The sequence below is a fragment of the Enterococcus songbeiensis genome (assembly GCF_005405265.1).
Taxonomy (GTDB): domain Bacteria; phylum Bacillota; class Bacilli; order Lactobacillales; family Enterococcaceae; genus Enterococcus_C; species Enterococcus_C songbeiensis.
The window spans coordinates 1-54,724 of the sequence record NZ_BJDS01000007.1 but is presented as its reverse complement, the minus strand read 5'-3'; the positions used below and the strand labels follow the sequence as shown (position 1 = coordinate 54,724).

Annotated in this window: 74 protein-coding genes, 1 tRNA gene and 1 pseudogene (1 of these 76 cut by a window edge); 12 read left to right on the top strand and 64 right to left on the bottom strand. The window is 37.9% G+C overall.

What is annotated here, in order from left to right:
• The 8 genes from FFM66_RS04595 to FFM66_RS04550 all read right to left on the bottom strand — a co-directional run.
• A protein-coding gene (locus FFM66_RS04595) for an ABC transporter ATP-binding protein (RefSeq protein WP_137605139.1) crosses the window boundary here: on the bottom strand, nt 1-314 show its beginning. Its footprint begins 583 nt before the window's first position; 314 of the gene's 897 nt are visible here — the first part of the coding sequence; it begins with the start codon at nt 312-314; the stop codon falls past the left edge of the window.
• Between the two features lie 112 nt (nt 315-426).
• Nucleotides 427-1,023 carry a hypothetical protein gene (locus FFM66_RS04590; RefSeq protein ID WP_137605138.1) on the bottom strand — a complete coding sequence of 199 codons (597 nt, stop codon included), beginning with the start codon at nt 1,021-1,023 and terminating at the stop codon, nt 427-429.
• Complete coding sequence (locus tag FFM66_RS04585; protein WP_137605137.1) at nt 1,020-1,997, bottom strand: DUF4947 domain-containing protein; 978 nt, start codon at nt 1,995-1,997, stop codon at nt 1,020-1,022. The genes FFM66_RS04590 and FFM66_RS04585 overlap by 4 nt, the downstream gene beginning before the upstream one ends.
• 273 nt (nt 1,998-2,270) lie before the next feature.
• Complete coding sequence (locus FFM66_RS04580) at nt 2,271-2,648, bottom strand: hypothetical protein (protein ID WP_137605136.1); 378 nt, start codon at nt 2,646-2,648, stop codon at nt 2,271-2,273.
• 1,342 nt (nt 2,649-3,990) lie between these two features.
• Complete coding sequence (locus FFM66_RS04565) at nt 3,991-6,120, bottom strand: hypothetical protein (RefSeq protein ID WP_137605135.1); 2,130 nt, start codon at nt 6,118-6,120, stop codon at nt 3,991-3,993.
• Complete coding sequence (locus FFM66_RS04560) at nt 6,107-6,415, bottom strand: hypothetical protein (RefSeq protein WP_137605134.1); 309 nt, start codon at nt 6,413-6,415, stop codon at nt 6,107-6,109. Before FFM66_RS04560 ends, FFM66_RS04565 begins: the two co-directional genes overlap by 14 nt.
• Nucleotides 6,416-6,423: 8 nt before the next feature.
• On the bottom strand, nt 6,424-7,074 hold the full coding sequence (locus FFM66_RS04555; protein ID WP_137605133.1) for a hypothetical protein: 651 nt from the start codon (nt 7,072-7,074) through the stop codon (nt 6,424-6,426).
• A 40-nt stretch (nt 7,075-7,114) separates the two neighbouring features.
• The gene (locus FFM66_RS04550; RefSeq protein ID WP_137605132.1) at nt 7,115-7,633 is read right to left on the bottom strand and encodes a hypothetical protein; all 519 of its coding nucleotides are present in this window, start codon (nt 7,631-7,633) and stop codon (nt 7,115-7,117) included.
• Between the two features lie 163 nt (nt 7,634-7,796).
• On the opposite strand from FFM66_RS04550, the gene FFM66_RS04545 reads away from it, so the two are divergent.
• Together FFM66_RS04545 and FFM66_RS04540 are read left to right on the top strand one after the other, a co-directional pair.
• Complete coding sequence (locus tag FFM66_RS04545) at nt 7,797-9,323, top strand: AcpB/EbpR/MafR family transcriptional regulator (RefSeq protein ID WP_137605131.1); 1,527 nt, start codon at nt 7,797-7,799, stop codon at nt 9,321-9,323.
• Between the two features lie 129 nt (nt 9,324-9,452).
• A pseudogene (locus tag FFM66_RS04540) lies at nt 9,453-10,353 on the top strand (transposase).
• A gap of 172 nt (nt 10,354-10,525) precedes the next feature.
• Here FFM66_RS04540 and FFM66_RS04535 read toward each other — a convergent pair.
• Nucleotides 10,526-10,957, bottom strand: a complete 432-nt coding sequence (locus FFM66_RS04535) for an NUDIX domain-containing protein (protein WP_137605130.1) — start codon at nt 10,955-10,957, stop codon at nt 10,526-10,528.
• 630 nt (nt 10,958-11,587) lie between these two features.
• Between FFM66_RS04535 and FFM66_RS04530 the strand changes: the two genes are divergently transcribed.
• Together FFM66_RS04530 and FFM66_RS04525 are read left to right on the top strand one after the other, a co-directional pair.
• A complete protein-coding gene (locus FFM66_RS04530; RefSeq protein WP_137605129.1) occupies nt 11,588-11,944 on the top strand; it encodes a hypothetical protein in 357 nt (118 codons plus the stop codon).
• Nucleotides 11,945-11,954: 10 nt separating this feature from the next.
• Entirely contained in the window at nt 11,955-12,221 is a 267-nt protein-coding gene (locus FFM66_RS04525; protein WP_137605128.1) for a P-loop NTPase family protein, read from the top strand.
• Nucleotides 12,222-12,244: 23 nt separating this feature from the next.
• Here the strand turns inward: FFM66_RS04525 and FFM66_RS04520 are convergent, their stop codons facing one another.
• Complete coding sequence (locus FFM66_RS04520) at nt 12,245-12,718, bottom strand: hypothetical protein (protein ID WP_137605127.1); 474 nt, start codon at nt 12,716-12,718, stop codon at nt 12,245-12,247.
• Nucleotides 12,690-13,652 carry a hypothetical protein gene (locus FFM66_RS04515; protein ID WP_137605126.1) on the bottom strand — a complete coding sequence of 321 codons (963 nt, stop codon included), beginning with the start codon at nt 13,650-13,652 and terminating at the stop codon, nt 12,690-12,692. Before FFM66_RS04515 ends, FFM66_RS04520 begins: the two co-directional genes overlap by 29 nt.
• A gap of 629 nt (nt 13,653-14,281) precedes the next feature.
• On the opposite strand from FFM66_RS04515, the gene FFM66_RS04510 reads away from it, so the two are divergent.
• On the top strand, nt 14,282-14,713 hold the full coding sequence (locus tag FFM66_RS04510) for a hypothetical protein (protein ID WP_137605125.1): 432 nt from the start codon (nt 14,282-14,284) through the stop codon (nt 14,711-14,713).
• Between the two features lie 33 nt (nt 14,714-14,746).
• Here FFM66_RS04510 and FFM66_RS04505 read toward each other — a convergent pair whose 3' ends face one another.
• The 49 genes from FFM66_RS04505 to FFM66_RS04275 form a co-directional block, all read right to left on the bottom strand.
• Entirely contained in the window at nt 14,747-15,889 is a 1,143-nt protein-coding gene (locus tag FFM66_RS04505; RefSeq protein ID WP_137605124.1) for a helix-turn-helix domain-containing protein, read from the bottom strand.
• Nucleotides 15,886-16,557 (bottom strand): hypothetical protein, encoded by a 672-nt coding sequence (locus FFM66_RS04500; protein WP_137605123.1) that lies wholly within the window; start codon nt 16,555-16,557, stop codon nt 15,886-15,888. The genes FFM66_RS04505 and FFM66_RS04500 overlap by 4 nt, the downstream gene beginning before the upstream one ends.
• A gap of 131 nt (nt 16,558-16,688) precedes the next feature.
• Nucleotides 16,689-16,762, bottom strand: a tRNA-Ile gene (locus FFM66_RS04495).
• Nucleotides 16,763-16,842: 80 nt separating this feature from the next.
• Complete coding sequence (locus FFM66_RS04490; RefSeq protein WP_137605122.1) at nt 16,843-17,853, bottom strand: glycoside hydrolase family 25 protein; 1,011 nt, start codon at nt 17,851-17,853, stop codon at nt 16,843-16,845.
• Between the two features lie 12 nt (nt 17,854-17,865).
• Nucleotides 17,866-18,165, bottom strand: coding sequence for a phage holin (locus FFM66_RS04485; protein ID WP_137605121.1), 300 nt, complete (start codon nt 18,163-18,165; stop codon nt 17,866-17,868).
• Between the two features lie 11 nt (nt 18,166-18,176).
• Entirely contained in the window at nt 18,177-18,422 is a 246-nt protein-coding gene (locus FFM66_RS04480; protein ID WP_137605120.1) for a holin, read from the bottom strand.
• 285 nt (nt 18,423-18,707) lie between these two features.
• Nucleotides 18,708-20,705: a BppU family phage baseplate upper protein gene (locus tag FFM66_RS04475; RefSeq protein WP_137605119.1), complete on the bottom strand. Its 1,998-nt coding sequence runs from the start codon at nt 20,703-20,705 to the stop codon at nt 18,708-18,710.
• Nucleotides 20,702-21,724 carry a hypothetical protein gene (locus FFM66_RS04470; protein ID WP_137605118.1) on the bottom strand — a complete coding sequence of 341 codons (1,023 nt, stop codon included), beginning with the start codon at nt 21,722-21,724 and terminating at the stop codon, nt 20,702-20,704. The genes FFM66_RS04475 and FFM66_RS04470 overlap by 4 nt, the downstream gene beginning before the upstream one ends.
• Nucleotides 21,725-22,744 carry a phage tail protein gene (locus FFM66_RS04465; protein WP_137605117.1) on the bottom strand — a complete coding sequence of 340 codons (1,020 nt, stop codon included), beginning with the start codon at nt 22,742-22,744 and terminating at the stop codon, nt 21,725-21,727. It lies immediately after the preceding gene.
• Between the two features lie 8 nt (nt 22,745-22,752).
• Nucleotides 22,753-23,583, bottom strand: coding sequence for a phage tail domain-containing protein (locus FFM66_RS04460; protein ID WP_137605116.1), 831 nt, complete (start codon nt 23,581-23,583; stop codon nt 22,753-22,755).
• The gene (locus FFM66_RS11510; RefSeq protein ID WP_137605115.1) at nt 23,584-26,250 is read right to left on the bottom strand and encodes a tape measure protein; all 2,667 of its coding nucleotides are present in this window, start codon (nt 26,248-26,250) and stop codon (nt 23,584-23,586) included.
• Nucleotides 26,251-26,814 (bottom strand): Gp15 family bacteriophage protein, encoded by a 564-nt coding sequence (locus FFM66_RS04450; protein ID WP_137605114.1) that lies wholly within the window; start codon nt 26,812-26,814, stop codon nt 26,251-26,253.
• A 9-nt stretch (nt 26,815-26,823) separates the two neighbouring features.
• Complete coding sequence (locus FFM66_RS04445) at nt 26,824-27,264, bottom strand: hypothetical protein (protein ID WP_137605113.1); 441 nt, start codon at nt 27,262-27,264, stop codon at nt 26,824-26,826.
• A 54-nt stretch (nt 27,265-27,318) separates the two neighbouring features.
• On the bottom strand, nt 27,319-27,786 hold the full coding sequence (locus tag FFM66_RS04440) for a phage tail tube protein (protein WP_137605112.1): 468 nt from the start codon (nt 27,784-27,786) through the stop codon (nt 27,319-27,321).
• Nucleotides 27,787-27,788: 2 nt separating this feature from the next.
• Nucleotides 27,789-28,190 (bottom strand): minor capsid protein, encoded by a 402-nt coding sequence (locus FFM66_RS04435; RefSeq protein WP_137605111.1) that lies wholly within the window; start codon nt 28,188-28,190, stop codon nt 27,789-27,791.
• A complete protein-coding gene (locus FFM66_RS04430; protein ID WP_137605110.1) occupies nt 28,190-28,522 on the bottom strand; it encodes a minor capsid protein in 333 nt (110 codons plus the stop codon). The genes FFM66_RS04435 and FFM66_RS04430 overlap by 1 nt, the downstream gene beginning before the upstream one ends.
• Nucleotides 28,522-28,860, bottom strand: coding sequence for a putative minor capsid protein (locus tag FFM66_RS04425; RefSeq protein ID WP_137605109.1), 339 nt, complete (start codon nt 28,858-28,860; stop codon nt 28,522-28,524). Before FFM66_RS04425 ends, FFM66_RS04430 begins: the two co-directional genes overlap by 1 nt.
• Nucleotides 28,857-29,249, bottom strand: coding sequence for a head-tail connector protein (locus tag FFM66_RS04420; protein WP_137605108.1), 393 nt, complete (start codon nt 29,247-29,249; stop codon nt 28,857-28,859). The genes FFM66_RS04425 and FFM66_RS04420 overlap by 4 nt, the downstream gene beginning before the upstream one ends.
• Nucleotides 29,250-29,277: 28 nt before the next feature.
• On the bottom strand, nt 29,278-29,523 hold the full coding sequence (locus FFM66_RS04415; RefSeq protein WP_137605107.1) for an Ig-like domain-containing protein: 246 nt from the start codon (nt 29,521-29,523) through the stop codon (nt 29,278-29,280).
• A gap of 17 nt (nt 29,524-29,540) precedes the next feature.
• Nucleotides 29,541-30,401, bottom strand: a complete 861-nt coding sequence (locus FFM66_RS04410) for a capsid protein (RefSeq protein WP_137605106.1) — start codon at nt 30,399-30,401, stop codon at nt 29,541-29,543.
• A gap of 2 nt (nt 30,402-30,403) precedes the next feature.
• Nucleotides 30,404-30,991, bottom strand: coding sequence for a phage scaffolding protein (locus FFM66_RS04405; protein WP_171000795.1), 588 nt, complete (start codon nt 30,989-30,991; stop codon nt 30,404-30,406).
• A 107-nt stretch (nt 30,992-31,098) separates the two neighbouring features.
• Nucleotides 31,099-31,281: a hypothetical protein gene (locus FFM66_RS04400; protein ID WP_118215394.1), complete on the bottom strand. Its 183-nt coding sequence runs from the start codon at nt 31,279-31,281 to the stop codon at nt 31,099-31,101.
• Between the two features lie 5 nt (nt 31,282-31,286).
• The gene (locus FFM66_RS04395; RefSeq protein ID WP_137605105.1) at nt 31,287-31,508 is read right to left on the bottom strand and encodes a hypothetical protein; all 222 of its coding nucleotides are present in this window, start codon (nt 31,506-31,508) and stop codon (nt 31,287-31,289) included.
• 10 nt (nt 31,509-31,518) lie between these two features.
• Nucleotides 31,519-32,667: a phage minor capsid protein gene (locus FFM66_RS04390; protein WP_137605104.1), complete on the bottom strand. Its 1,149-nt coding sequence runs from the start codon at nt 32,665-32,667 to the stop codon at nt 31,519-31,521.
• 4 nt (nt 32,668-32,671) lie between these two features.
• The gene (locus FFM66_RS04385) at nt 32,672-34,174 is read right to left on the bottom strand and encodes a phage portal protein (protein WP_137605103.1); all 1,503 of its coding nucleotides are present in this window, start codon (nt 34,172-34,174) and stop codon (nt 32,672-32,674) included.
• A gap of 12 nt (nt 34,175-34,186) precedes the next feature.
• Nucleotides 34,187-35,500, bottom strand: coding sequence for a PBSX family phage terminase large subunit (locus tag FFM66_RS04380; RefSeq protein WP_137605102.1), 1,314 nt, complete (start codon nt 35,498-35,500; stop codon nt 34,187-34,189).
• Nucleotides 35,493-36,245 carry a phage terminase small subunit gene (gene terS, locus FFM66_RS04375; protein WP_137605101.1) on the bottom strand — a complete coding sequence of 251 codons (753 nt, stop codon included), beginning with the start codon at nt 36,243-36,245 and terminating at the stop codon, nt 35,493-35,495. Before terS ends, FFM66_RS04380 begins: the two co-directional genes overlap by 8 nt.
• Before the next feature lie 341 nt (nt 36,246-36,586).
• The gene (locus FFM66_RS04370; protein WP_137605100.1) at nt 36,587-37,000 is read right to left on the bottom strand and encodes an ArpU family phage packaging/lysis transcriptional regulator; all 414 of its coding nucleotides are present in this window, start codon (nt 36,998-37,000) and stop codon (nt 36,587-36,589) included.
• Between the two features lie 80 nt (nt 37,001-37,080).
• On the bottom strand, nt 37,081-37,401 hold the full coding sequence (locus tag FFM66_RS04365) for a hypothetical protein (protein ID WP_246038419.1): 321 nt from the start codon (nt 37,399-37,401) through the stop codon (nt 37,081-37,083).
• Entirely contained in the window at nt 37,401-37,589 is a 189-nt protein-coding gene (locus tag FFM66_RS04360) for a hypothetical protein (protein ID WP_137605098.1), read from the bottom strand. The genes FFM66_RS04365 and FFM66_RS04360 overlap by 1 nt, the downstream gene beginning before the upstream one ends.
• A gap of 117 nt (nt 37,590-37,706) precedes the next feature.
• Nucleotides 37,707-38,102, bottom strand: coding sequence for a YopX family phage-derived protein (locus FFM66_RS04355; protein ID WP_137605097.1), 396 nt, complete (start codon nt 38,100-38,102; stop codon nt 37,707-37,709).
• Nucleotides 38,103-38,147: 45 nt separating this feature from the next.
• Nucleotides 38,148-38,288, bottom strand: coding sequence for a hypothetical protein (locus tag FFM66_RS11335; protein WP_171000794.1), 141 nt, complete (start codon nt 38,286-38,288; stop codon nt 38,148-38,150).
• Entirely contained in the window at nt 38,288-38,674 is a 387-nt protein-coding gene (locus FFM66_RS04350; protein ID WP_137605096.1) for a hypothetical protein, read from the bottom strand. Before FFM66_RS04350 ends, FFM66_RS11335 begins: the two co-directional genes overlap by 1 nt.
• A complete protein-coding gene (locus tag FFM66_RS04345; RefSeq protein WP_137605095.1) occupies nt 38,671-38,880 on the bottom strand; it encodes a hypothetical protein in 210 nt (69 codons plus the stop codon). The genes FFM66_RS04350 and FFM66_RS04345 overlap by 4 nt, the downstream gene beginning before the upstream one ends.
• Nucleotides 38,877-39,095, bottom strand: coding sequence for a hypothetical protein (locus FFM66_RS04340; protein ID WP_131500726.1), 219 nt, complete (start codon nt 39,093-39,095; stop codon nt 38,877-38,879). Before FFM66_RS04340 ends, FFM66_RS04345 begins: the two co-directional genes overlap by 4 nt.
• Nucleotides 39,092-39,580: a hypothetical protein gene (locus FFM66_RS04335; protein ID WP_137605094.1), complete on the bottom strand. Its 489-nt coding sequence runs from the start codon at nt 39,578-39,580 to the stop codon at nt 39,092-39,094. Before FFM66_RS04335 ends, FFM66_RS04340 begins: the two co-directional genes overlap by 4 nt.
• 54 nt (nt 39,581-39,634) lie before the next feature.
• Complete coding sequence (locus FFM66_RS04330; RefSeq protein ID WP_137605093.1) at nt 39,635-40,075, bottom strand: YoqU family phage-derived protein; 441 nt, start codon at nt 40,073-40,075, stop codon at nt 39,635-39,637.
• A gap of 87 nt (nt 40,076-40,162) precedes the next feature.
• Nucleotides 40,163-40,420 (bottom strand): LexA family protein, encoded by a 258-nt coding sequence (locus tag FFM66_RS04325; RefSeq protein WP_137605092.1) that lies wholly within the window; start codon nt 40,418-40,420, stop codon nt 40,163-40,165.
• A gap of 2 nt (nt 40,421-40,422) precedes the next feature.
• The gene (locus FFM66_RS04320; protein ID WP_137605091.1) at nt 40,423-40,695 is read right to left on the bottom strand and encodes a C2 domain-containing protein; all 273 of its coding nucleotides are present in this window, start codon (nt 40,693-40,695) and stop codon (nt 40,423-40,425) included.
• Nucleotides 40,679-41,059: a RusA family crossover junction endodeoxyribonuclease gene (locus tag FFM66_RS04315; RefSeq protein ID WP_137605090.1), complete on the bottom strand. Its 381-nt coding sequence runs from the start codon at nt 41,057-41,059 to the stop codon at nt 40,679-40,681. Before FFM66_RS04315 ends, FFM66_RS04320 begins: the two co-directional genes overlap by 17 nt.
• Nucleotides 41,037-41,933, bottom strand: a complete 897-nt coding sequence (locus FFM66_RS04310) for a DnaD domain protein (protein WP_137605089.1) — start codon at nt 41,931-41,933, stop codon at nt 41,037-41,039. Before FFM66_RS04310 ends, FFM66_RS04315 begins: the two co-directional genes overlap by 23 nt.
• A 21-nt stretch (nt 41,934-41,954) precedes the next feature.
• Nucleotides 41,955-42,749 carry a PD-(D/E)XK nuclease-like domain-containing protein gene (locus FFM66_RS04305; protein ID WP_137605088.1) on the bottom strand — a complete coding sequence of 265 codons (795 nt, stop codon included), beginning with the start codon at nt 42,747-42,749 and terminating at the stop codon, nt 41,955-41,957.
• Nucleotides 42,733-43,503, bottom strand: a complete 771-nt coding sequence (locus FFM66_RS11405) for a hypothetical protein (protein ID WP_212741315.1) — start codon at nt 43,501-43,503, stop codon at nt 42,733-42,735. Before FFM66_RS11405 ends, FFM66_RS04305 begins: the two co-directional genes overlap by 17 nt.
• Nucleotides 43,496-43,810, bottom strand: a complete 315-nt coding sequence (locus FFM66_RS04295) for a hypothetical protein (RefSeq protein ID WP_137605087.1) — start codon at nt 43,808-43,810, stop codon at nt 43,496-43,498. The genes FFM66_RS11405 and FFM66_RS04295 overlap by 8 nt, the downstream gene beginning before the upstream one ends.
• A gap of 66 nt (nt 43,811-43,876) precedes the next feature.
• Nucleotides 43,877-44,059, bottom strand: a complete 183-nt coding sequence (locus FFM66_RS04290; protein ID WP_137605086.1) for a hypothetical protein — start codon at nt 44,057-44,059, stop codon at nt 43,877-43,879.
• Nucleotides 44,060-44,061: 2 nt separating this feature from the next.
• On the bottom strand, nt 44,062-44,217 hold the full coding sequence (locus FFM66_RS11465) for a hypothetical protein (RefSeq protein WP_246038418.1): 156 nt from the start codon (nt 44,215-44,217) through the stop codon (nt 44,062-44,064).
• A gap of 95 nt (nt 44,218-44,312) precedes the next feature.
• Nucleotides 44,313-44,840: a helix-turn-helix domain-containing protein gene (locus FFM66_RS04280; RefSeq protein WP_137605084.1), complete on the bottom strand. Its 528-nt coding sequence runs from the start codon at nt 44,838-44,840 to the stop codon at nt 44,313-44,315.
• Nucleotides 44,841-44,904: 64 nt separating this feature from the next.
• Nucleotides 44,905-45,060, bottom strand: a complete 156-nt coding sequence (locus FFM66_RS11330; protein WP_171000792.1) for a hypothetical protein — start codon at nt 45,058-45,060, stop codon at nt 44,905-44,907.
• A complete protein-coding gene (locus FFM66_RS04275; RefSeq protein WP_137605083.1) occupies nt 45,042-45,314 on the bottom strand; it encodes a helix-turn-helix domain-containing protein in 273 nt (90 codons plus the stop codon). Before FFM66_RS04275 ends, FFM66_RS11330 begins: the two co-directional genes overlap by 19 nt.
• 139 nt (nt 45,315-45,453) lie before the next feature.
• On the opposite strand from FFM66_RS04275, the gene FFM66_RS04270 reads away from it, so the two are divergent.
• The 5 genes from FFM66_RS04270 to FFM66_RS04250 all read left to right on the top strand — a co-directional run bounded on the left by FFM66_RS04270 (nt 45,454) and on the right by FFM66_RS04250 (nt 48,725).
• On the top strand, nt 45,454-45,765 hold the full coding sequence (locus FFM66_RS04270; RefSeq protein WP_137605082.1) for a helix-turn-helix domain-containing protein: 312 nt from the start codon (nt 45,454-45,456) through the stop codon (nt 45,763-45,765).
• Between the two features lie 8 nt (nt 45,766-45,773).
• Nucleotides 45,774-46,241 (top strand): ImmA/IrrE family metallo-endopeptidase, encoded by a 468-nt coding sequence (locus tag FFM66_RS04265; RefSeq protein WP_137605081.1) that lies wholly within the window; start codon nt 45,774-45,776, stop codon nt 46,239-46,241.
• Between the two features lie 72 nt (nt 46,242-46,313).
• The gene (locus FFM66_RS04260; RefSeq protein WP_137605080.1) at nt 46,314-46,892 is read left to right on the top strand and encodes a DUF4352 domain-containing protein; all 579 of its coding nucleotides are present in this window, start codon (nt 46,314-46,316) and stop codon (nt 46,890-46,892) included.
• Nucleotides 46,893-47,240: 348 nt separating this feature from the next.
• On the top strand, nt 47,241-47,555 hold the full coding sequence (locus tag FFM66_RS04255; protein ID WP_137605079.1) for a hypothetical protein: 315 nt from the start codon (nt 47,241-47,243) through the stop codon (nt 47,553-47,555).
• Nucleotides 47,556-47,570: 15 nt separating this feature from the next.
• Nucleotides 47,571-48,725 carry a site-specific integrase gene (locus tag FFM66_RS04250; protein ID WP_137605078.1) on the top strand — a complete coding sequence of 385 codons (1,155 nt, stop codon included), beginning with the start codon at nt 47,571-47,573 and terminating at the stop codon, nt 48,723-48,725.
• 94 nt (nt 48,726-48,819) lie between these two features.
• Here FFM66_RS04250 and lepA read toward each other — a convergent pair whose 3' ends face one another.
• The 3 genes from lepA to FFM66_RS04240 all read right to left on the bottom strand — a co-directional run bounded on the left by lepA (nt 48,820) and on the right by FFM66_RS04240 (nt 52,245).
• Nucleotides 48,820-50,655, bottom strand: a complete 1,836-nt coding sequence (gene lepA / locus FFM66_RS04245) for a translation elongation factor 4 (RefSeq protein WP_137605077.1) — start codon at nt 50,653-50,655, stop codon at nt 48,820-48,822.
• A gap of 134 nt (nt 50,656-50,789) precedes the next feature.
• Nucleotides 50,790-50,936 (bottom strand): hypothetical protein, encoded by a 147-nt coding sequence (locus tag FFM66_RS11325; protein WP_156171215.1) that lies wholly within the window; start codon nt 50,934-50,936, stop codon nt 50,790-50,792.
• 112 nt (nt 50,937-51,048) lie between these two features.
• Nucleotides 51,049-52,245: an MFS transporter gene (locus FFM66_RS04240; protein ID WP_246038417.1), complete on the bottom strand. Its 1,197-nt coding sequence runs from the start codon at nt 52,243-52,245 to the stop codon at nt 51,049-51,051.
• Between the two features lie 380 nt (nt 52,246-52,625).
• Here FFM66_RS04240 and FFM66_RS04235 point away from each other — a divergent pair, with 380 nt between their 5' ends.
• Nucleotides 52,626-53,114: a nucleoside 2-deoxyribosyltransferase gene (locus FFM66_RS04235; protein WP_137605076.1), complete on the top strand. Its 489-nt coding sequence runs from the start codon at nt 52,626-52,628 to the stop codon at nt 53,112-53,114.
• On the top strand, nt 53,111-53,803 hold the full coding sequence (locus FFM66_RS04230) for a DUF2238 domain-containing protein (protein WP_048605132.1): 693 nt from the start codon (nt 53,111-53,113) through the stop codon (nt 53,801-53,803). The genes FFM66_RS04235 and FFM66_RS04230 overlap by 4 nt, the downstream gene beginning before the upstream one ends.
• Nucleotides 53,804-53,827: 24 nt before the next feature.
• Here the strand turns inward: FFM66_RS04230 and FFM66_RS04225 are convergent, their stop codons facing one another.
• A complete protein-coding gene (locus tag FFM66_RS04225; RefSeq protein WP_048605345.1) occupies nt 53,828-54,484 on the bottom strand; it encodes an aspartate/glutamate racemase family protein in 657 nt (218 codons plus the stop codon).
• Nucleotides 54,485-54,724 lie beyond the last annotated feature (240 nt).

Here is a 54,724-nt window from a genome sequence, read left to right as displayed (position 1 = left end):
CTCTCTTCTTCAGACAGATGATTTTCCCCATAGCTGCCGACAAAATGAAGAAGCTCCTTTACTTTTACATCATCGGGAAAATTCGTTTTTTGTGGTAAAAAACCGATTTCATTTTTTTCAAAACTCATTGTAATACTTCCACTCGTTTGAAAATAATTTCCCAATATAATATTTAGAAGTGTACTTTTCCCTGCCCCATTTTTTCCTAATAAGGCAACACATTCATTCTCGTTGATTGTCAGATCAATCTCACTTAATGCGACATTGTTAGAAAATTCTTTTTTTATTTTCTCAGCAACGATGACCGGCTTCATAAGATTCCCTCCTGTACCCAAACCTTTTGCAGAAAAATCCTTTTCTTAAGTATACAGGAGGTCTGAACTTTTTAATAGCTAGACGGGTTCTTGCACCTTTCTACGAACTACATTAATACACATCTTTATCAATAATCATCAACGTTTTTTTATTATAGGTAACAGTGACGGTCATCCCGGCATACTCTCCGCTTTCATTATTTTGCCATTCCGCTATTACCTTTGCAGGGTGTCCATACTCCTCCTGTTCCCAAGTAACTCTACTTGTTGGTTTGCCGACTATTTTTTCCAAATCAGCATAATTTCCGCCATTGGTATAAGAATACTTTTCTGTTTTTTCGTTATATTCTTCTGTTGCTACTTGGATGGCGTCAAAAACCGATTGGCTCCATCCAGAAACGCTACTGATATCTTTTTCCTCAGAATCAGACGTCCATAAAGTATAAGTCGCCTCATCGGGTTTTGATGGTTCAGCAGTTTCAGAAGAAATGGAACGAATAAAAATTTTACCTATGAAGATCGTTAGTGACACTAGGAAAACTGCTAAAATCAGTTTCCCCCATTTTACTTTCGATAAAGTTAGCACAGTATCTATTTCAGGTTTTGCTTTTTCTGCTACATACACTGTTTTACAATAATCGCATTTCCAACCATTGGTAGTTTCGTGGAATTCCGTACTTCCACAATTTTCACATATCTGTGGCTTCATTGACAGGTTCCTTTCTCCGTATAATTTTCTGGAAAATCTTCAGGATATGAACCTAAGCCATTGTAAGGATGACTTTCAGGAATTCTTGTAAAGTAAACATATCGTGGAATTGGTGAGATATAAATAATTTTTTCTCCCTCAAAATATACGTTGGGTTTTCCTTGCTCCTCATAGACGAATTCTTTTGTGAAACTTACGGCTGAAAAATCATTGAGTGCCAATAAAAAGGCACGAACTTCTCGCCAGGTTAACTGACCATCTCGTAACTCTTTTTGCAAAATTTGCATTTCCGAATTCTCAAGATTCTCATCATCATAATTAAGCACTATATTTTCTCTAATTTTATTAGGATCGGTTAAAATTTCATCTGGTTTTCCAAAAGCTTTTGTAACATCTTTTTCTGAATACTGGGTATATTCGGGAATATAAGCTAATAAAAACCCATTCTCCTTGTAATAACTAGTCGCCGCTAAATCTGAATCAGGATTTTCAATTAGCATATCTTTTTTAGGAGCGCGCGTGAGTCGATTTTTTTCCAATTTATCGTGCTCTTTTTGCGCTAAATCCAACCGTTGCCCATATTCTTTCGTTTTGTCCCCACCATATTTAGCTATGGATACCTTTGCTTTTGATATTTCTTCTTGATTTAGCGTCAACTCCGCAATCATTACATTTCTTTGGGGATTCTTTAACTCGTCTTCACTCCACTTTGTCGCTTTCGTCGTGACCGCCGCTCCTTGCCCCAAACCATCGATCCCTTTTTCTAATGGACCATGAAGTGCAAAACCAATTCCAACAAAAAAAATGATTCCTGCAGCGAGCCAGATGCCGAAGTGAGATTTTCGATGAGAAATATCGACAGGTACGTCGATTTCATTTGAGGGATAAACAGCATGACAATATTCACATTCATACCCATTTCTTACTTTTTTAAAACGATTCCCTCCGCAAAACTCACAAACTAAAGCTTTCATATATTCTCCTTAAACCAAAAAAACATCCGCTGGAATTTTTTTGTTCAATGCTTAAAACTCGAAAAGCTGCTGTTTTTCTGATAAATACTATAATGAAAATAGCCCACCTATCGTGTTTTGTCAATAATCTAATCGTAGGTTATTTAGTATTTTCCATTTTTCTACTTTCTTGGTTTTAAAAGGAGATGTCTTCATTTTTAGTAGAAAAAAACCAAGAACAGTTTGCTCTTGGTTGACTAAAAATTATATTCAAGAAATTATAGACCACGGTCACTATTTCTTTTTCTCTGCTTTTTCATCTAAAGTACTTAGAAAAATGGGCATCAAAATTAGTAGGATTGATAGTACGACATCACTTACAGAAATATTTCGCAGTTTTAAGATTGGCATAACAAGAATAACAAGAGCATATAAAAAGCGACGTTCATTTTTTTGTAAATTTTGTTGAAAAACAGTACTTGAAAAAGAAATACCAATTAGCTTGTTCTTAAACAAATATCTCCAGAAAACGATTATTAAAATAATGGCAATCACTAGCAATATTCTGGCTAAAAAATAATATTTAATTTGATGGAAGAGACAAGCTGTTATCAACAAAAGAGCATACAGTCCCATTAATCCCCAATTTCGTTTTCGTTCGCGATTATCCACTTTGCGCCTCCCTAATTATGCTGTTTGCGGTAAACACCTGTATTTTGATACACCTTTAACACAGTATTTAAATTAAACATATTCTGCATTTAATCCAATTACTATTGATTTTTAAAGCTTGTTCCTAATCTCTACCTTACTCGTTCACAATTGTTTTTGCAACCCCTTTCAAGAACGTATGGTTTTTAAAATATTGGATTCCTATTTTATTCTTTAGATTTAACAATCCTGCGTGTTAAGATTGAACTTGAGTGTCTGAATTGGAGTAGTATCGGTTCAATCTTCTGGTGCATCAAAGTTTCGCATTTTTTACTGTCAAAAAAATTGTCTACGGATATTCTTACCATAGACAATTTCTAAAAATCTACAAACTATTCACTTCTATTTCCAAATAAACCCTTATTTTTTAGGTTTTTCATCGTCATCCAGGAAAGGACTCTGACTGTTTTACGCTAGAATTTTTGGAAAAATAATTGTTTGCGGTATTATGAACGGTCTTTTGAATATAACTAATAATTTTAGTGTCATATTCAGTGATCAAAAAAATTGGATTCATTATTATCACTTCTTCCCTTGAAAAATCGAAAGAAAAAAGATATACGGATAAATTAGTTAGTGAGTCTATATTGCCAATATCCTCTCATAGCACGTCCAACATGAACGGTGTTATCCTCATGAATTTTTGGAAGAATATTATTTACAAAATTTCGATAATCCAGAAAAACTTCACTTATATTTATCAATTTTTTTGGTATAACTGTTTATTAGATAAATATTTTCCAGCCTATTTTAAAAATTGATGCAATAATAACTCCATAGCTAACTTCACATAATTGACCGCAGCTACATTTACACTTCCATTTTGTTTTCCAATCTAATTTCTTATTTAGTGGTTCAATGACAGTCAAGTTACCGAATATCTGCTTTTCTAGATGAAACTGCTTTTCCTTAAGACATCCACAATTCTTGATTTCTCCTCTTTGCAATCGTTCTGCCGAGGCTAGTATTTCATTACCGCATGAACATAGACATTTCCATACAACAGTTCCTTCGCTGGGGCAAGAGCAACTAGTTCACCAAATTCTTTATTTGGTAAATCCTTGCATCTATGCCGATTCTTAACATTTCCGCACCCACAGCTTTTTGTTCGACCCGAGACTAAATTGGAATGATAAACAACTGTTTCTTACCCACAATCACAAAGGCAGTGATACTTTTTATATCCATTTTGAATTAATTCATCTAAAATAATCAGATGACCATATCTTTTCGCATAACCAATCGCCTCATACTCTTAAAACCTATGTATTAGATAACTAGGGAGTCACCCTAGTTACCTCTACTAAATCGCTTCAAATTTGAAGGTCATTTGTATGTTACATTTTGTATTTTGATATTTCCCGTAATACGCTCCCTTAATTTGAAATCCCCCAACTGATTGAGAATTTAAAATTCCCAATTCTTGATCTGCTACTGACGGATGTAACTCGATTATCGGAAACTGAAATTCTTCCAATGAACTCAAATTTAATTTCGCTTTTTCATCATTTCCACCAGGTTCGGCATCACTAGCCCGAATGACATCAATCGTTGAGCTAGGATCTACTTGTGTTTTGGCTAAAGATACTTTGAGCTTTGCAGTTGAGTTATTTTTCACTTCGTAGCTAGGTGATGATACCTTACCGTTTTGAACATCCGTTGATCCAAAAATTACTTTTTGTGGAATAGTGACATCAATCAAATCTTTGGCATCTAAAATGTTAATAGTGATATCTTTCATAAGATTCCCGATTTGTACCGTAGCAGTATAAGAACCAAATTGTGGCTTTACATCATGCCTAATAACTTTTATTTGCTTAGATACTTCATTTCCATTTGAAAGTTCCCACGCTTTAGATTGGCTTTCTTGCAAAATCCATTCTTCAATTTTTGAGGCAGGAACTTGATTAGAATAGGCAGTAAAGTTTTGAGAACTCAATACATATTGATTATCAAAACTACTGTGATTATCATGAACAAAAACAGGCACAGTCACTTCTGCCTTATTCCCATTTTGATCGGATAATTCAACTTTTGCATCTGTCAAACCAATTTTAGATGTATCAGGTATTTTCACATATTTTGCGGTAATTTTTGAAATATCGTCGTTATCTTGCAAGTTTGTTACTACATCGAGTGGGTTAGTTGACATACTGCTGTTAACAGGGACCATCTGTAAAATACCATCCCCAGTAGGTGCAATAGTATCAGGATTAACCGTTAACTTCTCCTGTGCTTTCGTGGTATTTCCAGAAGGGTCACTCACAACAAGAAAGACATCCTGAATCCCAATCTTTTTTACATCAGGAGCTGGTTTTGAAGGATCAAACGAGGTTTTCATTTTCCCAGTTTTATCATTATCAGTAATTGAACGAATAAAATCATTTGCATCTACTTTTGATCCATACTCAATGATTTGTTCCTTTGTGTTAACTAGTGGTGGAATAGAATCCATTACGCTAATTGTTGATTTCAACAAAGATGCATTACCTGAACTATCTGTTAACTGCATTTCAAAGGGATGATTCCCTAAACCCAAGCTATTAGGATCAGTATCTGAATAAATAGCAACAGGTTTTGTATCATTATCCCAAGGCTCATATTCAAGAAAATTTCTAATTTCAGTTTGCGTACCCAATTCTATTGGAATCGGATTAATTAACTTTCCTGTAGGTGGTGTTGTATCAACAACGATAAAGGGAATATCAACAGGTACTCTATCCTTCTCATCGAAGAAGATAAATTTCCCGCTAGTTTTACCTAGTTTTGTATCATCAGGTTTCTCCTGCATGTAATAGGATACTTTCCCAGTATTTGCAGTATAATCAACAAAACTTAACGGATTATCTACCTTAAGATCGAACAGATTCAATTGAATTTCATTTGTTTGTTTTGGAATTACTGTAAGATGTTTTTGTGCTACCTTTATTGTAAAAGAATCAGTTAATATTCCACTAGATCCGAATTGATCATTTACAGACCACCAAATACCAGCCACATCTTCTTTAACATGAAATGCCCAATTTAATTGATATTCGATGGTTATAGTTACCTCAGAGGAAGTTCCACTTCCTCTCCTCAACTGAATATTATTTGAAGTGTAATTTACGGTCAACGTATTAGGATCACTACTAGTCATACTTTTAATAACTCGTTGAGCTGGACCGGTATAAGCGTACTCATTTTTTTGCCAATCGTTACAATCGAATTGAAAGTACATAGGTGTTTGGTATCCCCGAGTATAACCCTCGTCAACTGGCATCGCAGTTTGTTCAAAATATCTTTTCATACTATTCCATTCTGCTTCTGTTGCATCTTGAGCTACTTCTCTAGCAGTAACACCAGAATCACTTGCAAAGCTATATAGGGGAAAAGAAAAGCTTCCAATAATACAAATTAAAACCATTATTAAAGTAATACTAGTTTTCCTCATAGACTCCTCCACAAATAAACTTCAGTTCTACCACAATTATAATGAGAATAACTCCTATGAGGGAGAGCAGCCGGCTTGCTTCTCCCCCACTGCCTAATTTTGGTAATTTTTTCATTTTATTGCCTTGATCCTTTTCAACCACTTTAAAATTCTGGTCGTTTTCTTTTCCAATGATTCCCTCAATTGGAATGTGGTTGTATTGGATAGTTGATGATTCAGCGAAGGTTTCAGTTGGATAGATAAAAAATAGTATAACTAGAAATGATAGTAAAATAAAACTACAATATTTCTTCATATTGATTCCTATTGAACTTCAAACTTAAGGACTAAATCATATTGCGGATTCAAGGCAGTCTTTTCAAAATTAAATCCGGTTGAGACTCCACCACTTAACTTAAATTCAAGTTTGTCTCCTTTAGGATTCAGGATTCCAATTTCTGCTGGGAATTGAGCAGGATTTTGTGGGTCTATCGTATGCAAAGCAATGTCTTTATTTGCAGTTTTATTTGTTAAGTTCAAGGTCAACTTATCACTAATTTTTTCAGCATCTGTTTGACTACCTGATCCTCCAGGTGTTCCACTATCTTTGAAATCTCCAACTGAAATTTTGACACCTTTAGATGAAAGATTTTCGATTTCATAAAGTGGGGAAACAATGCCTGTACTTACATCTGTTTGACCAAATAGAATTTTTGTCGGAATTTTTACATCAACCCATGCAGGGTCTGTTGGGTCCGGATCGGGTTGAGTCGGATCTGTTGGATTTGTTGGATCAAATTCCTTGAAAGTGCCTTCTGCTGGAATAGTGGCAGAATCTTGCTTCTTAATCTCTTGAGGCTGAGTATTCGGATCAGGTTGACCATCTTCATAAGCAAATGCTGCTGACGGTCCTAATAAGATTGCCCCTCCAAATGCGATTACTCCGAAAAGTGCGACAAATTGTGTTTTTTTCATTCTATTTCCTCCATTGTTTCTATATTTATAACTAGAATCCCTAGTTATTCACGGATAATTGGCCTACCACTAATGTCTCTCCAACCTTTTTTTGTATCTTATCATCCTCATAATAAGTAACTAGATTTTGTGTTTTATACACGCCTTTTTTTATGGTGGTGATTAATTTGCCTTGGGATACATATTGCTTCGGCTTAATGAGACCTGAATCGTAAACAATCTTAGCTTCTCCATCAATCGAAGTCTGAACGCGAATGGTATATTGATTGCTTGCTGGATTTAATATACTGACCTCACCAACCTCTGCTGAAGATTCAAAAACCATATCAGAGTTCATTTTTAAACGTACTTTGCTTTTATCAGCCTTTTCTTGAAGAAGTTCTTCAAATTCTTTTTCACTCATATCCTTAACAAAGTCACCTGATTTCCCAGCTGTTTCTCCAGCAACTACATTAGGAGCATTTTGATGGACGAAGTAATAGTAGTAACTACTGCCACCAATAAGAACTATCAACAAAATTAAAAGGATACCGATACTTGATCTTTTTCTTCTTTTCATTCTTTTCGCCTTTCGATTGTTTTTCCTAATCTAACGTTGTTATAATAATCTTAGCTTGCCAGCTTACCCATGTTTCCAACAACGGTAATAACTATAGATCATTGCTTCTTATTCAGAAAGTTCATTTTTAATCTAACGTTCGATAACTATTGGAGGAAGCCACATGGAAGTACTACTAGAAAAAAATTTGCTTAGGCACTATCAAATCATCAAATTTTTAGTTTATAGAAATTGGGAAAATATTAGTACTATCTCAAAGTTCACTAAAATTTCTGAAAGTACTATACGAAAAAGTATCGGCGATATTAATCGATATATAACCCCCGCAAAATTAGAAAGTAGTAAACAATTAGGAGTAAGACTTGTTCTTAAACCTAATCAAAATCCGTTTTTTTTATTCTCCTCACTTTATAAACAATCTGCTAGATTCTCGATATTAGAGGAAATTTTCCTAAGTAAACATGATAATTTGACCGCATTATCAGATCATCTTTTTCTCAGTATTTCTACTTTAAAAAGAAAGATTGGAACAATAAATGAACTTTTGGCTCCCCTTGACTTTCAAATTGATTGTACCTATATGGATATAGTGGGTGACGAAAGGAAGATTTGTTGGTTCTATTATTGTTACTTAATAGAGAAGTATGGTCTCATCGAGAAAGTTACTTCAGAAAAAGATATTGAAATAATGGATAGAATCATGCAAGAATTTATTGATTTCTATCCAAGTTTGAAAACCTCTGCACGTCAAACCTATTCTTATGTCAACAGGTTCAGAACTATGTTATTTATTAATTTCATACGAATTCGTAGAGGACACCTGCTACCAAGCCAATCACACAACGACTTGAAACATGGTTTTAGCTTCTCTCAAGATTTGACTCAGAAAATTTGCCAGCATTACCATATTGATTTAACACCTAAAACCCTCTATCGACTATTTTATATATTTTTCAATGAAAAATATGCTTGGTCAATGACAGACTTAAATGATAAATGTACTTCTAACAAAGGTGTGCAGAGTCTTCGCAGTGCAATTGCAAAAACTTTAGATACAATCATTGACTCAGAAGATTTGATTCTATCTAATAAGGAAGAGCTTATTTTATATTTATATAATGCAACTACTTATATTTGGGGTCCTGCAAAAATCCTCTATAATCTAGATGAAGAATTTTTTATAGATCTCAACAATTATTATGATGGCTTCACACAGAGAATCAGACCAATGGTGATATGTCATTTTTTAAATAAGAATCTACCAATTTTTATCGATGATTCAGTTATAAGCCGTCTACTATTTATGATTGTTACTTCATGGAATTCATTATCTGATCAACTTGAAAAAAAGTGTCCTACTATTAGAACGGGACTCTTTTTCAATACAAGCTATGAACATTGTAATTTCTTAAAAGAGGATCTTATGTACCATCTGAAGACGCGCGTTGACGTAAACCTAATTGATGCAACTACTCTTTCTTCAGTGAAAGCAGAAATGTCCAACTATGATCTTTTAATAACAAATTTGTCTTCATTGTTTGTACCAGATTGCATTGTTATTTCGATACACTCAAATCCCACTCCAAGAGATTTCGAGCATATTCTCATTGCCTATAATAAAATTGTTAATAATAAGCGCGATTTTGATTTATCTGTTGTTCAAAAGAAAAACAGTATTTATAAGTACTAAAAAAGGATCTATACTTTTTGATGTTGGTGAATCTCACTAGCATCTTTTTTATTTTCAAAAGCAATAGAAAAGACACCCTGAAATCCTTTAGAATTAATTTGGCGAACCAACTCAAAAGGAGGAATCAAGATGTCCTACACTTAGCTTATCAAAAAGCATTGGATGTTCTAGACCTATCAATCACATTTAACGAATTTTGTCTAACAAAAGAAAAATACAAAGGTCAGCTCTGTAATATTTACCACGGAAAACTGACCTATGCAGTCAAAGAATGCATTCAATGTAAGAATGACGTCGTTTCAGATCTTGTACACTGGGGACGACAACCGTGCGATTATTAATGAATGATGTCTCAGAATACCGTACATACCTTGAACTCACGAAGCAAAGCTTTAAACAAGGCTTGTCAGCGGACATTTGCGCAGACACCTCTGTAGTGAAAAAACATTGCTTTATCAGTGAGAAAGTCCGTTGGTCTGTCGTGACTCGTTTAAAAAAGGATACATCTATGACAGAGATTGCCGCTCAAAAAAATCTTTCTGTCTCTTCTGTTTAACGTATAATGAAGCAGTTTTACCGACCGCTGTATCCTTTTCGTACACCTTTACCTACGGTTCTTTGTTTTGATGAATTCAAATCGGTTCGGAGCATTTCTAACGCCATGAGTTTCATCCTGATGGATGGAAAATCACCTCGTTTATTAGACATTGTCGAGAGCCGACAATTATCTTTTCTAAAAGGTTACTTTAGTCATTTTCCACAAGAAAGTCGAGATGCGGTCCAATGGACTATGATTGATATGTATGCTCCTTATGTGTTGCTTTTCTACAGTGAAGCACTTCCTGAGAGTTATCACATAACGTTGAGAACTTTCCAGAAATTTCTTCCACAAATCAAAAACGCCTTACAACAAAGTTATTCAAATGATCTACTTGATTGTCTCAATAACCATAACAAAGTGTTGAAGCGAAATGCTTATGGCTTTCGTAGCTTTTACAACTTCAAACTGCACATCATGATCCGGCACTGAAGTACATTGATTTTAAGCTAAAAAGACCAAGAGGAAAAAATCCTCTTGGTCTCCAATAATTCTAAGATTTCTAGCCACCAACATCATTTGACAAAGAGCCTGAGTTTCTCCACTCCATAAAATCTAATTTTTTGCTGTCATTACATAACTCACTCTAATTCATACTTCCCAATTAAAAAGGTGGTGGACTTAAATGAAAATATTTATTTAATATTTGGAGTGTTTTATTAAAACTTTGAATATTGTTCTCCCAATGTAGTGCTTCAATTACTTCTTTTTTTTCTTCCCATCTCCAATTGATGTGCTCATTTGAAATTATGATTTTTTCTTTATCAACTATGGTTAAAAATAAAGTTTTATCAATAACTAAATTATCATCAATCCGTATCCTTTGAACCCCAATTTTAAAGATATTATTTGAACTAATAATCAATCCAGTTTCTTCATATACTTCTCTAATAGCAGCGTATTTAGCTGATTCACCCATTTCTATTCCACCAGTAATAGGTTGCCAAAATTGGATTTTCGTATCATCAACTTCAAGTAATAAAAACTTATTTATTTTTTGATTGTATATCCAACACTCAATACTTTTTTTTAACATTTCAAGCTCCTTAGTATGAAATCAATTCTTCAATAATTTATTGGCCTTTTCCATCATACTAATGCCTTCTTTCTTGAAAGTATCATTAGGTATTTTTTGTACATATTTAAATATTCCTCCGATAATATAGTAAAATGCAGCTTTAAGGGAATTCGATGACATGAAAAAAGCACCTCCTTATGAGATGCTTTCATCGTACGCTAACAAACAAAATTTTCCAACAAAATGTTCCAGTTTTGTCATTTTTTTACTGCTGTGACAGCAGAATGACAGCAAAAACTCTAAAAGGAAGCTTTAAATGTAATTTTGGTAGACACATAAACGCTTATTTATAGGCATTTGTCGTTCAAAAAAATCATTTCGCATTATCTTGGTCGTCCATTTTCAAAACAGCCATGAAGGCTTCTTGTCTCATTGATATATTCACAAGGTTTTATCAAGTAATAAACTTCCCCATAAATATTTTCCCATCAAGCTTTCGTTAGTTTGTTCTGGTATATATGCATATGTTCGAATACCTGTCTTTCCCTATAAATATTTTTTATTTGGGCGACATAATGGCGAACTCCTCTTTACAAATCGAACAAACGTTCGTATAATTGGAGTAACAAATGACAGGAGCTGGTTGATATGAGCTTACACGTATACCACGACCGCAAGAAATTAAAATGGCAAGGATTTATGCTTTCTGAGCATAATGCCATGATGGCGAAAGACGAAAAAGAACGGAAATTTATTTGGCCGGCTAAAGAGCTTATGACCAAGGAAGAAATTGATCGTACTTTATATGAAGCGAAACTGAAAAACAAAGCAGTCGCTATCCAAAAGGAAGAAATGGATACGAACGGCTTATACTCCGCTGATATTGTTGGAAAGATACAAGGATATGATGAGTTGGGTATTTATATTTCTGGGCAGAAAGTCGATTTTGATGAGATTCGCAGCGTGGAATTTTTTGTTGAAAAGAAGTGGTCTGCATTAGATTGAGGTGATCTATATGTTAAAACTAAAAGGCACAGTCACTAAAGTTAAATTGATAAATACAAAAAGCAAAACACCGCTGATTTATTTTAGATTGGACGAAACTAACTGTTTAATTGCCGCTCACTCCTTAACATTTCTGGCTGACGTATCAGAGGATATGCAGATTGTTGTCAGCGGAATGTTTAATAGTAGAAAACAATTCGTTGTTAGGAAGTATTCGGTGATAGGAAAAACAAAGATTATGATTGAATTTGAAGCAATGAAAAAGACCTTAGCGTGAAATAAGGTCTTTTTATATTTGTTTTATTCATTGTCTTTTTCGACTTGCGACTCGTAATAATGCTCAAAACCTTTAATTAGGATTGCAATAACATAAAAAGTGCTAGTAAATCCCATTGTTGTAAAAGAAAGCCAAAGTGTAGTTACTAGATTAGCAATCAAAGACATAGAGTTACAATCGAAAAATAGCAGTACAAAAGTCAATAACGAACTGATAAAAAAAATTAATGTAGATATTAGCAATCTGTCCATTATTTTGATATCCGTACCTAACTCTTTTAACGCGTTTATGAACTTTGAATTCGAGAACGCTGGAATGAGCGAAAAACTTGATAGAAACATTGCTGTTGCCAAAGCTGAAAAAGATAAAGAAGCAGACATTATTTCAGTAAAATTGTTTATTTTTGAAGGACTAATTTTAAATATGCAACCAACTAAAATTGTTGTGATTCCAACTATAAGAACAACTTTATTTCGCTTCATTCGTCCTTTCTTCATTTTGAATTTCCTCACTTTCAATGCGGGATATTTTAAACTTAGTCTTAATATAATCATAATGCGCGTCAAATGCCTTGTTTAATAATCCATAAGCAGCCTGATCATTAATTTCCTTTTCAAATTGAATCTTTCCTGAATAATACAATTTGTTCTTGATTAAGTCGATACTATCTGTGACTCCGTCAGCTATACCATCAACTTTTAAAGCCTTAATTTCTATATTATCAACAGTCATTAAGTCTTTGACTTTTTTAGAAATACTGTCTTTTGACAACTGACTTGATTTTAAAACCACATACAGTTCTTCTCCTTTGGCTTTTTTAGCAAACTTAAAATCACCAAATTCATCCCTAGTATCATCTTTATACGATTTAAAATTATCTGGACTTGCTACTTTGTATGAAATCTGGTCGACTATATCAAGTTTATCTATTCTATCATAGCCATTTTTATTTAATATAATTTCAAATTGTATTCCTCTAACATCAACTAATTCACATATGAATCTTCTTAAATCATAGGTATTTATAGTTCCTCTTCTTGCATAAACGGCAAGAATATTTCTAAAAGGATCAAAAATTAGTTGAGTATCAACAACAACCCCCTCATTTTCTTCATGCTCGATTTCACGTCTTCTCTCATCAATTGTTTTCGTTATATCTGCTAGTACAATTTCTTGATCAAAATCTACCCGAGAAATTGTTATCAACCAATAATAAATTGATTCTCCATTAAATTTTTCTTCAAGCTGTCTTTTTTGCATAGCTTGTATATAATAAACATCGCTATTTATCCTTAAAGTCGGTATTTTACTCCATTTTCCTGTTTCAAAATTTGTGAAATTATATTTTAATACTTCTCTGAATTCGTTTATACCACCCTTTTTTCCAGGTGTTAGTCTAAAAAAATTAACTCTTGCTGCTCTGCTTTCCATATTTGTTTTCTCCTTATTTTTTTATCTGCTAATTAGATTAAACCAAAAGGAAGTCTAAAAAACAAGCGTTTTCCTAGACTTCCTATAGCAGATATAATCATATAAGGATTATGCTTTTATTATACCAAACATCAGTTCTTATTTCAATGATAAATAACCACTCCCAAAAAGGAAGTGGCGTTAAAGTGGTTTAGGAATGAAAAAGGTAATTCTTGCTTAATTAGGATATTACTCCTGTTGATAAAAAAATTCAAATAATAATATCTATTAGAAAAGAATAATGCTAAAATAAAAAAGAAGAGTGCTAGACGTGATAAGATGGCTTCCCCAAAATTTCATCTTATCCTAGCATTCTTCTTTTTTGTACATGTTGCATATCAAATATTATAGTAGTTGCTTACTTTGTGCAAGTGAAATGCCAGAAAATCTAGCAAAAAATATTTTTTTCACAAATGACATCCTGTTCTAATGATTATAGTGTGTTTCTATATAAAATAATTTTCTATTTAAAACTTAAGAGAAGTAACTTCTGTTTTATTCTTAAATAATAAAAATCGAGTGATGGTTTTCATTTACAATATTGTAATCGTTTTCAAAAAATGCTAATCTTACTAAAAGGAGGTTAATACATGGAAATTGAGAACGTAGTTTTAGCTAATTGGGAATATTTCACTTCCGGAGAAAAAATGGATAAAATAAAGACGGGAAAATGGATGATTTTCTTTGACTTTTTTGATGCGCGAGACGTAATTAGATCATATTGCGAAAAAAGTGTTGTTGAAGAAATTGTTAGCACTGCAAAATTAAGTAGTATGCCAAACAAAGATGGTAATGGAGTTGCATGCTTCTTTCTTGAAATCGACGATCTAGATCGTCACAAAAAAATAATAAATTTCTTGATAGAAAATAATTTAATACCAAAAAAGAAAAATGGCGATTATTACAATTTATCATTTAAGCTCGACGAGCAAACAAGAAATAATGAATACAACGAAAGTTTTAAATCTGTTCTTAAATTGGAAGAATTGATAGACTTAAGAACAGGTGAATGGAAAAAATAACAAAAAGACCTTAGCTTTCGCTAGGGTCTTTTTTCATTGCAATAATTTCAAATGGTTTTTAGCCTTTAAGTCATTTTCCGGTAAATTATATCTAAACTTATCCAAAATTTGTTCTTCACTTAAACCAATCTCAGATACTATCTCTTTTATACATTCCGGCTTCTCATTTTTAACATATTGTATTGCCTTGTTAAATAAAGTGGGATATTCAATTGGGATATCATCATCATATGGTTCATGCATTCTCCACTTATTTCTACTAATCTGTTGCCTCAGAAATAGCGTTTGTCTACTGCCTATCAACCCTGATTGTTCACCATTAAATATAATCGCTTGCAGTGAGACCTTCCAGTGTTTTTTCAGTTGTAATAAATGTTTCATATTAGTAGATGCTAAATCTAAAACAAATCCTTCTTCTGGAAGCAACAGACTACCCGCAAATTGATTGGCCTCTTTCTCAATTCTTTTGTTGTTTGAGCTATTAGATACTTCCTTTTTATCATAAGCTGAGTGCAACATTATATGTCCCAATTCATGGGCTAAATTAAATCGGATTCTAACACTAGATATTCTTTGGTTATTAATAATAATATATGGTTGATCATTAACGAATAACGTCAATGCATCGATTTTAGCTGAACTCAGATCTTCAAAATGTACCCTTATCCCCATCTTTTCAACCAAAAGAGTCATATTAGATAAAGGACCTACCCCAAGAGAATATTCTTCCCTTAAAGACATGGCTATTCTTGAGATATCATTAAAATCAATTTGCGAAAATTCCTTTCTTCTTAAAGAATATTCGGGATAACTAAATCTTGGTAAATTAACGTATTTTTCAACTGTACTAGCAATGATGCTGAAAAGAATACCGCTTTGTTCAACTTGTTTTTGAAATTTAACTGCAACTGCAGCACCCTTTCTGAAAAATAACAAGTCATTATCGGGTAATTTTGTGTCCGCTTTACTAAAATAGAATTGTCTAGGGAATCCTAAAAGATTTTCAATATCAAGTAATTTTTCGAAAGTAGGCTTTTTCTTGTTGTTTTCCCAATCAGATACTAATTGATGACTGACACCTAAATTTTCACCTAACTTAGATATTGTCCACAGTTTTAATTCCCTTGCAAGTTTTAATTTACTTCCTTGAAAGACAAAGGAATTATTTATATTCATTGAGCATCACTCTCTTTTATGTGTTTTTCAAAATCATCGAAATTGAAATCAGACATCTCTTTCTCAGTAGTAATGAATTTAGCCTTATTATCGGTTAAAAGTTCAAATTCTTTATCAACTGGTATAGACGTATACCAGGTCTTGCTGTCTTTTGGAATACCGAGAACAGTAAATATTGGTACGTCGGTTTGATATCCGTGGTTTAATTCAACATATACCGGCTTTTCTTCAACAAATATTTTTTTATCAAAATCAAAGTAAGTTTCAAAATTATTGTACCTATTCTCCCGATACTTAGCGTATCTACTCGGTCTGGCAGGAGAATTAGATTGATTGACTATAAGGTCTGTTTTATCCAGTTTGTCTTTAAATAGTAGAAATGTGTTATTCTTACCCGGAGTATAGTTAATCGAATAATTTAGATTAAGCAAACCATTTCTTATATACTGAACAATCATGTATTCAACGCCGAATGTTTTCAGTCTAGGTAAAATCTCTTTTCCTCTTAAGTCATTAAGCCAACTATCTTCTTTTTTCAGAGTATCTATAGCCAACTGATAACCGATTTTTACAGACGAATTCAAGTAAATTCTTGTTTCTTTATCAAAAATTTCTGTTAAAAAATGTTCTGGATTATCTTCTTGGAAAATATATGAAAAGTCTGCCATTTTAAAACACCACCTACTTATGTCGTTGCAACCATTTTACAACATTTAACTTTTTTTTGCAACCGACTTATGTAAGCGATGGAGTAAATTTATTTACTATATATCGGATAAATCGATGATTAGAAAAACAATATACCTTGTAGGACTCCAACCTACGACCAGACGGTTATGAGCCGTCTGCTCTAAACAACTGAGCCAAAGGTATAAAACAAAAAACAACCACTCCATGGGAGGAGTGTCACAATTAGATTAATATGTACAAGCCCGCCAAAGCGGGCTGTTTGTCTACCAAGGTAACTTATTGTTATTAAGCGCTCGTTGCAACTCTTTCACGCAATCGGAAACTGGACTGATAAAGCCGTCCGCAGTTGTTCCCATGCGTTTTTGTAAGGCTACGATAGTTGCTTTTCCACATAAGCCATCAGCTTCTACTTTTAGCCATTTTTGCAAGGCTACAACTACATTTGATCCAATCAGTGTCTTGTCAAATTGCGCTGCATAAACATTTTGATTGTACTTTTGCTTGTACTGATGACTGATCACACCATCTTGTGTTGTGCCAAAGTATTGTTGCAATCGTTTTGCAGTAGCAGCGCCGAATTTACCATCAACAGTTAATTTGGTGTAGCTTGGTTTACTGGTTGAACCAGTGTTAGTGCTTCCAGTATTTGAATCAGTTGTTGCTGTTCCAAAGAAATAATTAAATCCTTTTTTTACAATGCGGTTCAAATCCAATGGACCAGAATATCCACTCAATTTGCCATTTGAAGTATATTGATGGATATCGTAGTTTGATGTAGCCGTCGGATTTGATCCGTTATATTGACCATTGTTTGAGCCGTATGTCGGGATCCAAATACCATCGAATTTTGAGGTATTGAGGTTAAAACTAGAATATAGATGGTTAGCAATATATGCTCCAACTTTTTTCGCTCCTAGGGATTTTAGTTTAGCTCGATACTTCTCTACGCCTCCACGCATATCCGACATCGATTTTTCTTCCACATCAAGCCACCAAAAGCTAGGATCATACGCCTTTGCGCGATTGTAAAAGTCTTTCGCTTCTGTCTCCATGTCAGAATGCGAAGATCCTCGGACCCATGCGTAGACAGCAATCGGCACACCTCTTTTTTTAAACTCGGAAATATGTGTTTTGTAGTGTTTATCGACGTAGTTTGATCCATATTGGATACGGATGATCACGCCGTCAACCGCTTTGGCCAACTTATCATAGTTGATAGACGAAGGTGTTTGCCACTCACTGATGTCTAAAATTACTGGTGTTGGAATACTCATAGTTTTTTCCCCCTAAACGTTATTTTCTTGATCGTCTTTGTCCACCACAGGATCTTTTCGCGGCTCTGTATACGTTAAAGCCTGCTGACTGTCTGATACACCACTAGTTGTTGGATCATTAACAATCCCGATGATGACTAAAACTGCAAATACTGTATTTACCACAACAATCAGCTTATTCACCAAAATGCCAAAATCATATTCAAACCCAAATACCGACATAATTGCCTGTACTGCTAGAGCAACCGCTGGAATCACTGCCAGCCAAAACGTCTTGCTTTTAATACGTACTTCCCAATTAATATTTTTCATCGCATTTTCTCCTATTTCAAAATATAATTCATAACCACATAGCCAATCACTGTTGCCAGTAGGCCCATCAACCAGTTCTTATTAGCTTTCTGCGCTTCCTTCAGCTCCTTGATATCCTCCTTGTTAGTAACGGACATCGCATGAGCTTCATTTGCTTTTTTAGAAAGCTCGTCTAATCCTTTAGTGTTACTCTCAATCTTAGTAAGTCGTTGAAGTACCTCCCGCCACAATTCTTCCTCTCCACTTCCGTTTGCCATAACTCACCAACTTTCCAAAATAAAAGGAACAAGCTTACGCCTGCTCCTTAATTTCCAATTAACAAACCTACTAACCATTCCCAACTCATGCACTGTAATCCCCCTTAAGTGACACCCTAAAGCACCCCAGAAGTCACTAGTCGCTTGTTGGAAACTTTCTGTAGATCTTGTTTTAATTTCCTATTTACTCATTTCTCACTCTCCTTTTCTCAATATAAAAAGGCAGCCGATTTCTCGGCTACCTCGCTTTCATTTTGTTTTCAGTTAGTTCACAGTTTGGTTCCACTAGCTAATAAATTGCCCAATGTCATTGACATAAGAAACAGCAAATCGCCCACCAAACCTATACTCGTAGTTCACTTGTATAACAACATTTTCAAATTGCTTATGGTAGATTTTACCCATAGAAGAACTTCTATGTTCAATCCAACTGAAAGGATTCCCTCTGCCTTCTTCGCCTTTTCTCATCGTTTGGTTAAAATTGTCAAAAGTGATAGCTAAAGCCAAATTATCCTTACCACTTGTATTCAAAACGGCGATAGACTTTACATCATCTGTTTCTTGCCAATTCTCAATTTCATAACCCGTTTTTTTAATTGCATATGCGTTGCCCGTTGAGGTCTTGATAATATCACCAAAACTCGCCCAATACGGAAACATCATGCCATAACCGTTTTTAACTTCCGTAGCCCTTAAAAATTTTACTTTTCCCTTTATATCTAAAACACCATTCTTTATTGTGTGATAGGTGATTATCTCCATAAGTGGATTATTTAAATCTGATAAATGATAACCTTTCACGTGCTGAACCAACTGCACTGTACCCACATCAAGCATAAAAGAATCATCACGCCATGCTGTCACTTCATCACCATCAACTAAAATTTTTGGGTCTGATACCTTAAACGCACTTCCTTCAGCGTTATGTTCGGGGACAAAGTTGTATGCTTCAGCACTTCCATGTGGTCTAATTTCAAAAGCAAAATCTTTGTTGGAATAGCTGTATAGTAGTTCATCGTCTTTTTGTCCCTCAAAAACATCGTTATACACGTTAAACGTTCTGAAAGTATCTTGTGGTCGTGTACCTCCGTAGTAGAAATAACCTCTAGCGTTTCCGCTTGATGGCGGATTTTGTGGGTCGGCGCCTTTGAAAATTGCTTTAATTGTATGATTCTTTTTTTCTAATTCATCAAACAAGACAGTCTCTTTATACATGGCGACATCACTGTAGGCACTTTTCGTTACTTTTCGCTCACTACCCGTACCCTCGTCCAGAATAAACTCCCAAACGCCACTGCGGTTTTCACAATAATGGTAAAAAGTTATCTTCTTGCCGACGAAGTTTGCGGTGATATACGTTCCTACCTCATTGACTATATAATTTGGAGCATATGTTTTTTCAACAACCCCTACTATTTCAGTGGCGTTTACCATATCACTAATTTTAGTCGAGCGATTAGCAGTGCCAATGTATCCTCCAAGAGCTAAAATGTAATCGTCGTTGGCGTTTTTAGCGAACTCGTATGTTAATATTTTGCTCGAAGACAGTTCAACGTTGACATTGAAAGTTTTGTTGGCTTGGTTACCTAATTTTACATTCATATTTTTAACACTTGATAATTTATTGATTTCATCCACATAGTCGGTTTGAGTCAAGTAATTTTTAGCAGTTTGTGCCAACTGCGCGCTAACCTCAGCTACATCCGTTCGAAGTGCAAACGGTTCTAACTTTTCTTCGATTTCAGTTTTATTGTAAACATCAGCGTTATTAAAAATTTCGGTTTGCTCGTCAATTCGTCGCTCTAACTCTTGCATTTTAGTAGTAGCTTCCGATTCAAAGTCCGTCCACCGTTGCCAGTAGCTGTCGCTGAATTCAGGCAGATTCGCATCGATGTCCGAGATTCCCATGTTGATGTAGAAATACCCTGCATGCAACGTCTGATCGCTTGAAAAATCAATATACAGCGTACATCTGATCTGACCGCTGTAGCCGAGGAATTCTTTCGGGATCACGAATGTAACGATGCCATTCACTCGATCCTCGATCTCAGGTGTGTAGATCATCATCTGCTTTGATCCGCTGAGTTTCACAGCAGAAAGTCGGATTTCAGAACCTTCAGGAAGTCCAAGTGGTTGCCCATCTTTCAGGATGTGGATCCGTTGGAGTCCGCTGTTTTCATCGTACGAGTAATACTGAGCCCGCTGTGAATCAACAGTCTTCTTGACTGGACTGATCTCAATCGAAATCTCATTTGTTTTAAAAATTTTGTTATCTTCATTCATTCCGTGAACACCTGCCCACCATAAGTTTTAGATTCCATCGTGGTACCGCTGATCGAAGCACCAGTGGCACGATAAATAGTTGATCCTTCTGATCGATATACTATATTGTTTTCTGTTCCTGAAACGGTGTTTGAAATTCTCACGCCCGTTCCAAAAGTACCTTTGAGCGCATAATATTGGTTTGAAGCGTGGCAACCGTAAATATTTCCAGAAACACATCGCTCCCATCCAAATGCTGTATAGCCATCGATATTTTTCGTGTTTTGAACCGCCCGGCATTTATCCGCAACGCCGTACATTGATCCAATAAAATAAACAAAACTTTTCGGTGAATTCGCTACATCCGTTTGGGTAAAGCCTCTGACCGCACAGTACATTCCACAATCAGTGAATATAACTGACCTCACAAAAACGCCGGTATCTCCGACTGAAGCATCTACTACCGAAAGGTTCGTTGCTACGATCTCAAGCCTGCCACTTGTGATATTGGAAATCACGACATCTTCCAGATACACGCCTGGCTCCACATAGATATAGAATTGGCTCGTGGATAGCAACGGCAGACTATTGATTGCCGCTTGAATCGTTTTGAACGGTTTTTCTTCTGTTCCGTCAGCAGTTGTGTCGTTTCCTAATTCCGCTGAAACAAACAACGAGATCGAGCCGCCAGATCCTCCATAGAGTTCTTGAATCGTTGAATTTAACTGAGTGATAGCATCACTCTGATTTTTGATCAACTGATTTACTAGTGTTAGTTCCTCTTTAGTTAACAGCTCCCCAGCGGCTAATCGTTCTCGAAGCGTTTCAAAGATAACCCCCTCAGTGTTGACCCGCGCATCCACGACTTCATTCGGGCTATCACCACCGGCATTCAACACGAGATTATCGATCCGTTTATTTGTTGCCTGATTTCTTTGGTCAACTCGTGTTTCCAATCCATTTAAATAATCGACATTGTCATTAAACGTCTTCTTCCACTCTGAGCTGATCGCGTTTTTTACTAATTTCATTAAGCCCAATTACAACACTCCTTTCTTCCGCAAATTTGCAAGAATATTTGTCATTGTTTTTTTATTGTTTGACAGTGTTACCTCTGGCGGTTTGTTAGGAACCAATGGATATTTTTTCAATCCGACCACTTGGATCATCTGACAAACATTGAGTGGCTCGTAGACAAACGTCACTTTGTCCCCACGATTTAGATCAATCGCCCATTTGATATTCACCGTTCCCGAAATGTCCGGATAATCGTGGATATCCCGCCTTAGTCTCGCACTCATACTGCTTGCGACAGTGAATCGATCATCGTTCACGGGATCTTGAATACGGATGCCCCATTTAGCCGATTCAGGCGAGGTATATGTGATTGGGCTAAAATAGTAGCTATCGTCTTCTTTTTTCTTGCCGAATCCGCGAATCTGTGTTTTTAAGCTATACGTATCGATCTCAAAGTGGACTTCATCGGTATTAAACTTGTACCGTATCTGTTCTTGTGTTTCATTTCCGTAATAACTCCGCGGATAAAACCGCAAGTGTTTATTATCAGGGATCACCACTGCATCGTAGTCCGACAACACTTCATCGATTAGCTTCAGATAGTTTCCATCGCCAAAATTTTCCTGCTCGATTCGACTGAAGACGCCGTTCGTATTGATTACTTCATAGCTAAATCCCCGGTTTCCTGCTGAAAAGATATGCGATAGACATTGATTGATAGAGAAAGTCCCTGTCATCTGCTCGTATTGATAGCCATCTTGGATCGTGTAATAGACGTGTGTGGCGATCACTTCTTTAAACCGCTGTGCGCCGACCGCGTAGTCTTTCATCTGCTTGATAATAAATTCCTGACCGTTCCAAAAAACAGAGCTTTCGTAGTCTACGAGATCAAATGAATGGGCATTTGCTTTGGTTTTCATCACCAAAAAGCCGACTTCCCACGTTTCGTTTTCTTGCCAATTTTCAAAAAAAGAGTCCCTGTCAACACCGACAAGGATCTCTTCTTTGGTTTTCTCGAAATTTGCTATTACGATATCGCTCATTCCATCACCTACTTATACAGAAAACGGAAATCCCACGCCGTTTTGATACGTGAAGCGTTGGAGATTTCAATTTTATTTTCGCCAGGCACTAAACTGATCAAGCCGTGATTTGTGTCAATCCCACAGTGAATACCATTTTTTAGAGGGTAGACACCATCAAGCGTTAATGTCTCGCCGCTAACGGGATTGAGTGAACCACGGTAGATAAATCGCTCACCAGTGGTTGCATTGAACAACGTGAGATCGCCATCGCTCATCCCTTCAATTTTGATTTTCAGGTAATTTTCTCTTGGATCAATCGTGAAATCGCCGGCATTGAAAATCGTAAAGCGACTGGTCTGATGAGTGTATTCGTAATCCTCAGAAACTAAACCTTGTGAGAATTGCCAGCTTTCATCTAGGCTGAAATTGGAAAGTGTGGAAGCGATAGATTCCGAGTGTCCGGAATCAACACTAAGTTCGGCAGACACCTTTAAAATGAAGGAGGCGGATCGCTCAATATCAAACGCAGATACCGAAACTTTAAATCGTTTTCCCGGCTCTTTAGAATAGAAAAAGTAAAATTCTGACTCTTTGAAAAACAAGCGCCGTAATTCTATTTCTGCCAATACCGAATCGTCTAAACCAGATGTATACACACGAAAATTAAACATGATCCCAAAGGCATCCATGTTGCTATTAACAAGACGGCGACCGTTTGAGCCGGAAAATTGTGTGTAGGTGTTGTTCGGGACCGGCCCTTCAAGCTTGATGTCAGTGTATTTAATGTTGTATCGCTCTGCTAGATCAATAACTTCGTTGCTAAACCCCAATTTTACAACTACTCCTGAGCTACTCATCTACGCACCACTTCCGTTCGTATAAAATTTTCTTTTCAAGACTGCCCCGTTTGTTTGATCGACGCTGTTACCGATTATTTGACCGTCCAAGATTGATTGGACGACTAGCGGACGTTGCTGAATAGCGTCTATAATCTGTTTCAAATCAGATTTGGTGTTGGTGTTATACGTATTATTGACGATCTGGCTAGTTGCTGCATATCCTCTGACAGCACCGATGTTGCGAGTACCCAGTGCCATTTCAGGACTTATATTGTTCGTCAAACCGTCTGATAATTGGCGCATTGCTTTATAGGCTGTATCCGCATCCGCATCAATACCAACTGCAATCCCTTGTGGAATGAACTTCCCGACATAATCTCTCATCCATCGAGAAGGCGAATGAATACCTAACGCTCCGGTAATCTTGTCTTTGATGTTGCCAGCAACCTCCGAAATTTTATTTTTCACAGCATCAACCATAGAACCAATACCATTAATCAATCCCTGTATAATATTTTTTCCTATATCATACAAATTGATATCCCCAATAGATTTAAAAAAACCTTTGATAGCTTCAATTTTTCCGTTCACAATTCCCTTTGCTGTTTCAAGAACATTACTGATCGTATTTTTGATTCCTTCTAAAATTGAAGAAGTGATTTGTTTGATACCTTCCCAAACCTGTGACCAGTCGCCTTTAATAGCTCCTGTGATTATTTTTATTACTCCTTGGATAACTCCCATAACGGTATTGATTACATTCCGAATTTGATTCATTACTCCATTTACTACTGCCATAATCGTGCTAAGTGTTGATTGGAAAGTTGCCTGAATCGCCGACCATACGACTTGGACTAAAGCCATAATGGCTGATCCCCAAGTATTCCAGAAATTTTGAATTGCAGTAAGAACAACTGTTACAGCTAACTGTATGGCACCTAATGCAATTTGGAAAGCTACTTGAATTGCCCCCCATACCATTTGGACAGTCGTAAGAATCGTTTGCTGATTTTCGTTCCACCATGCTACAACCGATCCCCAAATTTCTTGAATAAAGGCCGCAATAGATGTAATTGCAGGCTGTAAGAATGCAATAATAGCAGTCCATGCAGCGATAACGGCATTTCTAAATCCTTCATTAGTATTCCATAGGTAAATTACTGCTGCTAAAAGAGCTCCTATTGCAGCAATTATCCAACCAACCGGACCCATAAAACCGGCTATCATTTTAATTGCTCCGCCGATACCGACATTACTTAAAATAGTGAAAGCGGTAGATAAAACGGTAATTGCTGTGGAAACGGTGCTGATTATTGATGTAATGGCAAGATAACCTTTGAATGCAAGAAAAGCTCCTCCTGCAGCAACGACAACGCCCGTCAGAGCCTCGATGATTCCTTTGTTTTCTTCAATCATTGTTCCAAAATTCTCAATAGCTGGCACTAATTCATTTGTAATAAATTCGCCGACGTTTGTTCGCAAAACATCAGCAAAATTCATAAACGCATCGATTGCAGGTCCGACAAAATCGAGTAACGTATTTAATACTCCTGTAAAAATATCGATGGCCACCGGCAAAACTACCGAGAATATATTGCCAAAGTTTTCAAAATTGGCTTTGAAATTTTCAATCGCGTTAGATATGATTGGAACGATTGTACTAAATACATTCTCAATCGTTTGTTGAATTTTAGGTATTTGACCAGCAACTGATTCGACAACTTTACCCACGACATCTTTTATTGATTCGAAGGTCTCTTTAAAAACCTCTAAAGCGCCTGTATCAGTGAAAGCTATTTGCATATTTTGAATATGAGGTAGCACGTTTTGAATGCCTTCGACAATAAAATTGAATCCGTCTGAAACAGCACCAGAAAAATCATTAATTACTCCAACGATATTTCCTTTGCCAATAGCGTTGATAATATCTTGAATACCGCTGACAACATTTGCTTTCAAGGAACCAAAAGCTCCCTCAAATGTAGCTGTAGAAGTAGCTGCTTCTTTTGCAACATCAGTCATCCCGAGCTCTTTAATCGCTTCGTTAAATTCATTCGAGGTAATCATGCCTTTTTCCATAGCGTCACGGAAATTGCCAGTATATGCACCATTTTCCTTCATAGCCTTTTGGAGAATACCACTCGCTCCCGGAATGGCATCTGCTAATTGGTTCCAGTTTTCAGTTGTTAGCTTTCCAGCTCCGGCTGTTTGTGTCAGCATCATCGCAACGGTTTTAAAGGTATCGGAATTCCCACCGGCTACTGCATTAAGGTTTCCGGCAGCCTCCGTTAATCCTTGATAGTCTTTAACACCGTTAGCCGCTAATTGAGCGGTTGTGTTGGCGACATCAGTCAATTCATATACCGTTTTATCGGCGTAATCTTGTACTGCTTTACTAGATTTCTCAATTTCTTTATTGCTAAAACCAGCAAATTGCATAGTGGATTTAAACTTATCCATGCTATCGCTAGCTTTAATAGCTTCACCGGCTAAGTCTTTGACTGCACCGCTAACAAAGTTAAATACAGCACTAGCAACTTTCACCAAACCTATCGAAACGGCTAAGTCCTTAATGGACGAACCAGCCTTTTTCCCGGTTCCGGTTAGTTTGTCTAGATCGCTATTGAGGACTTTTACTTCTTTTCCATCAACATCGACTAGAATTGTTACGCTTCCATCTGCCAACTATTCCACCTCCTCGCTTTCGTTTTCTAAGGAGTATTTGGCTTGAAGCAATTTCATTCGCTCCTTTTCTTCTTTGCTATCTCCTTTTGATGGGCGCCACTCTCGAATCTGAACTATTCGAGAAAGAATAGCGTCATCTGGTAAACTTTCTAGCAACGCTTGAAATTCTTCCCACGAAAGCTTGCCCTGTTCTTGAAATAAATTAATGCCAATCTGACGAAAAGAAGCGTAAATATATTTAGCATCTTTCACGAGATCAACTGATTTTTTTTTATTGATAGAATTTGGTAATGGATTGCCTAAGCGATCTTTAGGAACGGACTTAGACTTTCCAAGCAAAATATAATCGTTCAAAATTTCTTTCCACAAAACGATTTGTTTTTCTGTCGGAAGTTCGTTTTCTCCAATCGTCAAATTTAAAGCAACGTCTATCCGTTCCCAATCGAAGAGCGATTTGTCTGCTAGCACATCAAGAACATCAAGAACGTTGTCAAACGCCAAATCTAAGGGATAACAAATGCCCTCAAAAGAAATAGATGTGGTTAATGGGTCGTTCAACCGCATTTAGACCACCTACTTCTTTTTCTTGTTTTTCAATGCTTTTTTCTTAAGCATGTTTGCTTTGCGTTCTGCGAGCTTGTCTTCTCGACCCTTTGCATCATTTTCAATTGATTCCGCAACTTGTTCAGCGATTGGGTCAAAGAGATCAAACAACTGCACCGCATCAGGATATTTTTTGTAAATTTTTTCGTATGATCCATTGCCTAAAAGCGCATCGTATTGAAGGGCATTCAAATCATTAGAAATATCAATGAGTTTTTCGACATCTCTTTTTTGCAGATTGTCTACATCCACTTCCAATTTTTCCCGTTTTTGGAGCAACGGCTTCACTTTTTCCTCAATTTCGCTCTGTACATCAAAAAAACGAGTTAATTCTTCAACGGAAGTACCGAAGAAAAATTCAATGTTTCCGATAGTAATCGGAAAACCCGAAACTTTAATATCAAATTGCATATAATTTCCCTCCTAATTAAAAAAACGAAGGAGAAAAATCTCCCTCGATCTTTTTCAGCCTTCTGACACAGGCGTAACTGGTGTCCATTCTGGTGTTGAATCAAATGTGATGGTGCAAGAAAAATCACCAAAAGCAGTAGCATCACCAACCTGTGCGACTGGTTCTTTTACTGTGGCTTTGCCGACACGTTCCTTATCTTTCGTTGGCTTAACTACTTTGTACCAAATTTTCCGTCCATCACCATTTTTCCCAATCATTGCTTCAATAGCACTCATCGCTGGATCAGAATCATCGTAGAAACCTGTAAAAGAATGTCCAAGTTGGTGGCTCAATACTTCGTCTTCAGGATTTCCGTCGCCATCATAATATCCAGTGGCTTCTGATTCTTCATTTGAAGCGTCATCTACATTGCTAATAAATTTAGCTAGTTCCAACCATTCCGCTTCGGTTGCAGCTTCTCTATTCGTTTCTGTTATCGGTTGAATAAAATAGCCCGTTAAGGCATTCTTAGTTCTTGCCATTTTTATTTTTCCCCTTTCGGATATGTTGTTAATTTCGCCTGAACATCAAGCGAAAAAATGTAATTTCGTTTATCATCCAATTGATTGATAAACGGCTTGTTTGTAATTGAAATTGAATCAAAATCAAAAGAACCATCTGAGCTAACAAGCTTAGACAGTTCTTCGAGATAATTCTGCACCAGCCACAAAGTGTTGCTGATTTTTTGCTGATCCTGTGATTTCATTGCAAACTCAAAATTTAGTTGCTGGTCCTTTACTCCGTCGAAAAATTCTCGAACTACTTTGCTTCCAGGCAACGGATAGACACAGAAAGATTCGGTCGGCTGTAAATAGCCGATTCTGCAACGGATAGGCATGTCCTCAATAGCATTGACGCTATCTTTTAATCGTTCGATAAAATCCATCACAATCCCGCTCCTTTCTTAAACGCATCTAGCCAGTCAGACATAAAAATAGAACGTGCTTTGAGATCCCAACGTGGTCCTGTTCCAGGCGTTGTGTAGTTCCAGCCACTAGGAGCATAGAATTGACGACGAGCATAGACAGAATCCCAAAAGATGGAGCTTCCGTCAGGCTCTACTCCACTGGCCATTCGCAAATCGCCTTCTCGCATTGGAACGAAATTCTCGTTCATGTCCGTCAACATTTGGTTTGCCATAACGAATTGACCACGTTCAAAGTTTTTCTCTGAAAGCTTTGCTCGAACGCCTTTTAGATCAACTTTAATCCCCGGCATCAAACCACCTCCAAGCGCCAACCGATTTCATGACCGTTGATGATCAGCGGCTTAGAAAGAACAATAGTATAGTCTGTTCCGTTGAACGAGATTGGCGTGTTCAATTCAAAATCCGGCAATTCTCCGCTGTATTTGTATGTCATAGTTACGGAAGCGTTCGGCGCTTTCTCTGATGAATCATTGCCACCGTGGGAAAACTTGGTTGAGAGATTGAACCAAACGTAATTGATGACTGTCTCATCGTAAATAGGCTTGCCCCAATCATCCTCGCCGTTTTTCTTTTTATAGGTAATTGAGTGGCAAAATGCTCTTTTCGGCGGTAGTCGGTAATAACTCATTGACCCAGCCCCCTAAAAAGCAGACCTGTTCCAGACAGCATCGCTAAGGTATCATCTGAAATGATAGACGGTGATTCATTCGTTCCGCTAGCGTTGTAACGACTAGATTCCGAAACGCTCATACCGTCCACTGACCAACTTTGAGGTGTATTGATTTCAAACGAAGTTGTGGCTCCTGTTTGATACATGTATTCAACTTGCAATGCCACAGCCTTCTTGAATTTTGTTTTCCGAAAATCGATGTCGGTTTCCAAATCATTGAATTGATAAAAATTCCGAGTTTGAATATCGAGGTAGTCACACACCCGTTGGATCAAGCCTTCAAATTCATCCTGTTTGATATCGGAATATCCAAACGATGTGTATTCCTCATACGTTAAGTAGGCCATAGTCTTCCCTCCAATCAAAAAGGAGGAGCTATGCCCCTCCCGTTGCTGCTACAGTCACTTCGCACGTTGCTGTCTTGCCGTTAGCCGTTGTTGCGGTGATAATAGCGGTTCCTTCAGCTACCGCTGTCACCTTGCCTTGCACTGGCGTGACAGTAGCAATCGCCGTATCGCTTGAGCTAAACTGCACCGACTTGTCGGACGTATCATCAGGCGAAACGGTTGCTTTTAACGTTGCCGTGCCCCCAACTTCAAGAGATAGCGTTGTTTGATCCAACGTCACTCCTGATGGGGCTACGCTTTTGGGACGTACGAAACATAAATCGCTTTTTTCGCGTTATCAAATACAATCGCATCGTAGTAATCCAATCCTTTGATTGTGTCACGGTAACCGTTACGGTCTTGGCTAGCTGGGACGGTGTCAACAGTACCAAATTTAACGATAGGAGCAATCGCTGTTAATGGTGTGATGATAAAGTTCACTGTATCTAGGATTGTCAAACCCGACATGCGATCTTTAGCGACTTTGATGATCGGCACTCCACCATCAATTTGAGCAACAGTACGATTGATTCCGTTGATCTGCATTTGATTTGTGGAGAAAGTCTTGCTGACACCTTCTGCATTTTTCAACAAACGATACGTAGCAGCAGAAACGAACATTACATATCCGCCAGGAACTTCGTTATCAGTCATATATTCTTCTGCGGCATCATATGCGGCAAGGATATTAGCTGTCGTCAACGTTTCGTTAACTTTGTTACCGGCGCCATCATACATAACTTGAATAGCTACCTTGTCACGATGTGGAACAGTGATCAACCGTTTGTGTTCAGTAACGATATTGTTAATAGTCAAAGCTGCACTTTCCGATTGATCCAATTGATCTACATCATACGCAAACCAGTCTTCGTGAGTAAGTTTAATCGTTTCTTTCTCTATGCTAACTGCATTTCTAGCGTTATCCTGATTACGTTTGTATTGCGTTGCTTCAACAAAACCGCTCATTTTGTTAATTCGAACTTCATTCGCTCCAACAAAGTCGGCAGCCGTAATGCTTTTTGCTCCTTGAGTTAATACGTCCCACACTTGGGAATCAGTGCGGAATTCTTTATCAATAGTTGCTAAATCTTTGCTATCTAATACTAATGGCATATCTATTCACCTAATCTTTCCTGTATTTTTTGTACCAACGTTTTATCATTTCCTGAAGGCCCTTGAGGATTTCCCCCAGCGAAAAACGTAGGAGTTGGTTTATCCTCGTTTTGTTCTTGTTGCTGAAATAAGAATGCTTTGCTTTCTTGTAGGGATTTTAGTTGTTCATCAAATCCTTGTAATTTGCCATCAACGACTTTAATCGTGTCCTTGTCTAATTGAGTAAGGACAATGTCCTCATCAAGCGCCTGCGCTTCTTTAAGCGCCAATTTGATAGCAAAATCTTTCTGTTGTTCAGCAAGTTTCGTTTCAGAATCTGCTTTCGTTTTATCAAAAGCAGATTGCAGTTCAGCTAGTTGCTTCGTCAAATCTTCGTTGCCTTTTGCCGATTCTTTCAGCGTGTCCAGCTCTGTTTGATTAGCAGTAAGTTGCTCTTCTAGTTGTTCCTTTTGCGATTTCATCTTGTCAAAACGTTCGTCAAGTTTTTCCTCACTCGCTAGATAAAATTTTTTCTCAGGCATGCCACTAACGACTGCGGTTGCTTGTTCTTCTGTAAGACCGTTTGAAATCAGATACTCTTTAAAACTCATTGTTTTTCCTCCTATACGGTTTTTACGAGGTTCCATCTCTTTAGTAGTCTGATTGTTCTTTAACGCCTGCAATCAGTAAAAAGGCATAATAAAAAGCCTAGCGACTGCTAGACTTCTGTTTCTCTCAATGCATAACCTGCAGTAGAAGTATTATTAAACATAGCCGAGCGTTTCACGCCTGTAGCAACCCCGATATAATCGAAACTGAAACCTGTTGTGGTTGGTCTAAAATTTTCCACACCTTTGAAATGATAGGTCTGTCCATTATTTGTGAATACGATTAATTCCATTTAATTTACACCTCCGTTTCTTGAATCAATTGTTGTTTTGCAATCTCAACCATGCCGATAACCTGTGTTGAACTTAGTTGAGTGTAAAAGGTGTTGATAAAACCATCTTTATCCATGCCTACAACTATAATGCTGTCAGCATCTTTGAAGAATTCTTTCGATTTATCCATAAACTCTTCATTGCTAACACCACGCTCTTTTTTGCGTTTCAATTCTTTAAAATCCATTTCTTCCTCCTTACGAATAAACTTGTTCTCGTGAGTAATCACGATGCAATAGACTGCTGTTGTCGCTAATAAATTGCCTTAAAGCGGATTGTCGTTGACGAATCAATTTAGAAAAATGTTCTGCATTTTCATCATCGCCCATCGCCTTAGATGCATTAAGATGTTTTTTCGCTTGCCGAATTGATGCTTCCAAACGACGCTGTTTTGCAACAATCTCAGCATTTTTCATGGCTTCCTCCGGTGTTGGCGGCTTTGGAATGTTGTTCTTGGTAATACCGGGAATGCCAGGATATAACCGATGGTGGCAATGGATTCCTTGTGTTCCTCCAGCTGTACCGTAGCCGAAATCGTAAATGGACGGGTACTGACGGAATTCATCAGGAGCCTGTTCTTTTGGCACAGTTAGTACCCATCCACCTTGTATTAGTGCACACGCTTCACGAGCAGCAGATTTGCTACTCATTAAAGCAGTGACGATGCCGTAGTCTTTTGATCTCGACAAACGCAGATCATTGTACACGTGGTTTTTAGTAGCGGTGATCACACTGCGAACATAACGTTCGAGCGACCATTCACGCCCTGCCTTGTCTTTAAAGCCACTTGTGATGCCTTGGTCTACCAAATCGTAGATCGCTGTACGAAACGCTTTATCAGGCGTTACCAGACCACCAACTACTTTAGCCACCGTATCATTTAAGACTTGCTGATAAGACTTAGCAATCCAACTATCGCCAAAATTGGTGGTAATTAACGTTTGATTGACGTGATTATCAAAATCGAGCCATTGACTATCAAAATACTGATTTAAAATCGCATCAAGGTTGCTCCAGCTTTTGACATCAGTATCCATCAGATTGGCAAACTCTTGATTAGCTTCCTGCCCGATTTCATAGCCGTCATCCAAGATGATTTCTTGCAAAATCTTTTTTGAGTAAGCAGAAGTTTCTTTAACCAACTCTTCGATAGTCTGCATGTCTAGCAAACCAAGCTGTTGCAATTTTTCGATTTGCCACTGAAAGACGGTATCTTCTGATAGCTCCGATGCCGTTTTAAAATTCAATCGATCAATCAGCTGTTTCATGATTTCTTCTTCAAGAGCTTCATACGCATCTTGGATCAATGCGCCTTTGATGTCTAATTGGCGAGGTGTGATAGGCATTCAATCACTCCTCTTCTGGAGGATTGCCGCGATTAGCAAACAAACCTGTCGTGATATCAGCTACATCTCGTTTAGCCCTACTATAAAGTGCCAAGGCTTGTTTTTCCGGCAACTCAAGCAAGTTCTGCAAGACTTCTTCACCCGGAATTAGTTTGGCGTTGAACAATTTGAGGTAGTAATCCGCAAGCGCATCTTTGTCTTGAAATGCGCCATCTTGGAAATCTACTGCGATGTCCGAATATTTAGGGATCTCTCCGGAATACACATCCAGCGCTTTGCCAAGTTCGCAAACAGACACGACCAATTCTTTGATGAATTTCTCAATCTCAGTAATCTGCATGGATCTTGTTTGATACGTCAGTGAGTTCTCACTCACGATCTCCGTCGCTGTCTTAACTGACTTTCCATCAAAAGTGAAGGTGCCACTAGAAAGATTGGTTTCCATTTCCAATGTTTTCAGATGATGATTAATAGCGGCGATATACTCGTTCGTCCGGATGTCAGAAGTCAAATCTCTAACGGATAAATCATCCATGTTTGCACCAGGGATTGCCTGAAAAACTGTTTCGTCATCATCAAAAAACTGTCTGATTTGACCGTTTTCGTCCATTCGTCCGCTTAGCAACGATTCAGAAACGACGATACGACGTTTGCCTTTTTCAATCTCCTGATCAAACTCATCGTACACACGATTAATGCGATCAAGCGTCTTACGGCAATTGTCGCAAACGCCCAAACCCAACGAACTGTAAGGACTGATATTATTAAACCCAGATGGTTTTAGGTAAGCGAAAAGCGGACGACTTAAAGCATCGAATGTAACTTGCTCTTCCAAATCGGGATACAGCTCTTTTAGCGATACCTTGTTCCCGACTTGATTGATTTCCTCGGACTTGTAAAGCTCATTCGTGATGACGTATTGACCATTTTGCCACTCGTGGAATTCCAATAACGTGTAATAATAGGTCTTGCCACCTTCCGAACGTGTGGAAGCAAAAGGAATGGCGCACTCACTAATATTATTGGAGTTGGATTCTAGCGGATAAAACGCATTAGCCAACGCCCAACTGAACTCAATTTGCTTTGTATTTGCATCAAAATACGGACGACATGCCAAACCGCCTAATGCAAACATCGGTTCCAAATACTTGCTGAAATTCTTTTTGAAGTCATTATGTTCGAAAATATTTTTAATATATTCTGCTGCACTCCCGTCCACATTAATTTCGCATTGTTCATTAAAAACAACGGTGGCATAGCGGTTTGATACTTTTTTAAGCATGTTGATGGTTGAATATTCTCGTTTGAATACTTTGCCATTTGAGTTCTTGTAATTCAACAGCGGATAGTTGCCTTCGTAATAATCTAGTGATTTGCGAATGCGTTGATACTCCGTTTCGTCTACATTGATTTTCGGATGATCCGTAATACTGTTTAAAGACTGCATAGCTCCGATTTTCGTCGCCCCCTTTCGAAATAGATTTTTAATCGACTGTACAAAGCCCAAATTCTCACCTCCCTAAACCGCTATTCCTAAAACGGATGCATTATCAATGCAAAAATACTGGAATGCATCACAGGTATGATCATCCTCTTTGATAACGATTGGGTTATCTGTATCTGCGGTACCTTCTTTATAGCGGTAATGCTTATGTTCCTCGTAAAATATCTTATTATTCTCAGTATCGAGATAATAAAAACGACCTTGCGCGAATAAGTTCGTTGCAAAGTCGGTCATTGTTTGCTTATCTTTTTTAGCTACTGGATGCCATCTTATTTGATAGTCCAGATAGTATTGGTTTCTAAGCGCTGCTTCCGCACTATCAATTGTTCTATTAACCACTTGAGCATTCTTCCATCTTTTATCTTTCAGCGTTTTAGAAATGAAAGTATGAACCTCGATTGATAACTGAGATGGAGCAAGCTTTACGCTTTTACCTGCCGGTGAGTAGTAATAAGTATCTAGCAGGATTACTTTCCCTTTTGCGGTCAATCCTAAGCAAAGGACTGTTGTCGCTGATTGAGCATGACCACCGTCAAGAGAATAAAAAATAGCGGTGACATAGTCATCGCTTGGAAGATCATTTATTTTTCTGAACGTTTCAACATTGTAAACATTGTCTTGGAATCCAACAGGTAGCCCCTCATAAAGATACAAGTAATAGTCGTAGTCGTTTTCCTTAATACGATTGATTTCATCAAGCATTTGCTGAGTAACGAAACCCAAGGCATCATCCTTGTAACTAGATGAATGGATAAGATAATCTTTATGTCCTTCCAATTCTTTGACCCATTCATTTATCCAGTGATAGGGATTTCTTGGAGGGTTGTAAGAATAGAAAAATTGGACTTGATCAGCATCTATCGGCTTTTGCCGCATAAAGGTTGCTTTCATCTGGTCAAATTCTTCTGCACTGTTAAACTCTGCCGCTTCTTCAACCCAAACCGCGATGATGTTCCCGATATCATTTGATTTTAGCTTTTGAAAGTCATCTTGGCCATAAAAGTAGAAGGTTGACCCTGTTTTCCCATGAGTGATCTTAAAAGGAGATACCGTACATGAGAACTGATCTAGAACAAAGAATTTACCTAGCGCCCATTGGATCTTTAGAAACACTGAATCACGTATCGTATTTGCTACTTTACGAATGATTACAACGTTTGCTTTCCTTTTGGTCATAATGTATAAGAGCATCATAAAAACAAGCTTGAGCGCAATGACAGATGATTTGAAGCTATTCCGTCCGCCTCTCAAGATGTTATAAGGCTTCTTACTAATCCATACTGGCTTAAAGTGCGGGTTTACTTCTTTTTGAACGTTGATCTTATTCATCAGAATCACCCCAAGCATCGACAATAACAATATCTCCGCCACCGATGTTCGAATCATCATTAGTAGTTGATTTAAGTTTGGCGATTTGAGCATCCATGAGGTCAAGTTTCTTCCTACGCTCGTCTTGTTCATCGGCAATAGCCAAGAACTGCTTAATTAGATTAGACAAGGTACCCATAGCCCTTGATTGAGCATTTAGAAAATTGGCTTGTTTATCCCATGCATATTGAAACTGACGAGTGATTTTTGTTTGAACAGATTTACCAGTCTCCTGGTCAACAAACATCGGATTTACTTCTGCGCTAACAACATCTTCTGTATGATCAAATTCACTATGAACATTCATAATCTTCTGCGATCGTATGATTGCTGTGTACTGAATCATGATGTTATTCCAAATAATATCACTAGGTTCCGATGTATAAAGTTCTTGAATGATTTGACGTGTATCATCTGGTAACCAATTTGCGAATAATCCATGACTAACAGAATTTTTATTATTCGGCGGGGCACCACCTCGATTGTTTTTTGCATTCTGGTTGCCATGCATGGAATCGTAACGCTCTTTTTCATTTGGAGCGCTCCGTTTCGATTCCTTATCCCATTTATCCTCTGATTTCCATTTTCGAATAGTGGAAGCAGCCACGCCCAACTCCTCCGCAATATCTTTCAAAGGCTTCTTTTTATTTGATTCCAACCAAATGCGGAACGCTTCATCTCGCATTGGATTACGTTGTCTAGCCATCCATAATACACCACCTCGCAATCTGTGTTGTTTTGTAAATCTATGTACAACAAAAAGACGGCGTTGAACAATCGTTTAAAGGAGCATTTCATCTCCTAAATTAGATTCGCCGTCTTTTTGAAAGAAGAAGTTTAACGATGAAGAGATGTCCCTCCCTTCGTGTCTCAAGATTATTGTGAGTAGTCTTGAAGACCTCTCCGTATTAAAAACCGATTGATGTACTTGTTAAGTGAATGTTTTAGTGATGGATCAATCGGTGTTTTAAACAATTTTTGATACTACTATTTTACCCTATAAAAACTTATGAAAACCGCCGTCATTCCGCCAAAAAACCGCCATTTTTAGCAATATGTGATTAATCTTCCTTTTCGGTAGCTCTCTGCAAACTCGATTAAAGCATCGGATTTCATGCGCTCGATTTGTCTAACGGAATAATCCATCTTGCCGGCGATTTGAAGGTTAGAAAGTTTTTCTCGATAACAATAAGAATAGTAAAGTATTTGGCGGCTTTTCAGCGGCAACATCATCAAAGCGGCGATAATGTCATCCCTATGCCTCTCAGCCTCCATGAATTGAATAAGTGCATCTTCTGATTTATTACCGTAGCTTGGATTTCTGGGCATGTCAGTAATAATAGGTGATCGCAGATCAATGACTGACCGCCCAGCTATCCGCTCCCACTTTCGGAATGATTTTAATATTTTTCTTGTATTTTCTCTTGTTTGATAAAAATCTACCTCTTGCAATAAAGCCATCAACCCAGCCACCTAACCTTTCTGATATGGTATAATGTTATTGACTAGATAACATTTGCCGAGCTGATGCTTGGCTTTTTTTATTTATTTTTCCAGCCAATAACGATGTAATGTTCATGGCTGTTGATTGTGCCAAAAGGAGTTTTTATGCCTTTGTTATTATCAACTCTCCGAATATCGAACCCCGATAATTTGCCTTTCAGTTTTTCGATAATTCGATCATCACTTAATCGCCGTTTCAAATATTCATTTCGCTCGTTTTTTACTTCGATACGATATCCAGAGTAACCTTTTTGTGCTGATTGTTTTATGCGGCTTTCCAAGTCTTCTTTCAAATACCAACGTTCAAACCATTTGTCATAGCTTTCGTTTCCAACGTTCTTGATTTCTTCAATATCCATCATTCGTCCTCCAACCAATCGTTACTTACCGCCAACGCCTCAGCAGACACGATCTTTATAGCTTCTGAAAACGTCTCGGCTTCCACGTCAGGATGTTGCTTTTTTATCGCTTGCAACGCACCCCATTCAAGAATCCTAGCGTCTTCTTTGGCTTGTAGCCGCGCTACTCGTCTGTGCCGGTTGTTCATCCCGATTACCTCCCAACAGTTTAATCACTACCCGAATCTGCTCCTTTTGCCACTCCGTCAGATTAACGGACGTGAGGATTAAATCTTTCAGGCGGTCGATTGCTATATCGTTGTTGATCATTCGGAGACCTCCAATAGTTCGGGATTAGTGTAGATGCTGCCGATGATTTCTTCTGAACCAGTCCATGCATAGCCTTCTTGCAGTCCTGACAAATACCAAGCCGGCATTCCACCAATATACACTCCAGCATATTCCTGTAGCCAAACCACCTCATGAGGACAACCTCTAGTGCATCTTACGATATCCCCTTGAAAAACTTCCACGCCGTTCTTGTCTTTCAGGCCAGTGGATTGCATGAATATCACATCATCGAAACATCTAGTGAGTGTATGCCTTGTTTCGTGATCTCCTTGATCTGCTTCAAGCCAAACTGTGTTTTTCTCAAAGTCAATCTCATTGACGGTCATAATCATTTTGTATTTTTTATCCCATGCTCGAAATTTTGGTACCATCTTACCCCTCCTGTTTGCTATCGCTGACGATTGCGGAATTATTGATTACTCTTCTACCTGTTCAATTTCATCTGAGAATCTTCTGTAGATGACTCCCTCTGAATTAATCAGATGATATACAAAGCCGTTATTTGTCACAAACGCAACTTCCACTATTGCACCTTTGATCTTATCTAATACCTTCATCACTCTTCCTCCCTGCTTCCCCATTCCGCAAACGCAGCGAGGACTTGGAATTGTTCTGCTCTGGTTAGTTTCCTTAGTGCAGATAACTCAACGTTCCCTAAATTATTGGATTTAATGCAATCCCACAAAAAGAAAATCGTCTGAAAGGGTTTATCCCCACTATCCTTATCGGCATATATTTGGAGCCATTCTAGTACTTCCTGCTGATCGTCGGTGAGAGAGGGAGAGACGGCTTCTTTTTCGGCAAGTTTGAAAAACCAGTCGGCGCCATCGCAAAAACCTTGGTCATATTCGCTTTTAAAATGGCCTGTTATGTCTGTCCTGCTATCGTATTCTACGTCAATTTTTTTCTTTAATTTTTTAATCACTTGTTGCCGTCCAGTCATTCCGCTACCTCCAATTTCCGTCCGCACCACGGACAATAGTTGACTTCTAGCTTTCGAAATTCCTCACTAACAGGCGCTCCGGCGTATCCTTGATAGCGTTGAGTAATTTCTATTGATTTATTGCCAATCTTCCACTGTCCGCCCAAATCATCAGTTCGGTAAAATCCGTGTGGGTAATTGCACATTGTGCATCCTTCTTTAGTCATTCTGCTTCCTCCTCGACTGGGTAATCTTTGATAATCACAATTTCTCTACGGTTAACAGCCTCAATTTCGCCATTTTTAAGCCAAGCTATATTAATTGGAAAATCTGGGTCATTAGTTAACTCTTCGATAGTCCCTACATCACCAATATCAGCGCTCAATCCTCGGTCAAGCTTTCTTACTAATTCCACGGTTTGACCTACTTTAAAGTCTGTCATACTTCCTCCACACTCCCATCAACCAACGTAGCGACTGCTTCGGCTTTGGATTTGTCGGTGAATTTGATGGCAATTTCCGTAGATACAGCATATCTATCCGCAATTTCCTGCACAGCATCCAATTTCAAATCTTTTAAGTAATCCCCTGCGCTCTTAACCACCCACCGCTTAGGCTTGATGGTGTAGCCGCACAGTCTTGCTCTAGCTAGCAACTCTTCTTCCTTTTCGCTGCACTCGCAAATTAACGAAAAAAGAGGTTCGTTTTCATATTTTTTCAACAACCGCGCTTGTTCTTCGTTCACTTCCACCTTCTCGTCTTGCGGTTCGGTGAGGGAGATTTCATCTTCTTCCTGTAGCCAATTGTAAGCACCACATCCTAGACATAAATACAAGGGACTTTTAGTATCATCTTTTTCCAAAACTTTTCCCTTCACCCACACCGTATCTCCGACCTTTAACCGGTCAATTACTTCACTTACTTTCATTTTCCTTAACTCCTTTTGAGTAAATTTTAGTTAAATAATTTGGTGGTTAGCTGACTATTCAATAATATATTCCCTTCTATCAAGGTCTTCATCAAGCCCAAGACTAAAGCCTATTTCTTGAGCTTTTCGTTGAATTTTCGCCATATCGCTGGGCGGATATCCCCAATAATCACAATACACACCGCCATAACCATTCTTAGCGTTCGTCGGCTTACCAGTTCTAATCCATTCCGCCATATCTAAGATCAAGGCTTGCATAGTTCCCCCCTCAGTAAATTTTCGCCGAAAGAAGCGATCTCCGTAGGCATATATGCGTTTATAAGTATACCCATCAATAAAATAGAGCCTTCCTTTTCTAATAGTGAACGCTGATATAGAACCACCGTGTTCCTCATGATTGAAAAACTTTCTTCCACTAGTAGCAATAAGAATAATTAGCTCATTTGCTAATTTGTATCGTTCTACTTTGTTCATCGGTTTTTCTCCCCATTCCATAATTTCTTCCGTTAGTGAACAAATTTTGATTTTCTAAACCGGTCGAATTCGACGGGTTTAAACTATCGAATCAAATCATGTATTTTTTCAGCGGGCTACTACATCCAAAACCTCTCCGCTATCAACTAAATCATTTTCCGACTTATCCAACGTTGCTAAATGAATCGTTCTTGGTGCATCTGGAATCCACGAGATTCGCCCTTCTTGGCTAAGTATCGTCAAATGTTTGTGAACAGTAGCTGTGGAACTCAATCCAACCGCTTTGCCAATTTCTCGAACAGTAGGCGAGTACCCACGTTCGCTGATATATTTTCGGACAAACTCTAAAATTCTTTGTCTAACCATCGTCAATACTCCTTTTCTGGTATCAGCCGCTTTAACGGGATAACCGTCAGACCTAACCGCTCCTGATATAGTGGATAATCGTCATCATCAAATGACACAATACGTACTAAAGCGCTGTGCTGATAAATTTTCTCAATCACACCGTAAAACTGGTGTTTCCAAGGTGCTAGCCGTAAGCAGTGATAGTGTTTTCCGACTTCATACCGTCCTTTTTTCTTCACGGTTTGATAAATTCTTGGACGATCGTACGCCTTATCTTTAAATTTTTTCGTCATAATTAAAAACCTCGATTTCTATTCGTGGATTATTTTTATCTACTTGGAAATCATGCGAAAAGTCGCCAATCTCCTTCCAGCCGTCATTGCTGATTGCTCCAGACTTGATCATGCCATCAAGAATAAATTTCAATGCAAAAGCAATGTTGTCCTTGTCCTTTGCCTTATTCTTGCAATACCAAGTGATTTTTAGCGATAGCGGTAGGCTCATCTTACGTATTTCCAGTCGCTTTGGCATGAAAGCAGAAGCACATTTCATTGTTTCTCGTTGCTTCACACGATTGCCAACTCGATAATTCGTGCGCTGGGCAGTAATGAAATTATTCAAATCCATAAGCTCACTAGGAATCGTTATCTTGATCATCGAAATACTCCTTCATCATCCGGTCAATTTCAGCTTTGCGTTGCGGATCACTCTCGATTGGACCAGCTAAAGATTGCCAATCCGGCACCTCTTCACGTTTTTGAGGTGGTTGCTGATACGAGTTGTAACTCTTTCGCTCATCTCTAATAGCCTGTTCGCCTTTTATAGCGTCTTTGGTGTATAGTGCTTTGTTATCCCACTGACGCAAGGTGCCAAGCACATAATTCCAGAAGCGTTTGTTTTGCCTAATAGCGATCTGTACACCGCATATCAGCCATTCGTCAATTTGCGCATCGCTGTACCCGAGATCCGTTAGTTTCTTGAACCAAAACTCGATATCGCCTTTGATCGGTTCGCTGTATGGATTTCCAAAACCATTAGTTTCCAAAATTTTGAAAATCTTAAATACATACGTAGTTGTTTCTTTTTCCTTTTCTTTTTGTTTCTCTTTTTGTTTATTTAATGTGCTACTGTTATGCGCACTCTGTTGTGTACTCTGTTGTACACTCCCTTGTACACTCTGTTGTGTACTCTGTTGTACACTATTTGACGATAGGGCTTTTTCTTGTGTACTCCCTTGTGTACTATCTGACGTATAAAGTCGCGTTACATGATAGGAGGTAGCCTTTTTTCCATTGCTTCTAAAATCAATAAATCCCAACTGTTTTAGGGAATTACGATTCTTATTGATCCCCGACCGAGATAGACCTGACAATGTTTCTAATGTTGCATTAGCCGCAGTAAACCAATCGGCCCATCCAGCTTTATTGTTTATGCTCACTAAAGCTCGCCATAAAGCAATTTGCCCAGATGATAGCTTTTGGTTATATAGCAGATAATCGTCAAACGCAAGAAACTGTCTTATAATGTTCATCTTAATGGTCGCCCTCCTCCTCTAAAGATTTTCGCTGTTCACAAATTCTGTGATCTGCATGTTTCTGCGGCAATATTCACACTCACCGCAATATGTTAGAGCTTCAACTCCGTTTTTGACGTTACTAATATGGTCTATATTTTGAGCTAGTTGAGAAATCTCAAACAGCATCATTTGTTCATCAAGTGTGATCAAACGAAAAGCTGGTGGATCTTCCTTACTTACCGCCGCTATGATCGGAGTAAGTATCTTGCCATACCTCAGCTCCAGTAACCGCTGATAAACTGCCATTTGCAATATATAGCCGTAATCAGCAACCCAGCTGACACGTTCGCCATATTTTTCATTCCAGATCTTTCTGTTCATTGGTCCTTTGGTAGTTTTAATATCTACAAAATAACCGCCTTCGATGTTTAAACAATCAATCTTAGCTTTCCAGTCAACGCCGTATAATTCGCCGGTGACAATCGCTTCTTTATTGCCTTGATACAGCATTTTAAAGCTCTTTTGGTGGTTTAACGCGTCTATCATGCTCTCAGCGACTTGATAAGTTTTCAATAACCCGTACGGCTTCCTGCTGCTGAATAACCGCTCTTTATTTACCTCTTTAAATGTTTCGTGAGATTTAGAAGATTCAAAGTACGAATGAACATAATTTCCTACATATAGCGCGGTCTGATCACTTGAAGGTTGCCATCCGTTCAATTTAGCAATCGCAGCCGCTTCACATTGGAGAAAATCCTTATATTGGCTAACTGACATATACTGCCAGTTAGCCTCACTGCTATAATAGTTATCCTCAGAGATCGAAAACATTGATCTCGCCCTCTTCGCTTACTTTAGGTTGCGCATTTGGGTCTACATATTCCAAATCCAATCCTTCTTGTACGGCCTCATGATCTTCGTTCAGTTCTACTGTCTTTTCTTCAACTTCTTCAACAGGCGTACTAATAAGCTCTTTTAGCTTGTCTAAAGTTTGTACCTGAGAGGCACTTTCGGCTTCTTTGATAGGTTGATCGAAACTGTCCTCTACGACTTCATCAACGCTGTACATACCCATGATCAGATCCGGACAATTGATTCTTCCAAAAAAGGATGCGGCTCGATAACGAATCATCATTTCCGGCATTGTCTGCCACTTCGAACCATTCTTTTTAACCCATCCTTCTTTTTGCGCCATGTCCATAGTGATCTCAGGACCGTCCACTCTTCGATCGTTATGATCGACAGCGAAGGCTTTACAAGATAATGAGTCTCCTTCCCCTTTCAGATCGAATTGCAGTTCAGTTTTGTATCTACCAGAGCTGTTGATCATTGCGATGATATATTGGCTCGACCAAGAAGGATTGCCGTTTACAATGTACAGATTTTGCATCACCATCATTGGACTTGTCTTTAGACGGTTCGCCATTTCAATGGCTATAATACAGTTGCCGGCATTTCCTTGAAATTGTCTAGGAACGATTGTTGATTTTGATAACGCTGTGGCCATTCTAGCCGCCACATCAAAAGCCTCTGTATTCGACCAGATATTTGCCGAAAAATTTCTATTTGCAACTTCATTAACCATTTTTAACTACCTCCATATATTCTTTTCCAAGGCCGACAAATTCGATATGTTTTAAATTGTCAGCGCCAAATTCTTCAATTAAATCGACAATATTTGCTTGAGTGGCAATTTCACTATGCTCATTTGTTTCTGCGGTCCATAATTCCGAGTTAACTTCCCAATGTTCAAACGTCACTTCAAAAACGCCGTCTTCTTCATAAATCTCATCACCGAAAAAATCAGTGATAACTCGATATCCCGATATTTCTGCGAATGTTTTTCGGTCCGGTTCTTTAAACCGGTCAAAGAATTTTTCAGGAACCATCATGACAAAACCCCTTCTTTCTGATAAAATTAAGACAAAGATATTTTGATAAGAATTTCTTGAGACTTACTATTGCTTTGGTCGGCTGGTAAGTCTTTTTTCTTTGGCTTGCCGTTTGCTTAAATCTGACGCTAGCGACAAAACTGTGACGATCAAAATCAATATCATGCTTGCTTTCAAATCGTAGCTTGCGATAGTGACGATCATCAGCATGTATACTGCTGTTTCAAGCGTTTCTCTTATACTTTTCATACTTATGCCTCCTTCAATTCAGCGAATCTGCGATCCATTTCTTTTAGCTTTTTGTGCTTTAACGCATCTTCAATAACTTGATCAAAATCACGTCCGGCATTTTCCTTCAAAAACCGTTCAGCTTCATAAATACTGACTTTTTTAGATCCAAGTTTCATCGATCTGATCTCACCAAGCTCTTCAAGAAGATAAATCTTGTCCTTCGAGGTTCGAAACTCCTTAGCCAATTCTGGTAATGTGTAAACCAACATTCCTAATCATTCCTTTCTCTTGCATCTGCTTCATCAAGCATCGTCCGCATATTCCAGTTGAATCTGTTGCACATGGATGTTAAAACTGACAACTCCAGTCGGATTTCGTCGCTCAACTCATACCAGTATTCTTTTAGATGTTGGATTTCATCGGGTAATAACTCGCTAGGGTCGATTGTCAACAGATCCCAGATATCATATTTCTTCTCGGCCTCGATGCGCTGACTCTCTTCCTTATCCTGTCCGACCATTTTCGAAAGAGGATGATTATCTCTTCGCTTTCTATGGATTGGTGTTGGTGTGTGGAGTAGTTCGGCAGCGACATCAAAGTCCAGATCCGGATCTTGAAGGTAATCTGCTATATCGATCACTCGCTCAAGTCCCATCGCTCTACGTCCGTTTAACATGTGACTCAAAAGCTGAGGCGAAACATTGATGTCTTGAGCCATCGCCCGTTGATTGATTGCTTGATTGTCAACTTCTCTTCTATATAGAGAGGCAATCCTTGCTTCGTGTATGGAAACTGTCATTCAAAACACATCCTTTGTATTCATTTGTCAATTTTCATAGCAGTTAAACTGCCATAAACTGTATTTAAGCAAAAGCCATTTCACTGGCATGCTGCTTCATCCAAAGTTTGACTAGGTTTACTTGATTTGCTAACTCGTCATCTGCCCAGCTTTCCCAAAAATCTCCGGGAATATCAGGACGAGCTTTGGATAAAATTTTGATCATGGTTTCTCTGGCCATTTTTTAGCCTCCTCTCCATCATTGACATATGGCAACACTTTGTTAAAAATAAAAAGCTTGTCAAAATCTTTTTCCGTCAAATCGAAGGCTACAAGCAATTTTGGAATAAGTTCTCCGCCAACCCCTCGCTCGTCTTTTAAGATTCGGTATATAGTAGAAGGAGCTACTCCCATTGTTTTTGCCAGCGACCGTTCATCATATCCTTTGGCCTTCATCATCTTTTTAAGTGCCATTTTGTTTAATATTGTTTTCAATTTCTCCACCTCCATTGCCTTATGACAATATAATAAAACATAACTTGTCATTTGGCAACACTTTTATTGCAATTTGGCAAATTTTTTTTGAAAAAATTGCCAAGTGGCTATACACTAATTTATGAAAGGGGTTTTGATAATGGATTTCGGCGAAAGATTAAAGCTTCTGCGTGAATCAAAGAAATACGGTATTAATCAATTAGCTTTAAAGGCTGGAGTAAGCGCCTCTCAAATATCGAGATTTGAAAGTGGTGAACGCAAAGACCCTACTCTCGAAACTGTCAAAAAACTTTCCAAGGCACTCGGCGTATCCATCTCTTATTTTTCTGAAGAAGAAGATGAAAAAACTAAAGTCATTGCTGCTCATATTGACGATGATGCTACAGAAGAAGATATGGAAGATATTTTGAGATACATTGAATTTAGAAAAAAGAATCCATTAAAAAAGTAGGTGTTTGAATGCAACTAGACGAAGAATTGATGGCAATCTGCCCTAAGCTAGAATTTATTAATGATCCCTACATGCCAGAAAAGCAGAAAGGTTTTATAGATGGCTTGACCGTCTATTTGAATCCAAACCAATACTACTACGAACGTCCCGGAACGATTGGCGAAGAAATAAGCCATCACCTAACCGGAGCTGGTGATATCACTAGGCTAGACACCAATGAGAAAAGAAAACAGGAGCAGAAGGCTCGTGACGTTGGCGCTCAGTTGGTTGTTTCCCCTTACGACATCATCGATTGTTTCGAAGCTGGTTGTGTCAGTATTTGGGATTGTGCAGCACATCTAGGAATTACAACACAAGTAATCAATCGTGCAGTGAAATACTATGCTCGTAGATTTGATGGCATTAAAACCGAAAATGGTTACACTATTTTTTTTAACAAAAATGGAACGCTCGGCGTATTTAAGCCGTTTTATTAAAGTTATGGCGACTATTACTACCTGCCATTAAGTGGGAGTGAAATTATTCTTTTATAATAGGAGGAAAAAAGAATGGCAAAAAAAGTTATGGGTGCAGATGGGAAAATGTATAAAGTAAAAAAACCTTTCTATAAAAAAGTTTGGTTTTGGGTACTTGCTGTGATTGTACTTGTGGGTGTTGGTAGTCAACTAGGTGGAGACAAGAACGAAGCTTCCAATGGAGGTACTAAGGTTGAAACAACTGCAGAAAGTTCTTCAAAGGCTAAAGACGAGAAGAAAGAAAAACTATATAAAGTTGGAGATACCGTCAAAGTTGGAGATGCTACCTATACTCTTAAAAGTGTTGCATTAACAGATGAGCGAAATGAATTTGATGATAGCAATCCTGCAAATGTTGTAAAAATCGAATATACAGTTCAAAATAACGGCAAAGAAGATATTCCGGTAGGTATGGATGTTGAAGTTTACGATGCTGAAGATACTAAAATGGAAACATATCCAAATGACAATACAATGGGAGCTGTTGCACCTGGTAAAAACATGAATGTAGTTGCTCATTATGGACTAGAAAAAACAGGAGATATCGAAATTTATTTTGCTCCACTAATTTCATTTGAAGATGCTGCAATTTTTGAAGCAAACGTGCAATAATAAAAATCACATTTCCCCACCTGGCGACGCCGGTTCGATTCCGGCATGGGGAATTAAACTGGTCAAAATCGACCAGTTTAGATTAAAAGAATGATAAGTGCCCTTTTCTATGGCGACATGGGAAATGTATCGGGTGAATTCAAGGAAAACCTAAGTCGAGAGATATGGCAACCTTGAGCCAAGCAAAAATCCCTCTTTGATGATTTTTGAAGGTGCAACGCATAGATGGTGAATTGAGGAATGATACTCCGTCCACGAGCGCCCGACAACCCACGAGGTTGAACACATATGCTGATCTTTATGGAAACATAAAGAAGCCCGGGATAAAAAGCCCAGGCGATAACAAAAATGACGATTTCTTCAGATGTAACTAAACTAGCTAACGAAAAAGTTGAAGGAGTTGGTTCATTGAATATTTCAACAGGAACATTAACCGGAATTGCAAATGTAACCAACCCTGCAAATCAATTAATCACTGCGGTATCCACAGACCCTTACGCAACCGGGATTGTCGGAAAACTTAATTTACAAAATCTGACTAAAGTCGGTATCTATCATTCTTTTTTTATTATATCACGGATCAGCCCCAGGGTTTTTCTTTTTAACTACAAAACGAACATACATTCGTATACATCAACCTACTACTCTATACAAAATCAATAAAGGAGGAAAATAGTTATGAACGGACACGTCCGAAAAATCGGCAATAAATGGCACTATGTAATAGAAATGGCGAAAGTCAATGGCAAGCGCCAACGTATACAAAAAGGTGGTTGGAATACAAAAACAGAAGCGCAAGAACATCTCAGAATAGCGATGAACACATACAAAGATGGCGGCAAGGTCGATATCAAAGAAATGAGCGTATCTGATTACTTTGATTATTGGTTTGAAAATTACGTTGAGAAAAAGCTAAAATATAATACTCAAAAAAATTATCAGAACATTATCAATAAATATATCAAACCAGAAATTGGCAAATATTATTTAAGTTCCATTGGACCTGCTCGTTTACAGGATCTCATGAATAAACTCCCCAATGGCTTTGATCGTCCTCTAGCGAAGCATACAGTTGAAATTGTCTACACTGTTTTAAAAGGTGCATTCAAAAGAGCTATTTATCCATGGCAAGCGATCAATTCCAACCCGATGATCTACGTCGAAATGCCGGGATTTGAAAACCAGCCAAAACAAACTAGAGATGATATGAAGATCATAACTATGGATCAGTATCAGCAGATTCTTGATACCAATCCCCCTTCTAGCCCTTTTCGGATTCCTTTAATGATTTCTTTTCATACGGGATTGCGTCGCGGAGAAGTCTGCGGACTACAATGGTCGGATATTTCGTTGGATGAACAGACAATAACCGTTGAACGGATCATGCTGCAAGATAAAAACGGTTTGCAGTTAGGCACTCCAAAGACACAATCTAGTTTTCGGACGATTGCAATTGACGATATTCTCGTTTCTGAATTAAAAAGCGCTCGAAAAAGACAATTAGAAAACAAATTGAGATATGGCAAATTTTACTATGATTCGAATTTTGTTTGCACGAAAGAAAACGGTGAACCTGTCACCCCTAATTCGATCAAATGGCACTCTTCCCGAGTAAAAAAAGAATTGGGTTTTGATTTCAATTTCCATTCTCTCAGACATACACACGCCACGATGCTTTTAGAAGATGGTGTCAAACCCAAAGTAGTTCAGGAACGTCTGGGACATTCTCGTATTTCTACGACCATGGACAAATATGTTCACGTAACAAGAAAAATGAGGACGGAAGCTGTCGATATTTTCGCCCAACGTTTAAAGAAATCGTCTTGGAACTAAAAAAATTGTCGCCCATTTAAAACTTCGGGCGACAATCGGGCGAAACTTTTTGAAAATTCACAAACTATTTACTTTTATTTTCAAACAAACCCCGCTATTTCTTAGGTTCATCGTCATCCATTTTCAAAACAGCCATGAAGGCTTCTTGTGGTACTTCTACGGAACCGATTTGTTTCATTCGCTTCTTGCCTTCTTTTTGTTTTTCAAGCAATTTGCGTTTTCGGGATACATCTCCGCCGTAACATTTTGCCAACACATTTTTTCGTAAGGCTTTGATATCGGAACGAGCAACGATTTTCTGTCCGATAGCAGCCTGAATCGGTACTTCAAATTGTTGGCGAGGAATCAGTTTCTTTAGTTTTTCAACAATCGCTTTTCCCCGTTCAAATGCAAAATCACGATGGACGATAAAGCTCAAGGCATCCACTTTTTCGGCATTCAACAAGATATCCATCTTCACAAGCTTGCTTGGGCGATAGCCTGACATTTCGTAATCCAATGAAGCATAGCCTTTTGTACTGGATTTTAATTTATCAAAGAAATCAAAAACGATTTCTGACAAAGGAATTTCATAGACAACGTTTACCCGATAGTCATCCAAGTAATCCATCGTTACAAAATCACCACGTTTTCGTTGCGCAAGCTCCATCACTGCACCAACAAAATCATTTGGAACCATAATTTGCGCTTTTACGTAAGGTTCTTCCACATTTTGAATTGTCACTGGATCTGGAAAATCAGCCGGATTATCCACGATTTCTTGAGTACCGTCTGTTTTATTCACATGATAAATTACTGATGGTGCTGTTGTGATCAATTCAAGATTGAATTCTCGTTCAAGACGTTCTTGTACAACGTCCATGTGCAGCAACCCTAAAAATCCGCAGCGGAAACCAAAACCAAGTGCTTGAGATGTCTCCGGTTCAAACTGCAACGCAGCATCATTTAATTGTAATTTTTCCAAGGCTTCTCTCAAATCGTTGTAACGGGAAGTATCAATTGGATACAACCCACAAAAAACCATTGGATTCATTTTTCGATAGCCATGCAATGCTTTTTCTGCTGGATTGTTTGCTAAGGTCACGGTATCCCCAACCCGCGTATCTTGAACCGTTTTGATTGCGGCGGTGATATACCCAACGTCTCCAACCATTAAATAGTCCCGTTGAACTGCCTTTGGTGAAAAAACGCCAACTTCGGTCACATCAAACGTTTTTCCGTTACTCATCATTTGAATTTTATCGCCAGGACGCACGACCCCATCCATAACTCGCACATTCAGGACAACCCCTCGATAAGAATCATAAATAGAATCAAAAATCAGTGCTTTTAACGGTGCATCTAAATCACCGCTTGGTGCAGGAACGTATTCGACGATTTGTTCCAAAATTTCTTCAATACCGATTCCCGCTTTGGCACTGGCAAGAACAGCTTCGCTGGCATCAATTCCGATGACATCTTCAATTTCTTTGCGTACTCGTTCAGGATCAGCGGCCGGCAAATCAATTTTATTGATAACTGGTAAAATTTCCAAATCATTATCCAATGCTAAATAAACATTTGCCAATGTTTGAGCTTCGATTCCCTGCGCTGCATCCACCACTAAAATCGCACCTTCACAGGCAGCTAAACTACGAGAAACTTCGTAGGTAAAATCCACATGCCCCGGGGTATCAATTAAATGAAAAATATATGCTTCGCCATCTTTAGCGGTATAGTTCAACTCCACGGCATTTAACTTGATTGTAATGCCCCGCTCCCGTTCAAGATCCATTGAATCAAGTAACTGGTTTTGCATTTCACGAGTCGTGACAGTATTTGTTTTCTCCAAAATTCGATCTGCTAATGTAGATTTCCCGTGGTCAATATGGGCGATGATGGAAAAATTACGGATCTTTTCACGTCTTTTCTTCATTTCTTCTATATTCATGTGTTTCCTCATTTCTTTTAATCAACTTCTTTATTATACCAACGCAAATAGGATAAGTCATCCTTTATCCGTGATTCAGAAAAGAAATTGTTCTGAGGAAAGTTTTTAAAATAGTTCTTATTCGTGAAAAAAAGCTATTTTTTCTTTCTCACTAAAAAAACAATCCCAACAATGAGCAAAAAAACGATTAAGCCATAGAACCATTTGGGTGTGGGAACTAAAATACCGGTCTTTCCATCCGAATGACCAATGATTACACCTAAAAGCTTCATTCGAATCATGATTGAAAATTCCTCCTGTCTTTTGAAATAAACGTCCGAATTATTGCTCTTATTGTAACAATAAATCAATAAAAATAGAACCCGAGACAATTCTCAGATTCTATTTACTCTCTTATTCGTCAAATAGCTGATATTTTTTTCTTGCCATCACTGCGACAAGTAATAATAAAATCCCTGATAATAGGAAGATTGTCTGTGCACCAAAAAGATCGGAAATAGAACCCGCGATAAGTGATGCCACAGCAAAAGTTCCTGTATAGAGAACATTCATTGCGGCATAAACGGCAACAAGTTTTTCATTTGGAATATGTTGCTGTAACACAGTGGACTGAGGAATATTCTTGATTTGAGAAAAGACACCCACCAAAACAGAGCAAAAAAGAACAAACACCGGATGCCAACCGGGGGCAACTAAAAATGTTACCAGCGCACCACCTAAGGAACCTAGCCAGATCAACGTTGCTTTTTTCGTAGTTCTTCCCGTTAAACGCATCACAACAAGGCTTCCCAATAAAGCACCTGCAAAAAAAGTTGCATTAATATAGCCCCACCAATTTTCTGTTACGTGAAGAACGTCTTTTACAAAGGATAAAATTACCGCCGACACCCATGCCGTATTTGCAACTCCTTCAAGAATATCCATCGAAACCACTGTGCGAAGAAGCGGCTGCTGTCGAATTTCTTGCCATCCAACTGAAAAATTCTTCCACTCACTTTCTTTGGATTCTATTTTGTTTTCAACTTGAGGAAGCCACCAAAACAATGATGTCGCTATCAGAAAGATTCCCATATCCAACCAGACTAAATTTGAAACCGAAAAAAGAATCAATAAAGAGGAACCACCCGCCCAACTACCAATGCTAACAATTTGCAGCAACGTGCTGAAAATACTATTGGCTCGCATCAGATTTTCCTTTGCTACATAATGGGGCAGCAATGCTGTTGCGACTGGATCCGCACATCCATCTAAAAAAGCAATACAGCTGATGAAACCAAACAAAACAAGTAATTGAACAGAGGAAGAAAGTTGCAGATAAATAGCCAAGCCAAACAAAAACACTGTTTTGCAAAGTTGAAGACTCTTCAAAAGCTGAGTCAAAGAGACACGTACGATAATCAACGGTGTCAATAAACCTGATAAAACCATACTTCCAGTAATGATAACAGGCACGATTGCTGCGGCAAACACCGAGTGAGTCATCGCAAACACTGAACTTATCATGGCAATCGTATACAGCGTATCACCAATATTAGCTATCGTTTGTCCTGCAAGTAATTTAATAAAAGAATGCTTATTCAATTTTTTCACCTTCACTTAGAAGAAACGAAATTTTCGTTCTTCAATTTTTTTCGTTTATTTCCAAGTGAAGAATTCTACCGTCTATTCATGGCTATGCTCCTTAAAAATACGTTCATTCTATACTAGCTTGATTATCCCTTTCCTTCTATTACAATGCAAGAAGATTTTTTATTTTGAGACAATTTTCATGTGAAATTGAAATCAGAACCATAAAAATATTATGTAAATTAAATTACTTATACACTTTTCCACTCCTCTCACCATCAAATTCGAGCAAAATACAGTTGCCTTTGGTATACTGAGAATTGAAAATCGATTTGCTTTTATCAGATGTCTTTTTTTCAAAGAACTCTGATAAAAAGTAAAAACTAGTAGTTGGAGTGATAGGAATGAAAATCTATTTTGCAGCACCTATGTTTGCGAAAAGTGACTTACTTTATAATGCGGAGTTGGTAAAAAAGTTGCGAAGAAACCATCCGCAACTGGAAATTTATTTGCCTCAGGAAAATGCGGCAATCAATGATAAAACTGCTTATGCTGACAGCAAGATGATTGCCTTAGCAGATACAGAAAAAGTTGTAGAAAGTCAGTTGATGATTGCTTTATTAGACGGTTTATCCATTGATGCCGGCGTTGCTTCAGAAATTGGTGTTGCCTATGCCAATCGTATTCCGATATTAGGTCTTTACACGGATTCCCGGCAGCAAGGAGCAACCAATGCCAAAAAAATTGATGCCTTACAACAAGTTGCTGAAAATCAATTTCATTACACGAATTTGTATACAGTCGGTTTAATAAAATTAAACGGTGCAGTGTTTGCCTCTGAAGAAAACCTGTTCCAAGGTGTCGCCCGCTTTGTGGAAGGAGATAACTCATGACAGTAACCTATCGCAAGATTCAATTGGGCATGACAGTTTTAGGAATCGGTATTTTGATTTTCAATATTTGGGAGCTGGTTACTGGGCGATTTCCACAAAATCAAGCCATCGTCTTTGTGGTTGAATGTCTTGCCGGCATCCTGCTTATTTATTTACCGGAAATCATCTACAAACTGATTCGTATTCGAATGCCAGAAGCGACTGTTTATTTTTACTGGTTCTTTCTTTTGATTTCTGTTTTTCTTGGAACCTGTCTTCACATGATTCTGATTGTTAATTTTTGGGATAAAATCCTCCACACCGTTAGTCCAATGGTATTGACGGCAGTTGGTTATGGTTTGATCGGAATTTTCTTACGAGATGCTGATGTAAAAAGAATCTCACCTTGGTTATTTCTATTATTCGGCTTTGCCTTTGCCGGATTGTGTGGTGTGATTTGGGAATTTTGGGAATTTGCCTGTGACCAATTTGGCGGAATGAATCTGCAACGGTATCAAACAGTTGCAGGACAGGCGTTTATTGGTCGAGCAGCGTTAATGGATACCATGGGGGATCTCTTTACCAATACGTTGGGAGCATTGATTATGTCGGTTTTTGCCGCAATCCAAAGTAGAGGCCAAGCAGAATATTTTCTTTCCTATCGTTTGCAAAAGGCACCGGAAAAAGAACGAAAAGCTCGAAAATTATAAAAAAAGTGAGTCCAGTAAATGGGCTCACCTTTTTTTTGCAATTTCCTGCAATTTTTCTCTTAGAAAATCATCGGGATTAATACAGGTAATCGGGGTTCGTGATTGATAGTCCTCAAGAAAATAAGGAAAATGAGTACATCCAATCAAGATTGCTTCAATTTTATTTTTTGGAAAATAATCGGTTGTCTCCAATAATCCAAAGCTTTCTACAATTTGTTTGCTGGGGATTTTTGCCTCTACTGCTTTGACCCAAGAAAGATTGGTTACACTAAAAACTTCAATCTGTGGATTGCTTTGCACCAATTCTTTTTCAATTCCCGCAGCTCCTTGTGCATTTGCTGCCAAAACGCCCAGTTTCTTATACTTCCCTGCTAATTGCCGGTAGACTTGAAAAGGTGTGATGATTGGCAACGAATAGTCAACGGCTAATTGATCAAAATCAATGGAGCCGCTAAGGGAATTACAGTACACAAAAAGTGCAGTAACGTCTTGTTCCAACAGCTCGTCAATTTTTTTACGAATCTGTCTTTCTCTTTTTTCATAAGGTTGTGTTTGAAAAAAAGTTTGTTCGCTAGGATTTTTCGAAATAGGCGTTTGAATTACATCAACCTTTAAATCTGCGATTAAAGCGGCGCCCATTCGAGTATCAACGGGGGTCCCCCCCATAATGGCAAGTTTCATAAATTGTCTCACTACTTTCTTTTTTTTATTATACGACTTTTTTCTTCGTTGTCGAGCAACAAAAAAGCCAGCCGCAAAATCGGTTCTATAATATTTAGTGTTGTTACTCAAATCGAGTAAGGACACTAAATATTTTTTTATAACAAAAAGCATTTGGTTCCTTTATAATTAAGTCGCTGAACCAACTATAGAAGGAGAATCCAAATGCCCATACCTAAGAATATCAAATTTAAGGATGAA

Coding starts and splice junctions, on each gene's coding strand:
- FFM66_RS04530 (WP_137605129.1), top strand. CDS start 11,588: ATGAGCTTACACGTATACCACGACCGCAAGAAATTAAAATGGCAAGGA.
- FFM66_RS04255 (WP_137605079.1), top strand. CDS start 47,241: ATGACGATTTCTTCAGATGTAACTAAACTAGCTAACGAAAAAGTTGAA.
- FFM66_RS04395 (WP_137605105.1), bottom strand. CDS start 31,508: ATGGATTTTAAAGAATTGAAACGCAAAAAAGAGCGTGGTGTTAGCAAT.
- FFM66_RS04305 (WP_137605088.1), bottom strand. CDS start 42,749: ATGTTTTCGATCTCTGAGGATAACTATTATAGCAGTGAGGCTAACTGG.
- FFM66_RS04310 (WP_137605089.1), bottom strand. CDS start 41,933: ATGAACATTATAAGACAGTTTCTTGCGTTTGACGATTATCTGCTATAT.
- FFM66_RS04405 (WP_171000795.1), bottom strand. CDS start 30,991: ATGAGTTTTAAAGAGTATCTGATTTCAAACGGTCTTACAGAAGAACAA.
- FFM66_RS04290 (WP_137605086.1), bottom strand. CDS start 44,059: ATGAAAAGTATAAGAGAAACGCTTGAAACAGCAGTATACATGCTGATG.
- FFM66_RS04380 (WP_137605102.1), bottom strand. CDS start 35,500: ATGAATAAGATCAACGTTCAAAAAGAAGTAAACCCGCACTTTAAGCCA.
- FFM66_RS04370 (WP_137605100.1), bottom strand. CDS start 37,000: ATGGCTTTATTGCAAGAGGTAGATTTTTATCAAACAAGAGAAAATACA.
- FFM66_RS04485 (WP_137605121.1), bottom strand. CDS start 18,165: ATGAAAAATATTAATTGGGAAGTACGTATTAAAAGCAAGACGTTTTGG.
- FFM66_RS11465 (WP_246038418.1), bottom strand. CDS start 44,217: ATGAAACTTGGATCTAAAAAAGTCAGTATTTATGAAGCTGAACGGTTT.
- FFM66_RS04505 (WP_137605124.1), bottom strand. CDS start 15,889: ATGAATATAAATAATTCCTTTGTCTTTCAAGGAAGTAAATTAAAACTT.
- FFM66_RS04500 (WP_137605123.1), bottom strand. CDS start 16,557: ATGGCAGACTTTTCATATATTTTCCAAGAAGATAATCCAGAACATTTT.
- FFM66_RS04520 (WP_137605127.1), bottom strand. CDS start 12,718: ATGAAGAAAGGACGAATGAAGCGAAATAAAGTTGTTCTTATAGTTGGA.
- FFM66_RS04235 (WP_137605076.1), top strand. CDS start 52,626: ATGAAAATCTATTTTGCAGCACCTATGTTTGCGAAAAGTGACTTACTT.
- FFM66_RS04425 (WP_137605109.1), bottom strand. CDS start 28,860: ATGAGTTATTACCGACTACCGCCGAAAAGAGCATTTTGCCACTCAATT.
- FFM66_RS04400 (WP_118215394.1), bottom strand. CDS start 31,281: ATGGAATTAATCGTATTCACAAATAATGGACAGACCTATCATTTCAAA.
- FFM66_RS04365 (WP_246038419.1), bottom strand. CDS start 37,401: ATGGATATTGAAGAAATCAAGAACGTTGGAAACGAAAGCTATGACAAA.
- FFM66_RS04315 (WP_137605090.1), bottom strand. CDS start 41,059: ATGATCAAGATAACGATTCCTAGTGAGCTTATGGATTTGAATAATTTC.
- terS (WP_137605101.1), bottom strand. CDS start 36,245: ATGGCTAGACAACGTAATCCAATGCGAGATGAAGCGTTCCGCATTTGG.
- FFM66_RS04585 (WP_137605137.1), bottom strand. CDS start 1,997: ATGAAAGCTTTAGTTTGTGAGTTTTGCGGAGGGAATCGTTTTAAAAAA.
- FFM66_RS04490 (WP_137605122.1), bottom strand. CDS start 17,853: ATGAGTATTCCAACACCAGTAATTTTAGACATCAGTGAGTGGCAAACA.
- FFM66_RS04360 (WP_137605098.1), bottom strand. CDS start 37,589: ATGAACAACCGGCACAGACGAGTAGCGCGGCTACAAGCCAAAGAAGAC.
- FFM66_RS04340 (WP_131500726.1), bottom strand. CDS start 39,095: ATGACAGACTTTAAAGTAGGTCAAACCGTGGAATTAGTAAGAAAGCTT.
- FFM66_RS04565 (WP_137605135.1), bottom strand. CDS start 6,120: ATGAGGAAAACTAGTATTACTTTAATAATGGTTTTAATTTGTATTATT.
- FFM66_RS04440 (WP_137605112.1), bottom strand. CDS start 27,786: ATGGCAAGAACTAAGAATGCCTTAACGGGCTATTTTATTCAACCGATA.
- FFM66_RS04510 (WP_137605125.1), top strand. CDS start 14,282: ATGGAAATTGAGAACGTAGTTTTAGCTAATTGGGAATATTTCACTTCC.
- FFM66_RS04355 (WP_137605097.1), bottom strand. CDS start 38,102: ATGGTACCAAAATTTCGAGCATGGGATAAAAAATACAAAATGATTATG.
- FFM66_RS11405 (WP_212741315.1), bottom strand. CDS start 43,503: ATGGTTAATGAAGTTGCAAATAGAAATTTTTCGGCAAATATCTGGTCG.
- FFM66_RS04480 (WP_137605120.1), bottom strand. CDS start 18,422: ATGGCAAACGGAAGTGGAGAGGAAGAATTGTGGCGGGAGGTACTTCAA.
- FFM66_RS11330 (WP_171000792.1), bottom strand. CDS start 45,060: ATGGCCAGAGAAACCATGATCAAAATTTTATCCAAAGCTCGTCCTGAT.
- FFM66_RS04450 (WP_137605114.1), bottom strand. CDS start 26,814: ATGCGGTTGAACGACCCATTAACCACATCTATTTCTTTTGAGGGCATT.
- FFM66_RS04535 (WP_137605130.1), bottom strand. CDS start 10,957: ATGTTAAAAAAAAGTATTGAGTGTTGGATATACAATCAAAAAATAAAT.
- FFM66_RS04325 (WP_137605092.1), bottom strand. CDS start 40,420: ATGGTTAGACAAAGAATTTTAGAGTTTGTCCGAAAATATATCAGCGAA.
- FFM66_RS11325 (WP_156171215.1), bottom strand. CDS start 50,936: ATGATTCGAATGAAGCTTTTAGGTGTAATCATTGGTCATTCGGATGGA.
- FFM66_RS04475 (WP_137605119.1), bottom strand. CDS start 20,705: ATGAATGAAGATAACAAAATTTTTAAAACAAATGAGATTTCGATTGAG.
- FFM66_RS04515 (WP_137605126.1), bottom strand. CDS start 13,652: ATGGAAAGCAGAGCAGCAAGAGTTAATTTTTTTAGACTAACACCTGGA.
- FFM66_RS04550 (WP_137605132.1), bottom strand. CDS start 7,633: ATGAAAAGAAGAAAAAGATCAAGTATCGGTATCCTTTTAATTTTGTTG.
- FFM66_RS04330 (WP_137605093.1), bottom strand. CDS start 40,075: ATGGAATGGGGAGAAAAACCGATGAACAAAGTAGAACGATACAAATTA.
- FFM66_RS04250 (WP_137605078.1), top strand. CDS start 47,571: ATGAACGGACACGTCCGAAAAATCGGCAATAAATGGCACTATGTAATA.
- FFM66_RS04260 (WP_137605080.1), top strand. CDS start 46,314: ATGGCAAAAAAAGTTATGGGTGCAGATGGGAAAATGTATAAAGTAAAA.
- FFM66_RS04460 (WP_137605116.1), bottom strand. CDS start 23,583: ATGAGTAGCTCAGGAGTAGTTGTAAAATTGGGGTTTAGCAACGAAGTT.
- lepA (WP_137605077.1), bottom strand. CDS start 50,655: ATGAATATAGAAGAAATGAAGAAAAGACGTGAAAAGATCCGTAATTTT.
- FFM66_RS04225 (WP_048605345.1), bottom strand. CDS start 54,484: ATGAAACTTGCCATTATGGGGGGGACCCCCGTTGATACTCGAATGGGC.
- FFM66_RS04390 (WP_137605104.1), bottom strand. CDS start 32,667: ATGCCTATCACACCTCGCCAATTAGACATCAAAGGCGCATTGATCCAA.
- FFM66_RS04265 (WP_137605081.1), top strand. CDS start 45,774: ATGCAACTAGACGAAGAATTGATGGCAATCTGCCCTAAGCTAGAATTT.
- FFM66_RS04230 (WP_048605132.1), top strand. CDS start 53,111: ATGACAGTAACCTATCGCAAGATTCAATTGGGCATGACAGTTTTAGGA.
- FFM66_RS04350 (WP_137605096.1), bottom strand. CDS start 38,674: ATGACTGGACGGCAACAAGTGATTAAAAAATTAAAGAAAAAAATTGAC.
- FFM66_RS04410 (WP_137605106.1), bottom strand. CDS start 30,401: ATGCCATTAGTATTAGATAGCAAAGATTTAGCAACTATTGATAAAGAA.
- FFM66_RS04545 (WP_137605131.1), top strand. CDS start 7,797: ATGGAAGTACTACTAGAAAAAAATTTGCTTAGGCACTATCAAATCATC.
- FFM66_RS04525 (WP_137605128.1), top strand. CDS start 11,955: ATGTTAAAACTAAAAGGCACAGTCACTAAAGTTAAATTGATAAATACA.
- FFM66_RS04465 (WP_137605117.1), bottom strand. CDS start 22,744: ATGAGCGATATCGTAATAGCAAATTTCGAGAAAACCAAAGAAGAGATC.
- FFM66_RS04420 (WP_137605108.1), bottom strand. CDS start 29,249: ATGGCCTACTTAACGTATGAGGAATACACATCGTTTGGATATTCCGAT.
- FFM66_RS04270 (WP_137605082.1), top strand. CDS start 45,454: ATGGATTTCGGCGAAAGATTAAAGCTTCTGCGTGAATCAAAGAAATAC.
- FFM66_RS04320 (WP_137605091.1), bottom strand. CDS start 40,695: ATGACGAAAAAATTTAAAGATAAGGCGTACGATCGTCCAAGAATTTAT.
- FFM66_RS04280 (WP_137605084.1), bottom strand. CDS start 44,840: ATGACAGTTTCCATACACGAAGCAAGGATTGCCTCTCTATATAGAAGA.
- FFM66_RS04445 (WP_137605113.1), bottom strand. CDS start 27,264: ATGCAATTTGATATTAAAGTTTCGGGTTTTCCGATTACTATCGGAAAC.
- FFM66_RS04590 (WP_137605138.1), bottom strand. CDS start 1,023: ATGAAGCCACAGATATGTGAAAATTGTGGAAGTACGGAATTCCACGAA.
- FFM66_RS04345 (WP_137605095.1), bottom strand. CDS start 38,880: ATGACTAAAGAAGGATGCACAATGTGCAATTACCCACACGGATTTTAC.
- FFM66_RS11335 (WP_171000794.1), bottom strand. CDS start 38,288: ATGAAGGTATTAGATAAGATCAAAGGTGCAATAGTGGAAGTTGCGTTT.
- FFM66_RS04335 (WP_137605094.1), bottom strand. CDS start 39,580: ATGAAAGTAAGTGAAGTAATTGACCGGTTAAAGGTCGGAGATACGGTG.
- FFM66_RS04295 (WP_137605087.1), bottom strand. CDS start 43,810: ATGATGGTTCCTGAAAAATTCTTTGACCGGTTTAAAGAACCGGACCGA.
- FFM66_RS04560 (WP_137605134.1), bottom strand. CDS start 6,415: ATGAAGAAATATTGTAGTTTTATTTTACTATCATTTCTAGTTATACTA.
- FFM66_RS04430 (WP_137605110.1), bottom strand. CDS start 28,522: ATGCCGGGGATTAAAGTTGATCTAAAAGGCGTTCGAGCAAAGCTTTCA.
- FFM66_RS04435 (WP_137605111.1), bottom strand. CDS start 28,190: ATGGATTTTATCGAACGATTAAAAGATAGCGTCAATGCTATTGAGGAC.
- FFM66_RS04555 (WP_137605133.1), bottom strand. CDS start 7,074: ATGAAAAAAACACAATTTGTCGCACTTTTCGGAGTAATCGCATTTGGA.